At 65.9% G+C, this 54,453-nt stretch carries 57 protein-coding genes (2 of these 57 running past the window's edge); 30 read left to right on the top strand and 27 right to left on the bottom strand.

Going from position 1 to position 54,453, the window contains the following annotated elements; genetic code table 11:
* Positions 1–614: the 3' portion of an SDR family oxidoreductase gene (locus tag N0D28_RS12050; RefSeq protein ID WP_260559756.1), read on the top strand. 280 nt of this gene lie to the left of the window's left edge; the window shows 614 of its 894 coding nt (coding positions 281–894); the start codon falls outside the window, past its left edge; its stop codon occupies positions 612–614.
* 66 nt (positions 615–680) lie between these two features.
* Here the strand turns inward: N0D28_RS12050 and N0D28_RS12045 are convergent, their stop codons facing one another.
* The 4 genes from N0D28_RS12045 to N0D28_RS12030 form a co-directional block, all read right to left on the bottom strand.
* Positions 681–1,967, bottom strand: coding sequence for a hypothetical protein (locus N0D28_RS12045; protein ID WP_260559755.1), 1,287 nt, complete (start codon positions 1,965–1,967; stop codon positions 681–683).
* Positions 1,968–2,034: 67 nt separating this feature from the next.
* Positions 2,035–2,268 (bottom strand): hypothetical protein, encoded by a 234-nt coding sequence (locus N0D28_RS12040; RefSeq protein ID WP_260559754.1) that lies wholly within the window; start codon positions 2,266–2,268, stop codon positions 2,035–2,037.
* Positions 2,269–2,570: 302 nt separating this feature from the next.
* Positions 2,571–3,422 (bottom strand): cytochrome c oxidase assembly protein, encoded by an 852-nt coding sequence (locus N0D28_RS12035; RefSeq protein ID WP_260559753.1) that lies wholly within the window; start codon positions 3,420–3,422, stop codon positions 2,571–2,573.
* Positions 3,419–4,081, bottom strand: coding sequence for an SCO family protein (locus tag N0D28_RS12030; protein WP_260559752.1), 663 nt, complete (start codon positions 4,079–4,081; stop codon positions 3,419–3,421). Before N0D28_RS12030 ends, N0D28_RS12035 begins: the two co-directional genes overlap by 4 nt.
* Before the next feature lie 183 nt (positions 4,082–4,264).
* On the opposite strand from N0D28_RS12030, the gene N0D28_RS12025 reads away from it, so the two are divergent.
* The 4 genes from N0D28_RS12025 to N0D28_RS12010 all read left to right on the top strand — a co-directional run bounded on the left by N0D28_RS12025 (position 4,265) and on the right by N0D28_RS12010 (position 7,570).
* Complete coding sequence (locus tag N0D28_RS12025) at positions 4,265–5,266, top strand: LacI family DNA-binding transcriptional regulator (protein ID WP_260559751.1); 1,002 nt, start codon at positions 4,265–4,267, stop codon at positions 5,264–5,266.
* Positions 5,267–5,279: 13 nt separating this feature from the next.
* Positions 5,280–5,798, top strand: coding sequence for a GNAT family N-acetyltransferase (locus N0D28_RS12020; RefSeq protein ID WP_260559750.1), 519 nt, complete (start codon positions 5,280–5,282; stop codon positions 5,796–5,798).
* Positions 5,799–5,910: 112 nt separating this feature from the next.
* Positions 5,911–6,318 (top strand): IS200/IS605 family transposase, encoded by a 408-nt coding sequence (tnpA, locus tag N0D28_RS12015; protein WP_260559678.1) that lies wholly within the window; start codon positions 5,911–5,913, stop codon positions 6,316–6,318.
* Positions 6,311–7,570, top strand: coding sequence for an RNA-guided endonuclease InsQ/TnpB family protein (locus tag N0D28_RS12010; RefSeq protein WP_260559677.1), 1,260 nt, complete (start codon positions 6,311–6,313; stop codon positions 7,568–7,570). The genes tnpA and N0D28_RS12010 overlap by 8 nt, the downstream gene beginning before the upstream one ends.
* Positions 7,571–7,640: 70 nt before the next feature.
* On the opposite strand, the gene N0D28_RS12005 is transcribed toward N0D28_RS12010, so the two are convergent.
* Positions 7,641–9,410, bottom strand: coding sequence for a VanW family protein (locus N0D28_RS12005; protein WP_260559749.1), 1,770 nt, complete (start codon positions 9,408–9,410; stop codon positions 7,641–7,643).
* 304 nt (positions 9,411–9,714) lie between these two features.
* On the opposite strand from N0D28_RS12005, the gene N0D28_RS12000 reads away from it, so the two are divergent.
* Positions 9,715–10,440 (top strand): ABC transporter ATP-binding protein, encoded by a 726-nt coding sequence (locus N0D28_RS12000; RefSeq protein ID WP_376777672.1) that lies wholly within the window; start codon positions 9,715–9,717, stop codon positions 10,438–10,440.
* 92 nt (positions 10,441–10,532) lie between these two features.
* On the opposite strand, the gene N0D28_RS11995 is transcribed toward N0D28_RS12000, so the two are convergent.
* The 3 genes from N0D28_RS11995 to N0D28_RS15705 all read right to left on the bottom strand — a co-directional run bounded on the left by N0D28_RS11995 (position 10,533) and on the right by N0D28_RS15705 (position 12,955).
* Entirely contained in the window at positions 10,533–11,600 is a 1,068-nt protein-coding gene (locus N0D28_RS11995; RefSeq protein ID WP_260559747.1) for an RlpA-like double-psi beta-barrel domain-containing protein, read from the bottom strand.
* Positions 11,601–11,941: 341 nt separating this feature from the next.
* Complete coding sequence (locus tag N0D28_RS11990; protein WP_260559746.1) at positions 11,942–12,511, bottom strand: RlpA-like double-psi beta-barrel domain-containing protein; 570 nt, start codon at positions 12,509–12,511, stop codon at positions 11,942–11,944.
* A gap of 363 nt (positions 12,512–12,874) precedes the next feature.
* The gene (locus N0D28_RS15705; protein WP_376777671.1) at positions 12,875–12,955 is read right to left on the bottom strand and encodes a CGNR zinc finger domain-containing protein; all 81 of its coding nucleotides are present in this window, start codon (positions 12,953–12,955) and stop codon (positions 12,875–12,877) included.
* Positions 12,956–13,389: 434 nt separating this feature from the next.
* Here N0D28_RS15705 and N0D28_RS11985 point away from each other — a divergent pair, with 434 nt between their 5' ends.
* The gene (locus N0D28_RS11985; RefSeq protein WP_260559745.1) at positions 13,390–14,799 is read left to right on the top strand and encodes a mercuric reductase; all 1,410 of its coding nucleotides are present in this window, start codon (positions 13,390–13,392) and stop codon (positions 14,797–14,799) included.
* A 15-nt stretch (positions 14,800–14,814) separates the two neighbouring features.
* Here the strand turns inward: N0D28_RS11985 and N0D28_RS11980 are convergent, their stop codons facing one another.
* From N0D28_RS11980 to mraZ, 4 genes are all read right to left on the bottom strand, one after another.
* Positions 14,815–16,173 (bottom strand): peptidoglycan D,D-transpeptidase FtsI family protein, encoded by a 1,359-nt coding sequence (locus N0D28_RS11980; protein ID WP_260559744.1) that lies wholly within the window; start codon positions 16,171–16,173, stop codon positions 14,815–14,817.
* 121 nt (positions 16,174–16,294) lie between these two features.
* Positions 16,295–16,699 carry a hypothetical protein gene (locus N0D28_RS11975; protein WP_260559743.1) on the bottom strand — a complete coding sequence of 135 codons (405 nt, stop codon included), beginning with the start codon at positions 16,697–16,699 and terminating at the stop codon, positions 16,295–16,297.
* Positions 16,696–17,598, bottom strand: a complete 903-nt coding sequence (gene rsmH / locus N0D28_RS11970; protein ID WP_260561892.1) for a 16S rRNA (cytosine(1402)-N(4))-methyltransferase RsmH — start codon at positions 17,596–17,598, stop codon at positions 16,696–16,698. The genes N0D28_RS11975 and rsmH overlap by 4 nt, the downstream gene beginning before the upstream one ends.
* A 106-nt stretch (positions 17,599–17,704) precedes the next feature.
* Positions 17,705–18,133, bottom strand: a complete 429-nt coding sequence (gene mraZ, locus N0D28_RS11965; RefSeq protein ID WP_312846406.1) for a division/cell wall cluster transcriptional repressor MraZ — start codon at positions 18,131–18,133, stop codon at positions 17,705–17,707.
* A 318-nt stretch (positions 18,134–18,451) separates the two neighbouring features.
* Here mraZ and N0D28_RS11960 point away from each other — a divergent pair, with 318 nt between their 5' ends.
* Both N0D28_RS11960 and N0D28_RS11955 read left to right on the top strand, forming a co-directional pair.
* A complete protein-coding gene (locus N0D28_RS11960) occupies positions 18,452–18,862 on the top strand; it encodes a DUF423 domain-containing protein (RefSeq protein WP_425556359.1) in 411 nt (136 codons plus the stop codon).
* 54 nt (positions 18,863–18,916) lie between these two features.
* The gene (locus N0D28_RS11955) at positions 18,917–19,717 is read left to right on the top strand and encodes a VC0807 family protein (RefSeq protein ID WP_260559741.1); all 801 of its coding nucleotides are present in this window, start codon (positions 18,917–18,919) and stop codon (positions 19,715–19,717) included.
* A gap of 52 nt (positions 19,718–19,769) precedes the next feature.
* Here N0D28_RS11955 and N0D28_RS11950 read toward each other — a convergent pair whose 3' ends face one another.
* Positions 19,770–20,537 (bottom strand): class I SAM-dependent methyltransferase, encoded by a 768-nt coding sequence (locus N0D28_RS11950; RefSeq protein WP_260559740.1) that lies wholly within the window; start codon positions 20,535–20,537, stop codon positions 19,770–19,772.
* Between the two features lie 68 nt (positions 20,538–20,605).
* Here N0D28_RS11950 and N0D28_RS11945 point away from each other — a divergent pair, with 68 nt between their 5' ends.
* Entirely contained in the window at positions 20,606–21,298 is a 693-nt protein-coding gene (locus N0D28_RS11945) for a hypothetical protein (protein WP_260559739.1), read from the top strand.
* Positions 21,299–21,375: 77 nt separating this feature from the next.
* On the opposite strand, the gene N0D28_RS11940 is transcribed toward N0D28_RS11945, so the two are convergent.
* The 3 genes from N0D28_RS11940 to N0D28_RS11930 all read right to left on the bottom strand — a co-directional run bounded on the left by N0D28_RS11940 (position 21,376) and on the right by N0D28_RS11930 (position 26,968).
* Positions 21,376–22,206 carry a hypothetical protein gene (locus N0D28_RS11940; RefSeq protein WP_260559738.1) on the bottom strand — a complete coding sequence of 277 codons (831 nt, stop codon included), beginning with the start codon at positions 22,204–22,206 and terminating at the stop codon, positions 21,376–21,378.
* A 6-nt stretch (positions 22,207–22,212) separates the two neighbouring features.
* On the bottom strand, positions 22,213–23,979 hold the full coding sequence (gene hflX / locus N0D28_RS11935) for a GTPase HflX (protein ID WP_260561890.1): 1,767 nt from the start codon (positions 23,977–23,979) through the stop codon (positions 22,213–22,215).
* Between the two features lie 268 nt (positions 23,980–24,247).
* Complete coding sequence (locus N0D28_RS11930; RefSeq protein WP_260559737.1) at positions 24,248–26,968, bottom strand: sensor domain-containing protein; 2,721 nt, start codon at positions 26,966–26,968, stop codon at positions 24,248–24,250.
* 228 nt (positions 26,969–27,196) lie between these two features.
* Here N0D28_RS11930 and N0D28_RS11925 point away from each other — a divergent pair, with 228 nt between their 5' ends.
* The 6 genes from N0D28_RS11925 (at position 27,197) to N0D28_RS11900 (ending at position 32,157) form a co-directional block, all read left to right on the top strand.
* Positions 27,197–27,904: a hypothetical protein gene (locus tag N0D28_RS11925; protein ID WP_260559736.1), complete on the top strand. Its 708-nt coding sequence runs from the start codon at positions 27,197–27,199 to the stop codon at positions 27,902–27,904.
* A 78-nt stretch (positions 27,905–27,982) separates the two neighbouring features.
* Positions 27,983–28,486, top strand: a complete 504-nt coding sequence (locus tag N0D28_RS11920; protein ID WP_260559735.1) for an HD-GYP domain-containing protein — start codon at positions 27,983–27,985, stop codon at positions 28,484–28,486.
* Between the two features lie 856 nt (positions 28,487–29,342).
* Positions 29,343–30,293, top strand: coding sequence for a PEGA domain-containing protein (locus tag N0D28_RS11915; protein ID WP_260559734.1), 951 nt, complete (start codon positions 29,343–29,345; stop codon positions 30,291–30,293).
* A gap of 42 nt (positions 30,294–30,335) precedes the next feature.
* Positions 30,336–30,974 (top strand): rhomboid family intramembrane serine protease, encoded by a 639-nt coding sequence (locus tag N0D28_RS11910; protein ID WP_260559733.1) that lies wholly within the window; start codon positions 30,336–30,338, stop codon positions 30,972–30,974.
* A 1-nt stretch (position 30,975) separates the two neighbouring features.
* The gene (locus N0D28_RS11905) at positions 30,976–31,857 is read left to right on the top strand and encodes a VOC family protein (protein WP_260559732.1); all 882 of its coding nucleotides are present in this window, start codon (positions 30,976–30,978) and stop codon (positions 31,855–31,857) included.
* Positions 31,858–31,914: 57 nt separating this feature from the next.
* Positions 31,915–32,157 (top strand): CopZ family metallochaperone, encoded by a 243-nt coding sequence (locus N0D28_RS11900; RefSeq protein ID WP_260559731.1) that lies wholly within the window; start codon positions 31,915–31,917, stop codon positions 32,155–32,157.
* 15 nt (positions 32,158–32,172) lie between these two features.
* Here the strand turns inward: N0D28_RS11900 and N0D28_RS11895 are convergent, their stop codons facing one another.
* The 6 genes from N0D28_RS11895 to pilC form a co-directional block, all read right to left on the bottom strand.
* The gene (locus N0D28_RS11895; RefSeq protein ID WP_260559730.1) at positions 32,173–33,603 is read right to left on the bottom strand and encodes a WGR domain-containing protein; all 1,431 of its coding nucleotides are present in this window, start codon (positions 33,601–33,603) and stop codon (positions 32,173–32,175) included.
* A gap of 140 nt (positions 33,604–33,743) precedes the next feature.
* A complete protein-coding gene (locus tag N0D28_RS11890) occupies positions 33,744–34,898 on the bottom strand; it encodes a PQQ-dependent sugar dehydrogenase (protein ID WP_376777624.1) in 1,155 nt (384 codons plus the stop codon).
* An 89-nt stretch (positions 34,899–34,987) separates the two neighbouring features.
* Entirely contained in the window at positions 34,988–36,046 is a 1,059-nt protein-coding gene (locus tag N0D28_RS11885) for a 3-deoxy-7-phosphoheptulonate synthase (protein WP_260559729.1), read from the bottom strand.
* 83 nt (positions 36,047–36,129) lie between these two features.
* Positions 36,130–36,429 carry a hypothetical protein gene (locus tag N0D28_RS11880; RefSeq protein ID WP_260559728.1) on the bottom strand — a complete coding sequence of 100 codons (300 nt, stop codon included), beginning with the start codon at positions 36,427–36,429 and terminating at the stop codon, positions 36,130–36,132.
* 83 nt (positions 36,430–36,512) lie between these two features.
* On the bottom strand, positions 36,513–37,679 hold the full coding sequence (locus tag N0D28_RS11875; protein ID WP_260559727.1) for a M20 family metallopeptidase: 1,167 nt from the start codon (positions 37,677–37,679) through the stop codon (positions 36,513–36,515).
* Positions 37,680–37,839: 160 nt separating this feature from the next.
* On the bottom strand, positions 37,840–39,069 hold the full coding sequence (gene pilC, locus N0D28_RS11870) for a type IV pilus assembly protein PilC (protein ID WP_260559726.1): 1,230 nt from the start codon (positions 39,067–39,069) through the stop codon (positions 37,840–37,842).
* A gap of 83 nt (positions 39,070–39,152) precedes the next feature.
* On the opposite strand from pilC, the gene N0D28_RS11865 reads away from it, so the two are divergent.
* The 4 genes from N0D28_RS11865 (at position 39,153) to N0D28_RS11850 (ending at position 42,317) form a co-directional block, all read left to right on the top strand.
* Positions 39,153–39,791 (top strand): L-threonylcarbamoyladenylate synthase, encoded by a 639-nt coding sequence (locus N0D28_RS11865; protein ID WP_260559725.1) that lies wholly within the window; start codon positions 39,153–39,155, stop codon positions 39,789–39,791.
* Complete coding sequence (scpB, locus tag N0D28_RS11860) at positions 39,788–40,324, top strand: SMC-Scp complex subunit ScpB (protein WP_260559724.1); 537 nt, start codon at positions 39,788–39,790, stop codon at positions 40,322–40,324. The genes N0D28_RS11865 and scpB overlap by 4 nt, the downstream gene beginning before the upstream one ends.
* A 230-nt stretch (positions 40,325–40,554) precedes the next feature.
* A protein-coding gene (locus N0D28_RS11855; protein ID WP_376777622.1) for an IS630 family transposase occupies positions 40,555–41,564 on the top strand; the annotation gives its coding sequence in 2 pieces (ribosomal slippage) (positions 40,555–41,029 and positions 41,029–41,564; 1,011 coding nt in all).
* Positions 41,565–41,807: 243 nt separating this feature from the next.
* Positions 41,808–42,317, top strand: coding sequence for a superoxide dismutase (locus N0D28_RS11850; RefSeq protein ID WP_260559722.1), 510 nt, complete (start codon positions 41,808–41,810; stop codon positions 42,315–42,317).
* Positions 42,318–42,413: 96 nt separating this feature from the next.
* On the opposite strand, the gene N0D28_RS11845 is transcribed toward N0D28_RS11850, so the two are convergent.
* Positions 42,414–43,403, bottom strand: coding sequence for a polyprenyl synthetase family protein (locus N0D28_RS11845; RefSeq protein ID WP_260559721.1), 990 nt, complete (start codon positions 43,401–43,403; stop codon positions 42,414–42,416).
* Between the two features lie 168 nt (positions 43,404–43,571).
* Between N0D28_RS11845 and N0D28_RS11840 the strand changes: the two genes are divergently transcribed.
* From N0D28_RS11840 to N0D28_RS11830, 3 genes are all read left to right on the top strand, one after another.
* Complete coding sequence (locus N0D28_RS11840; protein WP_260559720.1) at positions 43,572–44,270, top strand: TVP38/TMEM64 family protein; 699 nt, start codon at positions 43,572–43,574, stop codon at positions 44,268–44,270.
* Between the two features lie 268 nt (positions 44,271–44,538).
* Positions 44,539–45,558 (top strand): phosphoribosylformylglycinamidine cyclo-ligase, encoded by a 1,020-nt coding sequence (gene purM / locus N0D28_RS11835; protein ID WP_260561888.1) that lies wholly within the window; start codon positions 44,539–44,541, stop codon positions 45,556–45,558.
* Entirely contained in the window at positions 45,555–46,274 is a 720-nt protein-coding gene (locus N0D28_RS11830; RefSeq protein ID WP_260559719.1) for a histidine phosphatase family protein, read from the top strand. Before purM ends, N0D28_RS11830 begins: the two co-directional genes overlap by 4 nt.
* Before the next feature lie 129 nt (positions 46,275–46,403).
* Here N0D28_RS11830 and N0D28_RS11825 read toward each other — a convergent pair whose 3' ends face one another.
* Together N0D28_RS11825 and N0D28_RS11820 are read right to left on the bottom strand one after the other, a co-directional pair.
* Complete coding sequence (locus tag N0D28_RS11825) at positions 46,404–47,276, bottom strand: ferritin-like domain-containing protein (RefSeq protein WP_260559718.1); 873 nt, start codon at positions 47,274–47,276, stop codon at positions 46,404–46,406.
* Positions 47,277–47,426: 150 nt separating this feature from the next.
* Positions 47,427–47,627 (bottom strand): hypothetical protein, encoded by a 201-nt coding sequence (locus N0D28_RS11820; protein ID WP_260559717.1) that lies wholly within the window; start codon positions 47,625–47,627, stop codon positions 47,427–47,429.
* A gap of 254 nt (positions 47,628–47,881) precedes the next feature.
* Here N0D28_RS11820 and N0D28_RS11815 point away from each other — a divergent pair, with 254 nt between their 5' ends.
* The 5 genes from N0D28_RS11815 (at position 47,882) to N0D28_RS11795 (ending at position 51,106) form a co-directional block, all read left to right on the top strand.
* Positions 47,882–48,874, top strand: a complete 993-nt coding sequence (locus N0D28_RS11815; protein ID WP_260559716.1) for an alpha/beta hydrolase family protein — start codon at positions 47,882–47,884, stop codon at positions 48,872–48,874.
* A 43-nt stretch (positions 48,875–48,917) separates the two neighbouring features.
* The gene (locus tag N0D28_RS11810) at positions 48,918–49,400 is read left to right on the top strand and encodes a ribonuclease (RefSeq protein WP_260559715.1); all 483 of its coding nucleotides are present in this window, start codon (positions 48,918–48,920) and stop codon (positions 49,398–49,400) included.
* The gene (locus N0D28_RS11805; RefSeq protein ID WP_260559714.1) at positions 49,397–49,783 is read left to right on the top strand and encodes a barstar family protein; all 387 of its coding nucleotides are present in this window, start codon (positions 49,397–49,399) and stop codon (positions 49,781–49,783) included. The genes N0D28_RS11810 and N0D28_RS11805 overlap by 4 nt, the downstream gene beginning before the upstream one ends.
* 57 nt (positions 49,784–49,840) lie before the next feature.
* Entirely contained in the window at positions 49,841–50,290 is a 450-nt protein-coding gene (locus N0D28_RS11800) for a DUF4174 domain-containing protein (RefSeq protein ID WP_260559713.1), read from the top strand.
* Positions 50,291–50,365: 75 nt separating this feature from the next.
* Positions 50,366–51,106, top strand: a complete 741-nt coding sequence (locus tag N0D28_RS11795; RefSeq protein WP_260559712.1) for a MerR family transcriptional regulator — start codon at positions 50,366–50,368, stop codon at positions 51,104–51,106.
* A gap of 76 nt (positions 51,107–51,182) precedes the next feature.
* Here the strand turns inward: N0D28_RS11795 and N0D28_RS11790 are convergent, their stop codons facing one another.
* Positions 51,183–51,593, bottom strand: coding sequence for a Fur family transcriptional regulator (locus N0D28_RS11790; RefSeq protein WP_260559711.1), 411 nt, complete (start codon positions 51,591–51,593; stop codon positions 51,183–51,185).
* 97 nt (positions 51,594–51,690) lie between these two features.
* Between N0D28_RS11790 and N0D28_RS11785 the strand changes: the two genes are divergently transcribed.
* Positions 51,691–52,311: an MliC family protein gene (locus N0D28_RS11785; protein WP_260559710.1), complete on the top strand. Its 621-nt coding sequence runs from the start codon at positions 51,691–51,693 to the stop codon at positions 52,309–52,311.
* Positions 52,312–52,372: 61 nt separating this feature from the next.
* On the opposite strand, the gene N0D28_RS11780 is transcribed toward N0D28_RS11785, so the two are convergent.
* Positions 52,373–53,005 carry a YbhB/YbcL family Raf kinase inhibitor-like protein gene (locus tag N0D28_RS11780; protein ID WP_260559709.1) on the bottom strand — a complete coding sequence of 211 codons (633 nt, stop codon included), beginning with the start codon at positions 53,003–53,005 and terminating at the stop codon, positions 52,373–52,375.
* A gap of 155 nt (positions 53,006–53,160) precedes the next feature.
* Here N0D28_RS11780 and scpA point away from each other — a divergent pair, with 155 nt between their 5' ends.
* On the top strand, positions 53,161–54,453 hold the 5' portion of the coding sequence (gene scpA, locus N0D28_RS11775; RefSeq protein ID WP_260559708.1) for a methylmalonyl-CoA mutase. Its footprint extends 933 nt past the window's final position; only the first 1,293 of its 2,226 coding nucleotides appear in the window; the start codon lies at positions 53,161–53,163; the stop codon falls past the right edge of the window.

Here is a 54,453-nt window from a genome sequence, read left to right as displayed (position 1 = left end):
TGGCCCGCGAGTTCGCCGAGCGGGTCGGGAAGCTCGACGTGCTGGTCAACAACGCCGGGGCCATCTACAACAAGCGCCAGGAAAGCCGGGAGGGCATCGAGCTGACCTGGGCGCTCAACCACCTGGCCTACTTCATCGTGACCCGTGGGTTGCTGCCGCTGCTGCGCGAAAGTCGGGGGCGGATCGTCAGTGTGTCGAGCGCCGCCCACGCCTTCGGCAAGATGCGCTGGCAGGACCCCGAGTTCAAGACTGGTTACAGTGCCTGGGCCGCCTACGGACAGAGCAAGCTCGCCAATATCCTGTTTACCCGCGAACTGGCCTACCGCGAGCGCGAGAGCAGCGTCACTGCCAACGCCCTGCACCCCGGCATGGTGGCCTCGGGTTTTAACCAGAACAACAGCGGCCTGGTGTCGCGCCTCTCCAGCCTGGCCGCGCCGCTGAGCCTCACCGACGAGCAGGGCGCGCAGACCAGTATCTACCTGGCGTCCAGCCCGGAGGTCGAGGGGCAGTCGGGCCTGTACTTCGCCAGGGAGCGGGTCATTCAGCCTGCTGCCCAGGCCCTCGACGACGCGGCGGGCAAACGGCTGTGGGCGCTGTCGGAGAGCTACCTGTAAGGAGAAACAGAAAGAGCGGGGCCGGGCGCATCTGTAGCGTTCCCGGCCCCGCTCCTTTGGTCTGTCTTACTGCGAGTTGTCGATTACCACCGTGAAGGTTCTGGTGACGGTCTTCCCGGCGGGCACGTCCACCCGCAGCTCGGCCACGTTCTGGTTGGCCTGCACCTTGCCGTCAATGCTGACCTTGCGCCCGCCGACCTGCTCGCTGACCTCGGCGCGTACCTGGCGGTCCTTGCTACTGGTGAAGGTATAGGTGACCTTGTAGGTGCCGCCGTTCTTGCCAGTGCTCAGCGTCTGCACCGAGCGGGTGTAGCGGATGTCGGGGTCGCGGCCCAGGCTGAACTCGATTGCCTCGCCTTTGGCAGTCTCGTCGATGGTCGTCTGCCCGGCGATGCGTCCGTCCTCGCGCACCGTGAGCTGACCACCCGGCAGGTTCTGGTCGGCCTTGAGGCGGTAGGAACGGTTCAGGGTGCCTTCACTCTTCTGGGTGTTGAAGTAGGTGCTGAGGCTGGCGTAGCGCTCGAAGCTGCTGAGTTTGGGCGTCAGGAACGGCAGCGTGTAGGTGCTGTTGGCAGGCAAAGTGAAGGCCGAGTCGAGGCCGTAGCGGTAGAGGCCGTTGACGGTGCCGAGCGTACCGACCTTGGGGGCCGACATGGGCGCGGGGGCCGCCATCGCGTCTGCCGCGCGGCTCATCTCATACATCACCGGGCGGTTGTTCTGAATGTCCACCTGTCCGGCAAACAGCTCGGTGGCCGTCACGTTGTAAACCTGATCGGACGTGTTGCGGATCTCGGCCAGTGCCGAGAGCGAGGCCGAGCTGCCCGAGGTTTGCAGGGTGTAGCGCGGCGTCCAGCCCAGGGCGTTGGTCAGGTAGCTGAGCATGCCTTTGCCGGGTTTGGTCAGACTGTAGATCAGGCTCTGGCCGGGTTGCTGGGCATTCAGGGGCGGCAGCATCGGGAAGCTGAGCTGGCTGTAGCTGACGTTGCGGTACTGTCCGAGGGCGTCCTTGATCAGCAGATCGGCGGCGCGGATCAGCGTCACGGTCTGGACCTTGTCGCCCTCGCGCAGCGTCACGGGTTTGCCTTCCAGGCTGGTCAGCCAGCTCACGCCGCGCGTCTGCACCGCCTGGGTGTAGCTCAGGCCCTCCAGATCGATGGTGCCGGGAATCAGGTTCTGCCAGGCGCTGTCAGGCAGATCGACCTGGTAGGTGTTGCCGCTGGCGGTGATGGGCGTGCGGACCTCGCCGAAATTCTGGTAGATGCGCAGGTCGGTGGCGTGGGCGCTGGCGGCCAGGGCCAGGGCGGTGACGAGACCCAGGGTTCTGGCGGCGCTCTGCAGGGGAGTAGAAGGCATAACCGTACTCTGCGGCACGTTTGCTGACCTGGCATGAGAGAAGCTGACGCGGCGCTCAGGCAGGCATTCAGGCCAAGGCCCAGGCCAGGTCCGCCTGAAAATCGCAGCTGCCCGCGCCGTCGATGACGTAGCCGCGCGGACTGTGCCGCAGCAGCGCGCCGTGCGGCAGGGTCAACTGAAACATTGCTGGCACTTTGCCGTTTCGGTAGAGCACCGCTTCGCGGGCCGAGAGCGCGCCGCAGCTCACAAGGTGACCCAGTACCCGCGAGAACGAAGCCGGGCTGATGACGTGGTGGTTCATGGTTTATGTCTCCTTCATGGAGAGTATGAACCAGCCCGCCATACAACTCTCTTGCAAGTCTAAGCACGTCTTGAAGCGGCTCAGCTGATCAGGTGCCCGGTCAGCCCCGGCGACAGGGGGTAGACGGCCACAGACGGTAAGGCCTGATCCGGGTCAAGGGCCGGGTGCCGCTCGGCGGTGGGCAAGCCGCCTGCGCCGCGAAGCGCAGTTGGGCCACCCAGCCGATGGGGTTGCGCTGTCCGGCCGCTTGCAGCAGCTGCCCGGCCTGTTCCAGACTGGGCAGCGTTCGCTCAGATCTCAGTTCATGCGGCGGGCGGCGGGGGCTGCTGGGTGCCGCTGTCGGCCAGCTCGATTAGCCAGCCCATCAGCTGCACCAGGGCCAGCGCCATGCCCGGCAGGCCCGCCAGCATCATGATCCAGCCACTGATGCTCTGGTTTTGCAGCGGGGTCAGGTTCCACAGGCACAGCGCACTCACATACGGCGTGTACAGGACGGTGGGGCTGTAGAGCCAGGTGGCCGCCACCGCCATCATCGGCAGCCCGCTGAGCAGCCCGAACCAGCCCCGGTTGCCCAGGCTGCGGCCCTGGATGCTCGGGAGGGGCCGCAAGATGACCGACCAGACCAGCAAGCCGCCCAGCAGGTACAGCGCGGGAAGCAGCGCGCCCGCCGTGTTGGTCACGACGCTGGCGTTGAAGCCCGCCGGGATGTTCCAGAAGATGATAATGGCAAACCACAGTGCCAGCGCCACCCAGGGATCGAGCAGCACACTGAGGAACTGCCCGGCGGGAGAGCTGCGGGAGAGTTTGAAGTGCCCCGGCAACCCCAGCACGACCAGCGGCGGCACCAATTCGGCCAGCAGCATCAGGCGGCCCATGTAGAGCGCCATGCTGTTGAGGGTCAGCGTGATGGCCTGACTCTGGGTCACGATCACGGTGACGATCAGGCCCAGGCCGAACAGCACCGCCCGCCAGATTGGCCACACACCGGGATGCGCCCGGCGGCTGCGTGCGAAGGCCACGAAATACCATGCGCCCACGGCCAGGATCGGCAGCCACACCAGCGGGTCGAAGCGCAGCGCCAGCAATTCGGCCAGGCTGGGGTTGAGCTGACTGGGATCAAGGTTGCCCGGCACGCTACTGACTGGCAGACTCACTGCATCACCTCCTGCACGTCGGCCTGAAGGCGTGCGAGTTGCGGGAGCTGGGTGTAGTCCCAGATCAGGCGAATTTTGCCTTGCCGGTCAATCAGATAAGTGGCGGTGGTGTGGTTGATCTGGTAGTCGTCCGGTCCCCTGATGTCGGCTTTGTTGTAGCCCGCGCCGTAGCTGAGTGCGACCTTCTTCAGTTCGGGTTCGGAAATATGAACGCCGGTGGCCGTGCCGAAGAAGCTGAGATAGGACTTGAGCTGCTCTGGCGTGTCACGCTGCGGATCGACGCTGATGAGTACCACCTGGAAGTCGCGGCGCTCGGCGGCAGGCAGGCGCTCGCGCAGTTTGTTCAAGTAGGTCAGGCTCAGCGGGCAGATATTGGGGCAGTGGGTGAAGCCGAAAAACAGCGCGGTGGTCTTGCCATTGGGCGCGAAGGTGTAGGCGGCGTTGTTCTGGTCGGTGCCGGAAAAGACCGGGGCGCTTTTCGGCGGCGTGTAGGCAGTGCCGAAAAAGGGAAACGGCGTCTTGAGCCTTGCGTAGAACCACACCCCGCCGAGCAGTAGCGCCACGGCGATCAGGGCGAAAGTCAGCGAGACATACCAGGGGCGGCCCAGCGCCGGGTCAGCGGAGGCGGGATGAACATCAGTACGGTCAAGCTCGGTCATTTCAGCGCCTCGGAAACCGGAGTGGGAGTACACAACTGCATTCGGCAACACCTCCGTTGCTCGTGGGGCCTGTCGCTGACCACCTGGGGAGACTTCTATTGTGAACGTCCGCGCCCGGCCCTTTGTCCCCAGGCAATCTTTCCAGTCGGCTTCCCGGTACGGCGGCGCGGTAGACTGCGCGCAATGCACAAACCGACCATTCAGGATGTGGCGCGGCTGGCGGGCGTCGGCGTCGGTACCGTCTCGCGGGTCCTCAACAACCATGCCGCCGTACGTGACAGCACCCGGCAGACGGTGCTGAGCGCCATCCGCGATCTGGAATACGTGCCCAACCCTCACGCCCGGCGCATCGCGGGCGGCAAGTCCTACACCATCAGCATTCTGCTGCCAGTCATCACCACCGAATTCTATGTGCGGCTGCTCGACGGCCTGGAGTCGGCCTTTCAGGAAGCCCGCTACGACGTGGCGATCTTTCCTCTGCTCGACCGCTCGCGCCTGGAGCGCTACCTGGGCAGCCATACCCTGGCCTACCAGGCCGACGGCCTGGTGATGGCCACCTACAACCTGACCCAGATGCTCAGCGAAAACCGCCTGCGCGACCAGCAGCCGATGGTGCTGGTGGACGCCTACGCTGACGGCGTGGACTGCGCCCGGATGGACAACCACCTCGGCGGGCGGATGGCCGGGCAGTTCCTGGCCCAGCAGCCGGGCTACAGCTACGCCGTCTGGGTCGAGACCGAACTCGATCAGATCTTTACCTCGCGGGTCTTCGAGGAGCGCAGCGCGGGCTTTCATGCGGCGATGGCGGAGGCGGGCCGGACGGTCAGCGGCGAGTTCATCAGCTCGTTTGACGCCCATGCCGCGCGCACGGTGGCCGGGCAGGTGCTGGACGCCGCCCAGTTCCCGGCGACCATCTTCGCGTCTGCCGACCTGCTGGCTGGGGCGCTGCTCGATGAGGCCCAGGTGCGCGGCATCGCGGTGGGAAGCGATCTCAAGGTGCTGGGTTTCGACGATCAGCCCTGGGCGGCGGCGCGTGGCCTGAGCACCCTGCACCAGCCCGTCGAGGCGATGGCCTACGAGGCTGCCACTTTGCTGCTCGCGCGCCTCTCCGGGTACCGGGGACCGCCGCGCGTCCGTACTTTCGAGCCGAGGCTGGTGCTGCGCTCCAGTACCGGAGATTCGTGATCAGGGAAGGGCTGTGATCAGGGACGCTGTCGCTGACGATTTCCCGGCGATCCACGCCGTCATCAACGACGCTGCCGAGGCGTACCGGGGTATCATTCCGGCGGACCGCTGGCACGAGCCGTACATGAGCGAATCGGAACTGGCCGGGCAGATGGCGGAGGGCGTCCGGTTCCGCTGCTTTGTCGATAACGGCGGTGGTGTGGGCAATGGGGTCATCGGCGTGATGGGCATACAGGACAGAGGCGAGGTGAAACTGATCAGGCACGCCTACGTCCGTACCGACCACCGGAGCCGGGGCATCGGGGCGTTGCTGCTCGCGGACCTGATTGCCGATGAAGGGCAGCCCATCCTGATCGGCACCTGGCAGGCCGCTGCCTGGGCCATCCGGTTTTATCAGAAACACGGTTTTGTACTGGTCTCGGAAACTGAGAAAACCCGGCTGCTCAGAAAATTCTGGACCATCCCGGAGCGGCAGATCGAAACGTCGGTGGTGCTGGCCGATCAGCGCTACTGCCCTGAGTTGACCGAATAAGCGACGCAAAGCCCCTCCCTTTAGGGATGGGGTGAGTTGGTTGCCCTGCACTGTCTGCAGGGCTTTGTCTTTGCTTGTCGCGTTATCTAGATTCATGCTATATAATTCCCTCGTGAGTGAGTTTAAGGTCAACTACAAATCCAAATCCAATGTGGTGTACCGCTGTCTCTATCACGTTGTTTGGACGCCGAAATACCGACGTGCAGTGTTGGTGGATGGAGTAGATGAACGCCTGAAAATGATTCTTGCGGACGTGGTAACAGAAATGGAATGCGATCTCATGGCGCTGGAGATCATGCCGGATCATGTTCATCTTTTGGTGCAGGTAGATCCTCAGTTTGGTATCCATAAGCTCGTCAAGCTGGCAAAAGGCCGTTCCAGTCGCCTGCTGCGCTCAGAGTTCCCGTGGCTGAAATCGCGGCTTCCGACCCTCTGGACGAACAGTTATTTCGTCGCTACCGTTGGCGGCGCACCGCTGGAAATCGTGAAGCAGTACGTGGAGGACCAGAAGCATGCCTAAGAAGCCCAGGCGGGATGTCCAGCGGTTTGTCCGCAAAGCCGCCTTGCCCAAGAGCAAACTTCTAGACCAGTTGTCCCACGCTTCGGGTCAGTTGTATACGCAGGTCCTCGTCGCCTACTGGCGCATTCTCCGCAAGACCGGAAATGGCAAGAATGGCCGCAAGCCCGTCTTCCTTTCGCAGTACGGCATGGAAGCGCTCTGCCCCAAAGACCCTGATGGGCTGCTCCACTCCCACACCTGCGGCGCTATCGTTGGCAACTTCTATTCGTCGATCAAGAGCGCGAACGAACGCAAGAAGAAGGGGGATCAGAAGGCCAAGTACCCCCGGCGGCGCAAGTGGTACTACAAGATCACCTGGAAATCGTCGGGGATTCGCCTCAAGGACAGCCATCTCATCCTCTCTACCGGAAAAAGCAGCGAGAATGTCATTCTTCCTTGGACGCATGATTTGCCGGACATGGTAGAGATCGGCTGGAAGAAGACCGGAGGGTACGAGGTCCGGGCTGTCTACGAGGCCCAGGCGGGACACGTGCTGGGAAACGGTGTGGCGGCGATCGATCAGGGCGAACTCCGAACCGCCACTGTCTACGACGGCGAGAAGGCCACGATCTACTCCGGGCGTTTGGCGCGGAGTAAGTCGCGCTACCGGGCCAAGGTCATCGCCAAACTCGACGCCAAGATTTCCAAAACCGGAAAGGGGAACGGAAAGCAACCCAGTAGTCGCCGTCGTAAGAAGCTCATCCGTGCCAAGAGGCGCATGACTCGCCAAATCGATCATCAGATCAGAGACATTCAGCACAAGCAGAGTAGCCACCTTGTTTCCACGCTGTACAACCAGGGCGTGCAAACCGTCGTTATTGGCGACATCAGAGACATCCGCAAATCTATGCAATACGGCGCGAAAGCGAACCAGAAGCTGCACGGGTGGTCGTTTGGCAAGTTCCGCCAGATGGTTACCTATAAGAGTCAGCGACTGGGAATGCAGGCCGTGCTGATGGACGAGGCGTACACCTCGCAAACCTGCCCGCAGTGCGCTGCGCGTCATAAGCCGAGAGGCCGGACGTACAAGTGCAAGTGCGGTTACGTGTGCGATAGGGACGCCGTGGGTGCGATTAATATCCGTGCAAAGTATCTGGATTCCTTCGGGAAACCTGTAGTCGGGGTCATGGCTCCCCCCGTGAGGGGTGTTCGGTTCGCGCCGCACTTTTCGCGTCACTTGAAGCTCAACACTTCAAGAACCCCCGGCCTTTAGGCCTGGGGAGAGTCAGCGAATAGAAAAGCGGGCCACCCCGAAGTGAGTGACCCGCCCAGCCCGTTTTCCCTCAGCTCGGGCCGCGCTCGTAAACCGCCTGCCAGGGCTTGTAGACGGTCTCGACCTTGTCGCTGCGCACGCCGGACGCGTCTTTGATGGTGCGGGTGATGTAGAGGTCGTAGCCGTTGGCAGCCCAGTCCACCTGCTTGCTCGCGCCACGTGGCAGATTGGGATTGACGATGAACTTGGGCGCAGGGTGCGGCGTGCTGCTGAGGATGGTGGCCCCCGAAACATTCACGCGGCGGCTTTGCGGCACGCCCCAGACCTGCACCTCCAGAGTGCTCTTGGCATCATTGTTGACGGTGCGGATCAGCACCGTGCCGCCGGTGTCGTTTTTCATCTTGAGATCGACGCCGGGATCGTACACCGCCGCCTCGAAGCCCACCTGCGGCTCGTAGTAGCCGACCCGGTAAGAGTGCTGGTTGCGCTCCACGATGGGCATACCTGACTGATACAGGGCCCGGAAGGTGGTGGTGGACACCTGACACACGCCGCCGCCCAGGCCGTCCACGGTGCGCCCGCCGCTGATGATCAGCCCGCCGACGAAGCCGTTGCCCTCGCTGATGCTGCCCAGGGTGTCGAGGAAGCTGAAGGTGCCGCCTGCCGCAACCACCGCGCCGTCGATCTTGGCGGCAGCGTTGGCGACGTTGGTGCGCCGCTCAGGGCTGGAGTGGTAGTAGGTGCTGACTCCAGTGGTGATCAGGGTCAGTTTGTTGGGGTCGGGCAGCGCCGCCACCGTGATGGTCGGCTGGGCCACCTTGCTTGGCAGACTGAGGGTTTTGACGCTGGGATCGAGGACTGCTTTACTCAGCAGTTGCAGCGCCGCTGTCTGATCGATGATCAATCCCGGCTGTTCCTTGACCCGCACCAGCTTGCTGCCCTGACGCTCGTAGCGGGCGTCCTGGGCCGGGTTGTCGAGGTAGCCGCTGAGGGTCTTCAGGCTGCGCTTCATGGCAGCCCGGTCGATTTCGAGGTCGCCGGGCCGCACCCAGAACAGGTTGGCGACCTGTAAGGCGCTCAGCACACCGCTGCGCTGGCTCGTTCCGAGTTGCACCGTCAGCGGGCGCAGCAGGGCGTTGCCCCTGTCGACCTGGGCCTGTAACCTGGCGGCGCTGTCGGGTGAGGTCCAGGGCACGACAGTCAGGCTCAAATCGCGCTGCGACGGGTCGGCGGCGAACGCCTGGGCTGCCGCGTCCACATCCACCTTCTGGCCCGGCACGTCCGGCGTCAGGGCGTAGCGGGTCTTGTCGAAGAAGATCTTGCCGCTTTTGGGCGCGGTGTTGAGATCGGCGCTCAGGGCGGCCAGTGTCTTGCTGGCGACGGCGGCATCCACACTGACTTTAAGCGGATAGCTCTGGGCGCTGCGCTGTCCGGCCAGGTCCTGCACCTTCTCGATCAGGTTGCGCTGGTCGGCGGCGCTGAAGGCAGCAGCCACACTCCCGCTCACGTCGGCGCTGTAGCCGAGCTTGCCCGCGTCGAGCGTCCAGCTCTGGGTGCTGGCGGCCCTGGGATTGGTGGCGGTGGGCTTCGCTGGGGTCGCTGCCGGAGTGGTGCTGGCCTGCACATCGGCTGCTGCCAGGCTCACCCGGATGGTGGGCGATTTGAGGGCCGTCTGCACCTTGGCTGCTGCCTCATCCTGATTCAGACCGCCCACGTCCACGCCGCCCACCTGTGTCTGGGCAGGCAGGCGACCCTCGTTGACCGCCACGCCGAGGGCCAGTGCGCCGCCCAGGATGGCGATGGCCGCGCCGCCGATAATCCATGCTTTGACGTTACTCATATTGATCTACTCATAGTGTTCTCAACTTCTTCTCCGTTGGGAAGAGCGCCGCGCAGTCCACCGGAAAACAATCCATGGGGAAGGCAAGGCGCTCGAAAAGCTTCAGGGAGTGGGTGGACAACCGGTCTTCCAGTTTATCCGTGCGGAGGCAAGGGACCAGCCCTTGAGCCTCAAACGAGCACCTTACTGATGATACTCCAAAAGCGGAAACTGACCCTTCATGCTCGCAACGTCGGCTGTCTGGGGCTGCGTGGAGGTGGGTCGGCTCGTGGCTTTCCAGACCGCCCCGGACCCGCCTGCTACTATGTGCGCCGTGACCCAGACCACGCCCGAACCCGTCTCTCTATCCGCCCTGAGCGCCGTGAACATCTCTCAGGCGTTCGGCGAGACGACGGTGCTGCATGGGGTGAGTCTGGAGGTGGCGCGCGGCGAGGTGGTGGCCGTGACCGGACCTTCGGGCAGTGGCAAGAGCACGTTGCTGCACCTGCTCGGCGGTCTGGGCCAGCCCAGCGGTGGAGCCATTTACTGGGAAGGTGTGCGAGTCGATCAGCTCAGTGTCGAGGCCAGGGCCAGTCGGCGGGTGCGGGCGCTGGGGCTGGTCTTTCAGCACCATTACCTGCTGCCTGATTTGACGGTGCTGGGCAATCTGCTGGTGCCAGGCCTGATTCTGGGCGAGGACCTGACCGGGCGGGCCGAGGAACTGCTAACCCAGGTGGGCCTCGTCGGACGCGGCCAGGCGTACCCGGACGTGCTCAGCGGCGGCGAACGCCAGCGCCTGGCGGTGGCCCGCGCCCTGATGGCCCGCCCCGCTGCCTTGCTGGCCGACGAACCCACCGGCAGCCTGGACAGGGCCAATGCGGACCGGGTGGCCCGGTTGATGATCGGGCTGGCCCGCGAGTACGGCTCGGGCGTGCTGCTGGTGACGCACGACGAGCGGCTGGCGGCACTGGCGGACCGGCAAATCAATCTGCTCGACGGACGGCTGGCGCAGTCGCCGCCGGTGGCCCAGACGTTGACTGCCGCGCCCTGAGGCTGCTGCCCAGGGCGGGGTTGTGAATCGGAAACGGGCAGGGCTGGCCGAGCGCCCTTCCCGGCCCGGTCAGCCCTGACTCCTGCCTGTTCTCAGCGAGCGCTACTGATGCTGACGCTGCGCGCGCCCCACTGGATGGCCTGGCCTCGGCTGCCCATCCAGATGTCGATGGTGTTGGACAGGCGCACGTTCATGGTGTCCTCGACGATAAAGGTGCGGCCACTCAGCAGGCCAGCACTGTCGCGCAGCGTGACGCGGCTGCCGTAAGGAAAGACACGCAGCAGATCGCGGCTCAGGGCGATGACGCCGGGGCGGACCCGCGTGCCGGTGGCGGTGATGAACGGGCTGCTGTCGGTCTGGCCCACGTCGCTGCTGTAGGCGGTGGCCCGGACCACCCGGCTGACCCCGCTGGAGACAGCGGTGCTGGGCCGCGTTACGGGCGATTGGCTGGCCATGACCTGAGCGGCCTTGAGCTGCGCTGCCTTCGCTTGGGCTGCTTTCAACTGGGCCACTTTGACCTGCGCCGCCTGGAATTGTGCTGTCTTCGCCTGAGCCGCTTTGACTTGAGCTGCCCTGGCTTGCGCGGCCTGACTTTGAGCTGCCTTGACCTGGGCCGCCTGCTGAGCGGCCTGATTCTGAACGGGCTGGGCCACTGACTGTGGCCTGGGCGCAGCGGGTTTGGCGGGAGCCGCCTGAACCAGTGTCTGGGTGGGCGCTGTTTGCACTGCCACCAGCTTCGGCGTGGCAGGCGCTACGGCGGTGGCGTCGCGGACCACCTGCTCGATCAGGGCCGAGCCGGGCAGGTGCGGCAGTGCCGTGAGGTTGAGGTCCACAGCTGCGGGGGTGGTGGCGGCGCGGCTGACTGCCGGGGCGGGCCTGATTGGGGCAGGCGCGGCTTTGGAATCAGTCTTCGGATGCACTGGAGCCGCCTCGCTGCCGGACGTCCCCGACCACAGCGGTGCCTGGGCGTGCAGCAGCAGGGCGGCGCGGGCGAGTTGCTGGGTCAGGCTGCTGCCCAGGTTGAGCGCCGCGCCGCCATTTGCCTGCGCGGGAGCTTGCTTGGGGGCGAAGCTGGGAACAGTGGCCTGAGCGCTCTGCGCGGCCCCGAAACCTGTGAAACCGAGCGTGAATACGCCCACCAGATGCATCGTTTTCAGCACACCGCTCCTTGGCTTTCGTCGCGGGGCCACCCATCAACAGAATCTGGCCCAGCGAGAGCAAACACTGTCAACATGAGAGGAGACATCGTTCGTAGAGAAAAGTCATTCGAGAAAGAAAGCGGCCAGGCGCGTGACCTGACCACGGCACCTCGAAGCCTAAAGAGGGGAGATGTGCGCCCTCTAAGGAAATTAGGTATCTGCTCTCATTAAAATTGACGAATTTTACACAAAGTTCTGAAAAGGGGACACCAGCTCAGCCCGCAAATGTGAGAACAACGGCCAAGACGGTGCACTTACGCTCATGAAGAAAGTGGAGCCGCCCTGAAGGTCGGGTCGTCGGCTCAGCGGAGGGCGGTGATGCGGACGGTGCGCGCACCCCACTGGATGGCCTGGGAGCGGCTGCCCATCCAGATGTCAATGGTGTTGGCCAGGCGCACGTTCATGGTGTCCTCGACGATGAAAACCCGGCCATTGAGCAGCCCGGCGCTGTCGCGCAGCGTGACGCGGGTACCGTAAGGAAAAACGCGCAGCAGATCGCGGCTCAGGGCGATGACGCCGGGCCGGACCCGTGTGCCGGTGGCAGTGATGAAGGGGCTGGCGTCGGTCTGCCCGACCTCGCTGTTGTAGGCGGTGGCCCGCACCGTCCGGCTCGCGCCCGCCACGCGCCCCACCGCCACCTCGCTGCCCAGGCCGGTCTCCGTCACCAGGGCGCTCTGCAGGGCCCGCTGGGTCATAAAGCTGTCCGGCAACTGTGGCAGCAGAGGCAGCGGGGTGAAGGTCTGGGCCAGGCCGCCCAGGCTCAGCAGGGCCGCGCCGCTCAATCCGGCCATCCCACGCCGGAAGCGGCGGGGCCTGTTTGCGCTGGATTTGTGTTGAAGGCGAATGTCAGATCGTTTTTTAATGTTCAGCATAATGGTGGATCACTCCTCGAACGCCTCGCCCGAAGTGACAGGCGGGGTGGGTGGGGTAAGAGCATGGCTCGGTGTCAGCGCCCTGCGGGAAGCGGTGAGGGCGCGGCGCGAAACACGGCGGGGCAGAACAGTCAACAGCTCTGTACGCCCGCCGAGGCGAGATCAGGCTAAAGGCATAAGATTGCTGTCTGATGGGAAACGGTGGCCCCGGCACTCATCAAAGTTTCCGATCCAGTTCGTCCTATGGGGTTGGGTGGCCTCTCAGACGCATAATCAACCTGACTGAGACTCTCACCTGGCTCTTTATCTTCTCATCTTTGACGTGGTGTTGATTTTCTGGAGGGCGCAGATTGTTTGGCGGTGTCAGGTCTGCTTCTGCTGATTGCCGCAGCTGTCCACCGCGCACCAGCGCCGCGAGACGTTGCGGCTCTCGTCGTAGAACAGCAGGTCGCAGTCGGGGTGCTGGGATTCCGTCAGGAGGCGCGGCGGGCCACCTCCACCTTCGGACCAGGCGGCCCCAGCACTTCGGAGTGTGCGCGGCGCGCAAAGTCCTCGCCTTCAGGCACGATTTCGCACCGCTCACGGGTCTGGCCCAGTCGCCGGAGCCAGCCTCCCCGGTGACAAGAGCGTCGTCGACTCCTGTGCTCAGGATCTCCTGTACCCAGGTCCAGACACCATTCGGCGGCGCGGACCTGAAGTGACATGTGATACGGCGTCCGGCACGCAGGAGCGGCTTCAGACCGGCTGAGCCGGCCCATGATCGCCCGACTGTTTCAGGGCGAGCGGGCCGATCAGCCCTGGACTCAACGTAGACTCAGGGCCAGTTCGTGTCAGCCCTCCCGCCCCCGCCGCCCTGCCACCGCTTCACAGGAGACCCCATGACCCCACCGCCCACCACTTCTTTTCCCTCAGCCCTTGTCATCGGCGCGGGGCAGGCCGGGGGACCATTGGCGGGCGCGCTCGCCAAAGCGGGCTGGCAGGTCACGCTGATCGAGCGCGAGTATGTCGGCGGCACCTGCGTCAACGAGGGCTGCACCCCCACCAAGGCCATGATCGCCAGCGGTCAGGCCGCCCATATGGCCCGCTCCTCGCAGGCGCTGGGCGTGAGCGCCGGGCAGGTGAATGTGGACCTCGGCCAGATCGTGGACCGGGTGCAGGGCATCGTCCGCGACTTTCGCCAGGGCAGTGAGGCGGGCATCAAGAAGGCGGGCGTGAACCTGATTTACGGTCAGGCCCGTTTCAGCGGCGTACGCGAGGTGGAGATCACGGCGGACGGCGGCAAACAGACGCTCAGCGCCGACTACGTGTTCATCAACGCCGGAGCGCGGCCCCGCTGGCCCGAATTGCCGGGCCTGGACGATGTGGGCGCGATGACGTCCAAAGATATCCTGCTGCTGCGCGAGTTGCCCACACACCTGCTGATTCTCGGCGGCGGCTACATCAGCCTCGAATTCGCCCAGCTCTACGCCCGTCTGGGCAGCCGTGTCACGGTCATCGAGCAGGCCGGGCGGCTGATCGAGCGCGAGGACCCGGACGTGATGGCGGCCCTGCAAGAAGTGCTGGAGGGTGAGGGCGTATCGTTCGTGCTGGGCGCGGAGGCACTGGGCATCGAAAAGGTCGGCAGCGAGATCAAGCTCAGGGCCAAGCAGCACGGCCAGGAGCAGACTCTTTCCGGCTCGCACCTGCTCGTCGCCACCGGGCGCGTGCCCAACACCGACCACCTGAACGTGGGGGCGACGGGCGCGGCGCTCGACCAGTACGGCTTCATCGTGGTGGACGACCATCTGCTGGCCGCCGAGCAGGTCTACGCGCTGGGCGACATCAAGGGCGGTCCGGCCTTTACCCACATTTCCTACGACGATTACCGCATTGTGCGCGACGCCCTGCTGCACGGCCAGCAGCGCAAAGTCAACGAGCGGCTGGTGCCCTATACCCTCTTTACCGATCCACAACTGGGCCGGGTCGGCCTCGACCGCCAGCAGGCGCAGAAGCTGGGCCGCTCCACCCGCGTCTACACCCTGCCGATGAGCAGTGTGGCCCGCGCCATCGAGACCGACGCCACCGCCGGGCTGATGAGGGCGGTGGTGGACGACGCCAGCGATCAACTGCTCGGCGCAACGGTGCTGGGCATGGAGGGCGGCGAGGTCATGAGCGCCTTGCAACTGGCGATGATGGGCCAGCTCACCGCGACCACGCTGCGCAACGCGGTCCTGGCCCACCCGACGCTGAGCGAATCCATCAACAACCTGTTCGTGAGCGGGCCGGAGGTGCTGACTGGGCGGGCGTAGAGGTGCAGCGGTGACTCAGGGCGCGCTGCTGGTTGCCTGGCTCTGGGGCTGCTCGGCGGGCAGCGCGCCCCACTGGCTGATGATGGCGGCGGCCACGTCGCGGTAGATCGGGGCGGCCAGCATCGAGCCGTGATAGTCGTACCTGGCTCCGTGAACCATCACGGCGATGGTGATGCGCGGCGCTTCGGCAGGCCAGAACCCGGCGAAAACGCTGTCATAGACGGTGTCGCTGTACTTGCCGTTGACGACCACCTGAGCGGTGCCGGTCTTGCCCGCCAGTTCGTAGCCCTTGATTCCGGCGGCGGCGTGAATGCCGTCCTTGATGACGTTGAGAAGCAGGGTGTGAATGGTGCGGGCCGACTCCACCCGGACCACGTTGCGGCTGACCCCCGCCGGTTCGCCGGTCACCAGCCGGGGAGAAACGTAGCGCCCGTCGTTGGCCAGCGCGTTGTAGGCGGCGGCCAGTTGCAGCGGCGTGGCCGACATGCCCTGCCCGAAGGCGTTGGTGATGCGGACCAGATCGGTCCACTTGCTCAGCGGCTGGAGGCTGCCGCTGGCCGTGATCATGGTGGGCAGGTCCACGTCCTGCCCGAAGCCGAAGGCATGGAGGTAGGCGTAGAGTTTCTCGTTGGGAAAATGCTCGACGACGTGCGACATACCGACGTTGCTCGAATAGCGCAAGATGCCCTGGGTGGTGAGCGTCTTGGGATGATCCACCGCGTCGTGGATGGTGCTGCCCCACCTGCCGCCGACGTAGCGCTGCATCGGCGTGTCGTAGGTGGTGTCCGGGGTGGTCAGCCCCTCGTTGAGGGCGGCGGCCACCGTCAGCCCCTTGACCGTCGAACCCGGCTCGAAGCGGTCCAGAAAGGGACGGTTGCGCCGCGCGTCGGCGCTGTAACTTTTCCAGTTGTTGGGATCAAACGGCGGGTAGCTGGCCGCCGCGATGATCTTGCCGGTGCGGACCTCCATGACCACCACCGAGCCGTACTCGCCCTGGTGTTCCTTCACACCTTTGGCCAGCACGTTCTCGGCGGTGGCCTGAATGGCCGGGTCGAGCGTCACCGTCACGTTCTGTCCGGCGGAGAGCTGGGTGTTGTAGGCGGCTTCCATCCCTTCCAGACCGTCGGTGACGCCCATCATGCCGATGATCTGCCCGGCCATCTTGCCCTGCGGATAGACCCGTTTGCCGTCCACCGTGCGGGCCAGTACTGTGCCCGACTCGGTCAGGATGCTGCCCCGGCTTTGCAGCACCGCCCGCTTGATGTTCTGCGGCAGGCCCCATTCGAGCTGGGCGTAGGCCCACACCAGCGACATGAACGCCAGCAGCGCGATGACCTGGATGATGCGTGAGCGGTTGCGGATTTTCAGTTCCATGTCGGTGTCACCAGAGGCATTGAGGACCCCTTTCCTGAAGGCCGCCTACGCGGGGCCAGGAAAGCGGGAAGGAAAGTCGGATTGGGGGAGCAGGAGAAAAAGCCGGGTGAAGAGAGACGGCTCATTGGCTCAGCTTGTGCGGGTCGCTGGCCTGATCCGGCGCGGACCAGCGGGTGCTGACCTGAAACGAGGTGTCTTCCGGGGGCGGCGCGGGCAGGGCTGGGAGCGCCGGAATGTCGGCGCTGGTCTTGGGGGCCTGGGCGTACGGCACCATGCCCTGTGCAGCGGCCCATTCCAGTACGCGCGGGCCGGTGGTCAGGGTCTGGACTTCGAGCTCAAGGTGGTCGCGCTGGTTTTGCAGTTCGAGCACGTTGATCCTCAGCTCGCGCAGGTGCGGGTAGGTCTCGCGGGTGGCGTAGCGCAACCCCAGCAGTGCGGCGGCCAGCAGCACGTACACGCTGGTGTAGCGCAGCGCCCTGGCCCGCCAGACGCTCAAGCTGGCTTGCAGCGGCAGCGGACGGCTCACTGGCTGGCCTCCGGCAGTTTGCGGGCGGCGCGCAACTTGGCGCTGCGGGCGCGTGGGTTGCGCTGCTGCTCCTCGTCACTGGCCTCCACCGGGCGCTTGGTGAGCGCCTCGAAGTCGCCCCGGCTCTTCAGAAAGCGCTTGACGATGCGGTCTTCCAGGCTGTGAAAGCTGATGACGGCCAGTCGGCCTCCTGGCCTGAGCAGCGTTGCCGCCGCGTCCAGCCCGCTGCGCAGCGCGCCGAGTTCGTCGTTGACGTGAATCCTGAGGGCCTGGAAGGTGCGCCGCGCCGGGTGAATGCCGCGCGCGAAGCCGCCGGGGTAGGCCCGCTTGATGATCTCGGCGAGCTGGGTGGTGGTGGCAATCGGCTCATGCTCGCGTGCGGCCACGATGGCGCGGGCGATGCGGCGCGAGTGGCGCTCCTCGCCGTACTCGAAGATGAGGGCGGCGAGTTCCTCGGTGGGCAAATCGTTGACCACGTCGTAGGCGCTCTCGCCCGCCTGGCTCATGCGCATGTCCAGCGGGGCTTCGGTGTGGTAACTGAAACCCCGCTGGGCGTCGTCGAGCTGAAAACTGCTGACGCCGATATCGAGCAGCACGCCGTCAACCTGCTGGATACCGTAGGCGGCCAGCAGCGCCTGCATGTCGCGGTAATTGCCCTGCACGATGGTCAGCCCTTCCAGTTCACCCAGCCGCGAAAGGGCGTAGGGGTCCTGATCGATGCCGTAGACCCGCGCCCCGGCCTTGAGCAGCAGCCGGGTGTGGCCCGCGCCGCCCAGCGTGCCGTCCACAACCACGTCGCCGGGCTGCGGGTCAAGCGCTTCCAGTACCTCGGCAGCCAGCACCGGCAGGTGCGAGAGGGCGCTGGGCGACTGCTCGTCAGTGGGTTGGTCGTCGGTGATCTGGTCCGTGGGGGCGGGTGAAGCGGGATGGGCCGAATTGGAGAGGGTCGAATTGTGGCGGGGGCGAGCAGATTTTGTCGGCACGGCAAGGTTTCCTGACGCGGCCCTAGGCCACGAAGTTGATCAGTAATTCGGGGTGCGGCGGGTTGTCCTGCACCGCTTGAATGGCGGCGTCCCAGCGCTGCGGGTTCCACAACTCCAGGCGTCCGGGCGCACCGGCCACCACCACTTCGCTTTCTAGTCCGGCAAAACTTCGCAGCGGCTGCGGCACCATCAAACGGCTCTGGGCGTCGAGCCGGGCCTTGCTGGCCCCGGAATAGAAAAACCGCACGAAGGCCCGGCTGTGGGCGTCGGTGAGCGGCAGATGTTCGAGCTGCTCCTCGACGCGCTTCCACTTGGGCAGCGGAAACAGGTAGAGGCAGCCTTCCATGCCGCGCGTCAGAATCACGCCGTCCTCGACAAATTCACGAAAAGCCGGTGGCATCACCACACGGCCTTTGTCATCTATCGCGTAGGGGTATTCTCCAAACGGCAAGGGGCGGCTCTCCTTGTGAAAAGCAAAAAGTGAAGGGCAAAAAGAACAGAAGACGTCACGTCGGGCAACTTCTGGGACCGTTTCCCACCCGACTCAGGTTGAACATTCGCCTTCGATGAGCCAGAATCTGCGCCCACACAGCGTTCCGAGCCGGATAACGCGAGTGTAACACCCCTTACCACATTTTACCACCGTTTCCCACTTTTCCCCCAAAATCGGGTCTGCGCTTCCCCGGCTTCCCACCTCTCCGCCCTTTTTCGGCGCTGCCGACCCCGATCTGGGACATCCGACGTTGCTGCCGCCCCGTAAACTACGGGCATGACTGACCTCAGTAGCAATGCCCGGCAGGCGCTGACCACGCCCAGACTCAACGCGGCCATGAGCGGCGCACTGCTGGCTGGGACGGCGGTGGCGTTCGGCGCGTTCGGCGCTCACGCCCTGAAAAGTGCCATCAGCCCGGAAAACCTGGCCGTCTTCGAGACCGGCGTGCGCTACCAGATGTACCACGGCCTGGGGCTGCTGGTGCTGGGCGCGTACCCGCAGCAGCGCCGGGGGCCGATCTGGCTACTCTCGGGCACACTGATCTTCTCGGGCAGCCTCTACGCGCTGGCCCTGAGCGACGTCAAGGTGCTGGGGGCCATCACGCCCATCGGCGGCGTGCTGCAACTCGTCGGCTGGGGACTGGTGGCGCTCGATTTCCGCCGTGAGGTCCGGAAGAGCAGGCCGTGAGGTAAGCCGGGTTCGTCTCACTGCGCCTTATCTGGGCGTGAGACAATTTCACTCATGACTGTTCCCACTCCCTCGACCAGCCCAGCCAAGCCGCCGCGCAAGAAAGCGGGCGTTCCCAAGACCGTCTGGGACCTGCTGTTTACCCTGATCATCCCGATTGCCATTCTCAGCCCCAACATCCTGGGCAGCGGCATCAGTATCAGTGAGCAGGTCTTCGGCGGCGGCGTCACCGGCAACGTGCGGGCCTACCTGCTGGCCGCGCTGATTCCGGTGGTCTACGTGCTGGCCGACCTCGCCATCAACCGCACGGTGAGCGGCATCGCGCTGCTGGGCGGCGTGGTGGCGCTGGTGCGCGGGGCGCTGGCGTTCTGGTATGTGGACGGCGGCCCGCTGTTCGCCTTCAAGGACAGCGTGCCTTCGCTGCTGTTCGGGCTGCTGGCGCTCGGCAGTCTGCTGACCAAAACGCCGATCTTCCGGGTGGTTTTGGACGCTTCCACCCTCACCGAGAGTCCCGAGAACCGGGCCGCCACCCAGAAAGCGCTGCACGACACCCAGGTCAACGGCGCGGTGCGGGCCGCCACCGTCTCCTACGGCCTGGTCGAACTGGTGTCGTCGGTGATCAACTACTTCGTGAACCTGCACCTGGTGGTCGGCAAGTTTGGCTCCGACAGCTTCAACGCCCAGGTGGCCCAGGCCAACGCCGTGATGAGGATTCCCGGTCTGGTGCTGAGCCTCATCGGCGTGGGCGTGGGCATCTGGCTGATTCAGGTGGCGGTCAAGAAGCGCTACGGCAAGGAAGCCGACATCTTCTCGCCGGAAAAGCTGGCGCGGTTGCAGGAGGCGGGAGCGGAATAAAGGTGCCCAATGCACTGCGCCCCCGCCTGAAGCATGGGCGGGGGCGCAGTGTTCAGGTTCTGACGCCCAATGCCCGCAGCCGCACATAATCCGCCACCCACGCTTCTCCATTCCACAAGCGGTGCCGCGCCAGTTCCTCGGCCCTGGCGATCACTGAGGCCCGCTCCACTTCGCTCAGGGGTGAAAGCCAGCTGGAGCCGAAGCCCACCAGCCAGGCCCGGAAGCCGTCTTCACCGCTCAGCACCGAGGGGCGCTCGAACAGGTGCAGGCGCTCCACCGTGAAGCCCGCCGCTTCCAGCAATGTTGCCAGTTGGCCGGAACTGGGAAACGTCCAGGGGTGCTTCAGCGCGGGCAATCCCAGTTCGCTGAGTGCTTGCTCCACCGACTCGCGCACCGCCAATACGTTCGCGCCGCCGCCCATTTCCAGCGCCAGCCGTCCGCCGGGAACCAGGGTGCGGGCCACCCCGGCGAACACGCTGTCCAGCGGGACCATCCAGTGAAGCGCGGCATTGCTGAAGACCGCTTCGAATGCGGCCTGGTAGTGGAGGGTGTGGGCATCCTGCACCTCGAATGCCAGGCCCGGATGCTGTGCTTGCGCCGCCGCGATCATGGCGGCCGAGGCGTCCACGCCCGTCACCTGCGCGCCGCTCTCGGCGATCTGGGCGCTGAGTTCGCCGCTGCCGCAGCCCAGATCGAGAATGCGTTCGCCCGCTGCTGGCCGCAACCAGTCCGAGACCAGGTCGCGGCTCGATTCATAGACGAAGGCGTGGCGCTCGCGGTACTGCCCGGCGTTCCAGTGGTCGGTGGTAGAGTCGGTCATCTGGTTTTACTCTACGTGGTAGGAGTGGGGGAGCGCCGCCTCGCGCCCCGCCGCGCTACACTCCCGGCGTGAAACTGGCCGATCTTCAATTGTTACCAGACGATTCGCGGCCCGCTGCCCTGCGCGACTGGGTCCCGGTGCAGGATGAGGTGCTTGGTGCAGCAGCGCTGGCCCTTGGCACGGGCTTGCCGGATCTGGCGCGGCGCTGGGCACAGTCGGCGGGTCCGGCGGGCGCGGCGTTGGAGGCGGCGGCGGCCCTGCGTCTCGGACAGCTTCAGGAAGCCCTGGAGCTGATTGGCCCCTTGCCTGGCGACGCCCGCCGCGCCGTGCTGCTGGCCCGTGCCCACTGGCTCGGCGGCGACCCCGATTCCTGCTGGGCCGAGGCCGCCCGAAGCCAGGCCCGCCAGGAGGGGGACGCCCCCGCCCTGGTCGCCGCCGTGACAGTGCTGGGCGAGGTGCAACTCAGTGACGCCCGCGCTGCGCTCAGGACATTGGCTGAGGGACTGAAGGTGGCCGAGATGACCGGAGAGGCCGCCGACGCGCACCTGCTGGCGGTGCTGGCCTACGTTCAGCGCTTCGTGGGCAGCGGCGCTATGGGCAGCGAGGTTAAAGCGCACCGCACCGCCCATAAAGCGCTGGAACGCTCAGCTCCCCGCAGTCCGGCGCGGGTCTGGGCGCTGCTGGCCCTGGGCCGTGAAGTGGAGGCCAGAGCCGAGGCCGAGGCGGGCCAACTGGCGGCGGGCTGGTGGCCCCGGCACTGACCAATAAACTAGAGGTTAACCGATCAAACGGCGCGGCCCAGCCGGGTGAAGGGCTGGGCCGCGCTGAGCAAGTCGTCTTATTTATCCAGCGGATCGGGATTTCTCGAAGCTTCCTCGCCCTCTTTCAGGGTGAAGGGGTGGCGGCGCATGTGGTCGCGCTCGGCCTCGTCGCCGACGCCACTGTAGTCTTCCTTGCGCGGCGGCAATTCCTTGCCCAGATCGGTCATCACGGCCTCGTCGTCTGGCCCCACCGGATCAACCTGTTGACTGGCCTGCTGATCCTGGCTCCCGAGCTGAACTGTCGTGGTCTGAACCGTCGTCGTATCGTCACTCATGCGTTCTTCCTCCTTGGCCCGCCAGATACGCGAGGCGGCGCTGACCACGCTCAGGCGCGGCTGGTGCTCCACGAAAGCCGGAGCGTTGCCCATCACCGAACCTGTCGGTGCGTCCGAGGTCGGTACCGGGTGACCCGTATCCTGGCCCAGATCGGGCAAATCACCGAGGTTGGGTTCGGCTGCTGGGCTGCCGAGCGGGTCGCCTTTGGTCAGCTTGACCGGGGGCGACACTGCCAGGACCGTTTCGCTTGCTGGGCGGGTGCGGGCCGCCGCCGCCTGAACCGCCTCGCGGTGCGTCTCGGCCTCGTCCGCCGCCTCGCCGAGTTCGGCGATCAGGTGCTCACGGGCCGCGATTTCCTCGTCGAGCCGCCGCACGTCTTCTCGCAGATCGCCGAGCACCGCCGGGTCAGCCTCGGCGTGGTAGGCCCGGCCCAGGCGGGCGTATAAGCTGTCGAGTTCGCGGGAGAGCTGGTAAACCTCCAGCCGCAAGCGGGCGCTCTGGGCCACTTCCTCGCCCCGACGCTGAACTTTCTCGGCTCCCCGTTTGACAGAACTGAAGATGTTATCGAGCATGCATGTTCAGTCTGTACCAACCCAGCCGCGTTTGGGTGAAGGGCTATTGAGCGCGGCCTTCACGTTCTCGCGCTCCAGGCGGGCGGCGTCCTCGGCGTCGCCCCGCTTGACCTGAAGGTCTTCCAGGGTCTGCGACAGCACATGCCTCAGCTGAGTCAGCCCCTCGCCGCTGTGGGCGCTAACGGCCACGCCGCCCAGGCGCATTCTCTCTCTCTCCAGGGTCTCGGCGTCGGTCTGGTCGGCCTTGTTGAGCGCCACCACCGTGGGCAAGTCCCCAATGTCCAGATCGTCCAGAATGCGCTGCACGGCTGCGTAGCGGGTATCGGCCCCCGGCGCGGCGGCGTCCACCACATGCAGCAGCACGTCGGCGTCGCCGATTTCTTCCAGTGTGGCGCGAAAGGCCCGGCTCAGATCGGTGGGCAAATCGCGGATAAAGCCCACCGTGTCGGTGTAGACCACCGGCCCGATGCCTTCAAGAAAGCCCTGACGGCTGGTGGGCCGCAGCGTGGCGAACAGCTTGTTCTCGGCCAGTACCTTGCGTGGTTCCTCGGCGGCGTGGGTAAAGGCGTTGAGCAGAGTCGACTTGCCCGCATTGGTGTAGCCCACGATGCTGATGACCGGCACGTCGTTGCGGCTGCGCTGCTTGCGGCGTTCCTCGCGCCGCACCGCGACTTCCTTGAGTTGATTTTCCAGAAACGACAGGCGGTCGTTGATGCGCCGCCGATCGAGTTCCAGCTTGGTTTCGCCGGGACCGCGTGTGCCGATGGCCCCGCCCGCCGCCGAGCCGCCCGACGCGCCGATGCGCGAGAGCCGGCTGCCCGCGCCCAGCAGACGCGGCTTCATGTAACGCAGCTGCGCCAGTTCGACTTGCAGCCGCGACTCGACGCCCTGGGCGTGCAGCGCGAAGATGTCCAGAATCAGCTGGGTGCGGTCGAGTACCTTGAGGCCAGTGGCTTCCTCGATCTCGCGGGCCTGCGCCGCGCCGAGTTCCTGGCCGAAGATCAGCAGGTCGGCGTCCTCGTGGTAGGCCTTGCTGGTCAGTTCTTCGAGCTTGCCCGCGCCAATCAAGGTGCCGGGCTTGAGGTGACGCCTGAAGATCAGCTCGCGGTAGACCACCTCGGCCCCGGCGGTGAGGGCCAGTTCGCCCAGCTCGTCGAGGCGCTCCTCGGCGTCGAATTCACCCTGGTCGATTTGCACCAGAATGGCCCGCTCGCGGTCTTTCTTGGCCTCACGGGTGCGCTGGGCGCGGGCGATTTCCTCTTCGAGGGCGCTGACCTGCGCGCCCAGATCGAAGTTTTCCATCTCGCTGGGGCTGGCCGGTGGGTACACGCGCCAGTCCTCCTCCTCGCCCACCGTGCCGGGCGGCGTCAGGTGCGCCAGATGCACGTTGCCGGGCAGGCCGCTGCCTTGAACCTCGATGGCCGCCACCGCGTCGAGGCGGCTGAGAAACAGCGCCGAGAGGTCGCCCTTGCTCAGCCCGCCGCCCTTGGGGTGGGTGTGCAGCAAATGAAAGCCTGAGAGCCGGGTTTCGCCCTTGCGGAGGCTGGGCAGCTCGGCTCCCTTGGCGTCGGCCACTGATACGCTGATCACGCGGCCCCGGCGGTCAATCAGCACGCTGATTTCGCGCCGGATTTCGTGCGAGAGTTCGCTGAGGTTGCGTGCCAGCTCCGGGCTGGTCACGCTGCCAGGCGCGAGGCGGCGGCGGTACAGGTTACTCAGGCTCTTTTGCTGGGCGGTCTTGAGGCCCGATAGATTACCGTGGACTTTCTCTATGGTGATTCACTTCCTTGGGGGGTGAGAAGGAAAGAGGGCAGACCCGGCCCGCAGAGTGGGGCAGGGCAGCGTTGAGACGTGAAAGGAGACTAGCGCAGCCCGGCGGACGCAACCGTGGGCGGGGGCCGGATCAGGTGAGCCGGGTCTGGGCTCAGCGCCGTGTGTTGAGGATCATGCGGCCAGTATCGGCGCTGGGCAGGGCCGCCCGCATCGGCATAATGGCCTGGGGCATGGGTCTGGGCAACGGGCCTGGGTGAATGGATCTGACTCAGTCCAGCACCTGCGAGGCCAGCCAGCGCTCGAAATCGGGCAGGGCCATCGGCGGAGCGTAGAAGTAGCCCTGGGCGGCGTGGCAGCCTGCTGTCCGCAGAAGCTGGGCCTGGGCCTGCGTCTCCACGCCCACCGCGATCACATTGAGCCCCAGCTTGCGCGACAGATCCACGGTGCCTTCCAGCAGCGCCAGCGGGCGCGGGCCGCTGAGCAGGTTGGCGACGAAGGAAGGGTGCAGCTTGACGCCGCTGAGGGCGAAGCGCTCGAGCGCGGTGAGGCTCGACGCGCCGTCGCCGAAATCGTCCACCCAGATCTGTGCGCCCGCAGCCCGCAGCTCGGCCAGAGCGGCATTGATGTGCTCCGGGTCGCCAGGCCGGGTGGGGTCCGGCTGAATGAGGCTGCCTGCGCTGAGTTCGAGGTCGAGGCCGCCCACACTGCGCACCTGGGCACCGAGTTCGGCCAGCAACTCCTCATCGAGCAGTTCGGGCGCGCTGAGGTTGAGGCTCAGTCTGAGTTTGGGGTGGCTGCTTTGCCAGCGCTGCCGCTGGGCGCTCACCTCGGCCACCACCCAGCGCCCCAGACTGGGCAGCAGCCCGGCGCGGGCGACCAGTGGCAGAAACTGAGCGGGCGAGAGCTGGCCGCGCACCGGATGCTGCCACCGCAGCAAGACCTCCGCCGCCTGCACCCGGCCATGCTGCAAGCTCACCACCGGCTGAAACTGCAAGCTGAACTGGGCGGGCAGGGCGGCGCGCAGATCGTGTTCGAGTTCCATCAGATCGGTCTCGAAACTCATCAGCTCGGGCCGGTAGGCCTGGCGTCCGGCGCGTCCGGTGCGGCGGGCGGCCAGCAGCGCGGTGCGGGCGTGCTCAAAAAGCTGATCGACTGGCTCCTCGCCGCAGGCCACCCCCACGCTGGCCGTGATCCGCAGTTCGCGTCCGCTGACCCGCAGCGGCAGGGTCAGCAGGCGCTGCACCTCGCTGGCCAGCAGCAGTCCCGCCGCACTGGCGACGCCCGGCAGCACCAGCGCGAAGTGCTCGCCGTCAAGCCGGGCCACCTGGGCGTCCTTGCGCCAGTGGTGCAGCCGGGCCGCCACCTGAATCAGCAGATGATCGCCCGCCGATCTTCCCAGCGCCGTTTGCAGCACGCCGAACTCATCGAGGCTCAGGCTCAGGACGCCCAGCGACTCACCCTGGCGGTGCAGTAGTTTGGCCCGCAGCCCCGGCCAGTTGGGCAGCCCGGTCAGCGGATCGTGGGCCGCGTCGTGCTTGAGGCGGTCTTCGAGGTGGCGCACGGCGGTCACGTCGTGGAGGTAGAGGGCCAGCGGCTCGCCCTTGTGCGGCGCGCCCTCGCCGGTGACGAGCCGCGCGGCGGTGATGGTCACGTAACGGCGCAGGCCGTCGGGCCGGGTCAACACCGCCGAGAGGTCGCCGCCCTCCAGACTGGCCTGGGTGGTCAGCGTCACGGGTGAGAGCGGGGTCAGGTCGGGGCGCGAGAGTTGCACGCCCAGCGCGCGCAGCAGCTTGCCAAACGCCACACCGCCCGGCACGTTGAGCGCCGCCTTGTCCACGCCGAGCAGCTTGGCGGCGGCCTCGCTGGCCAGCCAGACCGGGCGCTCGCCGCTGTCGTCGGCAGCTCCCAGCAGCAAGGTCGCCTGCGGGCTGTGGGCGATGACGCCCGCCAGCAGGTCCTGCTGCATCCCGCTGAATGGTTGGCGCTCGTGAAAGTGAAACTCCGCGACCAGCAGCGCCTCGCCCTGGTCGCCTTCCGCTGCCGCCTGCGCCTCGCCCCGGTGCAGCGAGATGCTGGCGCGCTCCCCACCCATCACCTGCACGGCACACTCGAAGCGCTGCTGCGGTGCGGCCAGCGCCTCGGCGAGCGCCTGCTTGAGCTGCCGCTGGGCGTCCGGCGCATCGGACCAGATCGGCCAGTTCCACAGCGGGGTGGACTGTGGGTCGGGCGCTTCGGGCAGGCTGCGGCGCAGCGACTCGCTTCTCTCCAGCACCTCGCCCTCGGCGCTCAGGACGGCGGTGGGCAGCCGCGCACCGTGCAGCAGCGCCTGCACCCGTGAGGAGAGCGAAACCTCGCGGCTGACGTCGTACATGGTCCAGAGTGCGCCTGCCGCTGCACCGCCGTAGTAGGGCCGCATCTGTGAGCGCAGCCACACGCCAGGACGGTTCTGGGTGCCGGGCAGCCATTCGCGCTCCTGCCGCACGGCCCGGCCCGAGGCCGCCTGTTGCAGAAATTGGGCGGTTTCGCGGCGCTGCGAGAATACCTGCTCGAACGCCTGGCCGATGACCTGGGCTGCGCTCAGGCCGTGCAGCTCCAGAAACCTCCGGCTGACCTGCTGAAACACCAGATCGCCGCTGAGCCAGGCAGCTCCCTCGGGCAACTGGGTGATCAGCACGTTGGCCTCGCGCTGCGCGCCGTCGTCCTGGGCAGCGGCCAGCAGCATGGTCAGCAGTTGCACGCTGCCCTCGGCCACCGTCTGGGCCGACCACAGCAGGCCCAGCAGCGCGCCGTCGCGGGTCAGCCAGATCAGCTCGCCGCTGTCGAACCAGGCGTCCGGCGGCGTCAGGTCGCGCACGCTGATCGCCGGGGCGTCGGCGCTGAGCAGCAGCACCTGCTGGCCCAGACTGGCCAGCAGGGACGCGCCGGGAGCGTGGCTTTTCAGCAACTCTCGTAAGGTGTCAGGCAGGGCTGGATTTACGGTTAGGGTCATGGATGCGGCGTCCTCTCTGCTTCCCATTGTCCTCACCGCGTCTTACAGGGGCCATGCAAAGTGCCGCCGGACCGCAAAAAATCAGACTGAACATGGAAAAACAGCGGCCAGGTGCGGTAAAAGTGGTCAGCCACCAGTGACCTGGAGCCGCTGATGTCGGCCCAGCGCGGCTTTGTGGACTGACAGGACTCTGACCGGTTCGGACGGCCCAGCCTGTAGCCTGAAGGTATGACCGATTCTCGTGCCAGTGCCCGCTTCGCCGTGTATTTTGTGCCGCCCACTGGGAGCGCTCACTATCAGCTCGGTAGCGGGCTACTCGGCTACGATCTGCGCGCCCGGCAAGCCTCGCCGCTGCCCGACTTCCTGCGGCCTGAGTGGCAGACCAGTGCCTCGCCCTACGGCTTTCACCTGACGGTGGTGGAGGGCTTTTACACCGATCCCGAGCGGCTCGGTGACATCGAAAGGGAAATGCGGTCCTGCCTGGCCTGCCTCGCGCCGGGGGCCGACGTGGGCCTCAGCGGCGGCCATATCGAGGCGTGGGACGACGGCGAGACCTGGGTGCAGCGCTTCACGCCGAGTCCGGCGCTGCTGGTGCTGCACACGTTGCTGCTCTCACGGCTCTCGGAATTCGCCACTGCCTCACCGTTTGCCGGGGAAGTGGCCGAGGGCAAATACAACCGGCCCTTCGAGCAGGCCAGGATGCGGCTGCTGCAGACTCCACGTGGCCTGGACACCTTCCAGCCGCACTTCACGCTGGTTCAGCCCTACGGCGGCTTCCAGGCGGAGGAGCTGCAAGTTCGCCTGGAAGCCCTGATGTGTCCCCACCCGGCGCTCAGGATTGCGGCGCTGGCGCTGTGCCTCAAGCCGCCGGGCGAGACCCACTGGCAGATTTTGCGAGAGGTTCCACTCGAAACTGACTTGGCTGAAACTGATTGAGAGCGTCATGCTGTCTAGATGAGAGTCGCCTCATCGTCAGAAAGAGCCGGGTCAGGCGGGGGCGCTTAACTTCTCTCTATGCTCTCCCGTCAATGGATTGTTTGGAACGGTTCGCGCTTCGCTTCGCGCCGCGAGGTCGGCTTCGTGCGCGCCGGTCACCCGGAGCGGGTGCGCGAGATCGCTTTGGCACTGGGCCGCGAACTGCGGCTGGGCCGCGCCGAATTGCGTGCGCTGGGTGAGGCGGCGCGGCTGCACGATCTCGGGCGTGCGCTGTTGCCGCCCTACGCGGACGAGAAGTTGCACCCCAGGGTCGGGGCTGACCTGCTGCTGGGCCAGGATCTGCCGCTCGGCACACGGGAAGCAGTCTTGCATCACCACGAGCGCTGGGACGGACGCGGCTACCCGCACGGGCTACGCGGCAGCGCCATTCCGCGCCTGGCCCGTATACTGGCCGTCGCCAACGCCGCCGATCACCTGGGCCGCTTGCCGGCGGAAATACTGGCCGAGCGTCTGGCCTGGGAGCGTGGGCTGGCACTTGACGCCGAGATCGTGAACGCGTATCTGCGGATGGTGGGGTTGTGAGGGGGAGGTGTGCTGCCGAGCAGCCCGTGCCTGAGAGTTGAGCGGGGGCGGATTACTCCCTTTCGACGGGTCGCTGGTGGCCTGCGTCCAGAAAGGCGCGTTGCCACTTCATGATGATGTCCCGGTGAGTGCCAAGACGCTCGGCCACATCCCGAAGGCTGTCTCTGCTGAGCATGGAGCGAGTTCATGCTCAGGACTTACCTTTCACCTGGTTACTACGCCACATTTTCGTGCGTCACCTACTCCAGGAATCGCGGCGTTATGTAGCAGTAGACAGGGTCATACATTCACGCTGTGCCGACCATCACGCTCGTTTGACCTGGAGGACTATCGCCACTCGCTGCGTGAATTCGCTTGACGTCTCCGTTGCAGGTGGTCCAACTTACTTGTGTCTCGTACATGAGGTGAATACGGATGGCGACCTTTCTTGAATGTGTCTGAAGAGGTATTGCTCTCAAGGCTTGAAGCCAGAAATGCGAACCTGCCAGAGGGAGTATTTCAGATACCGACATCGAAACTGCTCGAGTGAATGCAGATTTTTCAGGCTCCTAACGAAGATGAACTGATCTAAAAAACGTCACTACGCAGCGTGTGATTTATGGTTGTGCTGAGGAGTGACTCTTGAACGGTAGCTTTTTGAATTTCTCTTTTGCTCTTTGTCGATCATCATTCCGTTGCCATCCTTGCGTATCTCCATCGCGCTACCCATGTCTCCCAGCTGACCCACATCAAGGTGGTTCTCAAGCGGCCAATTCGCCGCCATTTCTGAGCGGGCAGTGAGTTCTACCGCCCCACCCGCCCGGACTTTGACTCGCTGGTAACGGTTGCTCACCGCCCGCCTCTCTACACTGAAGGTATGAAGCGCCGCCCGCTGATGACCGCCTGCCTGCTGACCCTCCCCGCGCTGCTCAGTGCCTGTCTGCCTGCGCCGCTGCGAAGCCAGTCGGGCTCGTCCCTGACGCTGACGGCGCAGCTCGACGACACCCTTAAGGTGGCCGAGGGCGAGTACCGCCGCCCCGGCCCGGCGCAGTTGCGGGTGCAGGCGAGTGGCGCTTCTCCGGAAACCTACCTTTATGCGCTGGTGCTGCCGGACCAGGCGCACCCATCCGCAGCGGCCCGACTGCTCATGCCTACGCCTCAGCCGCTCCCCGGCGGCCAGACCGCGACCTTCGACCTGCCGCCCGCCTCCGGCTTTACCCAGGTGTTCGTGGTAGGCAGCCCGCGCACGCTGATGTTCCCGGCGCTGGGGAGCAACGTGGGCCAGCTCTCCGAAGCGCTCAAAGCGGCCACCGCTGGCCTGCCTGCCGCAAGCTGGAACGTGACCACCCAGGTCTACCGGGCGGGTGACTACGGGCAGCTCCGGGTGCTGAGCGAACCGTCCGGAGCGAATGTCTATCTGGGCGGCAACTACAGAGGCCGCACCCCGCTGACCCTCAGCGCCGTGCCAGCGGGCAACCTGGCGCTGCGCCTGGAACTTCAGAACTACGCGCCGCTGACCCGGACCGTGACGGTGCGCCCGGATCAGCTCGCGGAAGTGAAGGTGGGCCTGCGTCCGCAGCCCGCCGTAGGCCACCTGAACGTGCAGAGCACGCTGCCTGCCCAGGTGCAGGCACTGGGCAGTCTTAAAGAAGTGCGCGGCCCCGCGCCACTGAGTGCCGATCTGCCCGCCGGGGACTATGCCCTGACCCTGACGCCGCTCGGGTCACCGCTCAAGGCTGCCTGGCTGGGCCTGAGCGTGGCCCGCAATCAGACGGTCAACGTCTGGTGCGCGCCGGAGGGTGAGCGACTGAGTTGCCAGATCCAGTGAGACCAGTCCAGTGAGCAGGTTTTTGTGAGGTCCCGGCCTTCAATGACGGGCCAGCTCGCCGCGCCGCCGGAGCCGCTGGGCCTGGCCCGCCGCCGGGCGCGCGGCGCAGGGTTGATCACGGCGGCGCTGCTGGCCGTGATGTGGGGACAGGAACTCACCGACCAGTTGGTCTTCGGGGGCCGTCTGGACGCCTATGGCATCGTGCCGCGCCACCTCGACACGCTCAGTCATATCTTCACTGCGCCCTTCTTGCACGGCAGTTTCACACACCTGATTGGCAACTCGCTGCCGCTGGCCATTCTGGCTTTCCTCAATGCCCTGCGCGGCGCGGCCCGCTTCGTGCTGGCCACCCTGATCATCATGGTGATAGGCGGAGCATTGGTGTGGCTGCTGGGGCGAGGCGGCAACCACCTGGGGGCCAGCGAACTGGTATTTGGCTACTTCGGGCTGCTGCTGGCCAGCGCCTGGCACGAGCGCCGCACTGGGCCGGTCATCGCGGCGCTGGTGGCTCTGCTGCTCTACGGCGGGGCTCTCTGGGGCGTGCTCCCCCGTGACCCCCGGATTTCCTGGGAAAGTCACCTGTTCGGTTTTATCGCGGGTATGCTGGCCGCCCGCTGGTTGAGTGCCGCCAACCCGAAACGACCCCGTCGCCCTGCCACTGTTGAGCGTTTCAGGAGATGAGATGACCATTGCCCCCTTGTCCGCCCTGCTGACCCTGCTGCCTGACGCCGCCGAGCTGAGCGTGGCCGATCTGCCGCGCAGCCTGGCGTTTTACCAGACCGTGTTGGGGTTCAGTGTACTTTCGCGGACGGTGACGCGGGCCGAGCTGGGCGTCGCGGGCGCGAAGCAGCCTCTGCTAATTCTGCACGCGCTCGAGCGGCCTGCTGCGCCCGCGACTCGCGCCACCGGCCTCTACCATTTGGCGCTGCTGCTGCCCTCACGGGCTGATCTGGGGAGATTGCTGCGGCACGTCGCCGGGCTGAATGTGCCGATCGGTGCGTCCGACCATCTGGTGAGCGAGGCCATCTATCTCACTGATCCCGACGGTCACGGCATTGAGGTTTACCGTGACCGGCCCCGCAGCGAGTGGCCGTATGAAGCGGGGCCGCGAGGTCGGCAGGTGAAGATGGCCACCGACCCGCTCGACGTTCAGGGCGTCCTGGGCAGCGCCGGGAACACGGTCTGGAGCGGCCTTCCAGCGGCTACCCGGCTGGGCCACCTGCACCTGAAAGTCAGCGACCAGCAGGCGGCCAGCCAGTTTTACCAGGCGCTCGGCTTCGAACTGATGACCGAGTTTCCCGGCGCGTCGTTTCTGGCGGTGGGCGGCTACCATCACCACCTGGGTTTCAACGTCTGGGAGAGTCGGGGGGCCAGCCCGCCAGCGGCCAACACGCCCGCGCTCCGGCTGGCCCGCTTCACTCTGGAGGCCGCCGAGTTTCCGGCGCTGCTGGCACGGCTGGAAGCGGCCCAGATGTCGGTGCAGGCCAGTGCCGACCAGACCACCAACGACTGGGCTGAGCTGAGCGATCCCAGCGGCAACCGGCTGCGCTTCTCGCGGCGCTGAAGGCCGCTTCACCGGTCTCTGCACCAGTCCTGCGCCTTGCCCGGCTAGAGTCGGGACATGACCCAGTCTTCTCAGATGCCCGGCGGCCCCGAACTCGACCACACCGATCTCACCGTCGGCGGCATGACCTGCGACCACTGCGTGCGGGCCGTGACTCAGGCCCTCAAGGGTGTGCTGGGCGTGAAGGAAGCCTCGGTGGACCTCAGCAGCGGCCTGGCGCGTGTGCGCGGTGAGGCCGACCCCCAGGCACTCCTCGACGCCGTGAAAGAGGAGGGCTACACGGCGGCGCTGCGGGAGTAAAACAGGCCTCAGCCCTTACTCTTCGAGTCGCCGTATTTCCCCGACCACACGGTAAAACCCGCCCGCATCTTCGAGCTGGTCAACGACGTAGCTCGCGCCCATCTGCCTGAGGGTGCGGGGAAACTGAACATTCCAGTCCTGAAAAGCCTGGGTGTTGCGTGCCGGATCGGGTTTGACCCTGAGCTTGCCGCCCTCCTGGACGACCTTGAGCACCACCTGCCCGGCCACCTGAGACGTGGTGGTTAGGGTACCCACCGGAGTCTGCGTCTGCACCGTCGCGGCCATTTTGACGTCGCGGGCCGTCACCTGCACGCCCTGCCTGGCATTCTCGGTGGCCTGGGGGCTGACATCCAGGGCGGCCAGGGAGCCGTTCGAGGTCACGATATAGAGCCGCTCGCCGCTGTACTGCATGCTGAGGGCCGCGCCGTATTTCGTGCCTAGTTTCCAGAGGCGCTCTCCGGCCTTGTTGAAGCAGTAGACGGCTGAGCTGCTGTCGCCTGCGAAGACGAATTCGCCGTCCGGACTTGTCGCACACGAGAACACGGCCGCGTCGCAGCGGTAATTCTGAACTGCCTGACCGGACTTGGTAAACCGCTGAATCTGGTTGCTGGAGGTGCCTGCGTAAAGGTCGCTGCCTTCCTGCCAGCCAAACAACACGCTGCCGCTGGTCTTGTGGTGCCACAGCGGAAAGCCGCTCTCGCGGTCGAGTTGCCCGACGCCGCCCGAGTGTCCGTAGTACACGCCTGCCTGATCGACTCGGACCATCCAGGCCATGTGGGCGTGCTGGCCGACCTGCGCCCACTGCTGCTCGCTCTCGGCGTCGAAGGCGTGAATGCTGCCCTGGCTGTCGGCGACGCCCAGCATCCCGCCCTGCAAATCCATCCACAGAATCGAATGCTGGCTTTCGACTTCGTAGGCTACAAACGGAAGCTTGCCGCTCAGATCGTAGACATTGCCGTCGTCGCAACCGGCGAAGGTGCGGTGCTGATCGCTCACCAGGCACTTGACGCCGTCAGGCAACTTGAACGAGCGCTGCACCTCGCCGTCGGGCGACAGGGCGTAGATCTCGCCCGCGTCGTTGCCCACCCAGACGTTGTTCTGGTCCGCGAAAATGCCGAAGGCGGCGCTGGACGTTTTGAACTTCCAGAGGACCGGAGCCGCAGACTTGGTCGTGGGGGCCGTTTCGGTGATCTCGCGGCGAATGACGGTGCGCTTTTGCCGGACGCCCTGTACCGCTTCCTGGTAGCCCTTGCGCTGCTTTTCCCTGATCTTTTTGGCCGCTTCCGCCCCGGCCTGCTCGGGCGTGGCGAAGCCCTTGCTGCTGCTCTGACCGGGCGTGCCGATCCGTCCGAAGCGCAGGGTCAGTACCGAATCTTCCACGATTACTTCGTAGAATTTATGCTCACTTCCGACCTCGTCCGAGAATTCCAGATACGTTTTCGACATGTTTTGAGGATAGAGGCTCACCCAGTAAACCGCCTCATGCCGGACTTCAGGCCAGGTCAGCCACCCAAAGGCAATGCCGCCGGGAGCAATGGATTGCTGCTCCGTGCGGCATGATCAATCTCTACTGGAACATGCCAGCTTTACGGCTGGTAGCTGATGCGGTACACCTTGGCGTTGTCGTCGTCGGTCAGCAGCATCGAGCCGTCGGGCAGGCTCAGCAGGTCCACTGGGCGGCCCTTGGACGCCTGTCCGTTCAGGAAGCCGGTCAGGAAATCCTGCACCTTGCCGGATTTGGGATCAACCGTCACGACCCGGTAGCCGCTCTTGCTGGTGCGGTTCCACGAGCCGTGCAGCGCCACGAACATCTGGCCCCGGTACTGGGCGGGGAAGGCCTTGCCGGTGTAGAAGGCCAGGCCCAGCGGCGCGCTGTGGGCGGTGGTCAGGGCAAAGGCGGGGGTGGCGGCCTTGCAGGTGTCGGCGTTCTTCTTGCCGAACTCCTTGTCCCAGACCTGGGCCTCGCCTGGCTGCATGGTGTAGCAGTACGGCCAGCCGAAGTTGCGCCCCGGGGCCAGTTTGTAAAAGCCCTCCGGGGGCACGTTGTCGCCGAGGTTGTCGCGCCCGTTGTTGGTGGCATACAAGGTGTTGCCGTACCATTCCAGGCCCACCGGGTTGCGCAGGCCCGTCGAGTAGGGTTTGCCGTTCTTGCCGTCAGCGTCGTAGACCCACACGGCGGCGCGCTTGTCGTTGGTTTCCTCGCAGACGTTGCAGCTGCTGCCGGTGGCCACATACATCTTGTCGTCGGGGCCGAAGACCACCGTGCGGGTCGAGTGGCCCGCGCCGCTGGGCAGGTCGAGCAACTTCTCGGGCTGGCCGCTGGCTTTCTGGTCGCCGGATTTGTAAGCGAATCTGACCACGCCGTCGGTGTTGGCGACGTACAGGTAACCGCCGTGAAAGGCCAGGCCGTGCGGCTGGTTGAGCCCCTGGGCGAACACCTGCTGGCTGTCGGCCTTGTTTTTGCCGCGCAGCACGTAGACTTTCCCGGCTCCGGTATCGCTCAGAAACACGTCGCCGTTGGGGGCCACCACCATGAAACGCGGGCGCGAGAAGCCCTGGGCGTAGGTGCTGACCGAAAAGCCCTGCGGCACGTTGAAGCCGCCCGAGGTGGTGGATTTGCCGAGCGGCGCGGGCGCATGAACGGCGTCCTGGCTGCTGGCGGTGTCTTTACTCTGCTGGGCACAGGCCGGAGCGCTCAGCAGCAGCGCGGCGGTCATGAACTGGGTCAGGGGTTTGAGCATACGCCCATCACATCACGCTGCTGTGAGACGCGCTCGCCAGGTGGCTAAATACCAGCCAAAGTAAGCTGGAAGACGGTGTTGGGCGGCCCTCAGCGCTGCTCTGCCGCCGCTCTGAGCAGCTGCTCGGTCTCGTCCCAACCGATACAGGCGTCGGTCACCGAGACGCCGTACTGCAAGTCGGTCAGGTCGGCGGGGATGCTCTGCTTGCCGGGGTTGAGGTGGCTCTCGATCATCGCGCCGCGCAGCACCCGGCTGCCCACCCGGCGCTGAGAGAGCACGTCGTCCCAGACCAGATGCTGACGGGTATGATCGGAGCCGCTGTTGGCGTGCGAACAGTCGACGACCACGGCGGGCGTCAGGTGCGCCTGCGTCATCAGCCGCGCCGCCTCGGCCACGTTGGGGGCGCTGTAGTTGGGACCGTCCTGGCCGCCGCGCAGCACCACGTGGCCGTCGGGGTTGCCGCGCGTGTGCACGATGCAGGCGTGCGCGTCGTCGGTGATGGTGAAAAAGGCGTGCGCGCCCTTGGCCGCCACCGCCGCGTCCACGGCGACCTTGAGACTGCCGCTGGTGCCGTTCTTGAAGCCCACCGGGGCTGAGACCGCGCTGGCCATCACCCGGTGGGTCTGCGACTCGGCGGTGCGCGCTCCGATGCACACCCAGCTCAGCAAATCGAAAAGGTACTGCGGCACGAACGGGTCGAGCAGTTCGGTGGCGACGGGCAGCCCCAGGTCGTTGATCGCCAGCATCAGCTCGCGGGTGCGCCGGAGTCCGCCGCTGAAGTCGTAGGCCCCGTTGAGGTGCGGGTCGGTGAGGTAGCCGCGCCAGCCGACGGTGGTGCGCGGTTTGTCCACGTACACCCGCATCACCAGTTCGAGTTGGTCGCCCACGTCTTCCCGCAGCGCCGCCAGCTTGCGGGCGTAGGTCAGCGCCTGATCAAAGTCGTGGATGCTGCACGGCCCGGCAATCACCAGCAGCCGGTCATCCTCGCCGTGCAGGATGCTGCGCACCGCTCGGCGGGCCTTCGAAACGGTCTGCTCAGCCGTGGCTGTCAGCGGGTAAGCGTCCTTGAGCTGCCGGGGCGTGATGACGGTCTCGAAGGCGCTGACGTGCAGGTTCTCGGTGGCGCTGTGGTGGGATTTGGGCAACATGCTTCTCCTGGGGATGATGCGGCACAAGAAATCCCCGCCGGGTGGAGGCGCGGGGCGCGGGGAGGAGCGTGAGCGTCCGGCCCTCAGTCTTTGGGCCACTCGCTGACGGGAATAAACTCCACGCCCTCGGCCTCGGTGGCGGTGATGCGGTAATTGGCGTCGAAGAACACGGCGATCTCGCCCCGGTCAAAGTGATCGGTGCTGACCACCGGCTTTCTGAGCACGTAGCCCTTGCCTTCCTCGGCCACGCCGATGTGGGCCGACTTGGTAAAGCGCAGCGCCACCTCGTCGCCGTGCCTGAGCGTGCGGACACGGACATTGTAAACGCCGCCCCCGGCGTCAAAGACGTTGGGGTTGGCGGGTGCTTTCTTTTTCCAGAACATGACTCCTCCAGCGTTGAGGTTCCCAGTCTACCGCGCCGCGCTCGGAGGCGTCCGGCAGCGAGGTCACGCAGCGCCTGCTCCCATCAGATCTCGCGCAGCAGCGCCGTCAGCAGCCGCACGTGGTCGGGCCAGCGGTCCAGGCGGATGTGCTCGTGGGCCGCGTGCGCGCCGTCGCCGGGGGCACCCAGGCCGTCCAGGGTGGGTACCAAAGCCGCCGTGAAGTTGCCGTCGCTGCCGCCGCCCACCACTTCCTCGCTGAGGTCGAAACCCAGGTCGGCGGCCAGCTTCCTGGCCTGCCCGAAGAGGGCCAGCGTTTCGGGGCCGCGCTCGAACGGCGGGCGGTTGAGGCCCCCCGTCACGTTGAGGCTGACCCGCCTGTCGTGCGGTCTGAGCGACTGCATGGCCGTATCGATCCGCTCGCCTTCGGCCAGGCTGGCCACCCGCACATCGACCTCGAAGCGGGCCTGGGCCGGAATCACGTTGACTGCGCCGCCGCCGGAAATGAAGCCGACGCTGACGGTGGTGCCTGCCGCCGCATCGGCCAGGGCCTGCACCGCCAGAAGCTGATGCGCCGCCTCAGTGATGGCACTGGCTCCCTCGTGGGGTTTGTTGCCCGCGTGGGCTGCCACCCCGCTCAGCCCGACCACGAAGTGTCCCACCCCCTTGCGCCCGGACTTGAGGGCGTGGCTGTCGGCCACCGGCGGCTCGACCACCAGCACGGCACGGGCACGCCGGGCGGCGGCCTCGATCACCGGGCGACTCTGGGTACTGCCGATCTCCTCGTCGGGGGTGAGCAGCACCTCGATGCCGCCCGCCGGGTACTGGCCATCGAGCGCCCGCAGCGCGGCGAACAGGCCCGCGATGCCGCCCTTCATGTCGTAGCTGCCGGGGCCGTAGACGCGGTCATTCTCAACCCTCAGCGGCATCTCGGCCAGCGTGCCGTGCGGCCAGACGGTATCGGCATGGGCCAGCACCAGAATGGGACGCTCACTCGCTGAGGGCCCGGTGGACGGTTCAGCCGCCGCGCCGAACAGCAACTGCCGGGTGCCGCCGGGCAGGCTGTGGGTGCTGGCGTGCATGGCCCTGGCCCACCCCTCCACCACATCCTGCACGGCGCAGACGGCCAGGGCGTCGGAACTGGGCGATTCGAGTTCGACCAGTTGCTTGAGGTCACGCAGCAGCGAGAGGAGCGGCTCGGACTGGGGGTCGGGAAGAGAGCCGGACGGCGAGGCAGGTCGGGAATGGGTCATGGCCATATGCTAGTCCAGCTGCCAGAGTTGGGGCTGAAAGACCAGGCGGCCCTGAGAAAAGCTGGAACGGGCAAGTCGGTACCCAACAAAGCAAAAGGCGCACTCCGACGGGTGCGCCTGCGGTGCTGTGGGTGACGGATGCCCAGCTCCTCGGCAAAACTCACTTGCTGAGCTGGTTGATGATGCTGAACATCGGCAGGAACATACCCGCCACGATCAGACCGACGATGGTGCCCAGGAAAACGATCATAACCGGTTCGATGGCGGCGGTCAGACCCTCGACGGCCTCCTCGACTTCGCGGTCGTAGAAGTCGGCGACCTTGCCGAGCATGGTGTCGAGCGCGCCGGTTTCCTCGCCGATGGCGATCATGCTGACCACCATCGGTGGAAACACCGGACTGGCCGCCAGACTGCCGCTCATCTGCTCGCCGACCATCACCACGTTCTTGGCGTTCTCGATGGTGTCTTCCACGATGGCGTTGTTGGCCGTGCCCTTGGTGATTTCCAGACTCTCGATGATGTTCACGCCGCTGCTGATCAGCAGGCCGAAGGTGCGCGCAAAGCTGGCGATGGCCGTCCTCTTCATGAGGGTGCCGAAGACAGGTGTCTTCAACTTGAAGTCGTCGATGACGCGCCGGCCTTTGTTGGTCTTGTAGTACTGCCGGTAGGCGACGACGATCACGGCCACGATCAGAACAATCACGATGGTTTTCGTTTTGAGAAAGTCGGAAGCGGCCATCAGCCCACGGGTGAGCGGTGGCAGGTCGCCGCCGAGCTGGGTCAGAATGCCGCCGAACTGGGGCACGATGGTGGTGAGCAGGAAGTAGGTGATCAGCAGGGCAAAGACCAGCACGATCACCGGGTAGGTCATGGCACTCTTGATCTTGCCGCGCAGGGCCAAATCCTTTTCCTGAAAGTCGCTGATGCGCTCCAGCACGCTGTCGAGGGTGCCGCTGGTTTCACCCGCGCGCACCAGGTTGACATAGAGACGGTTAAAGACCTTGGGAAATTTGGCGATCGCCTCGGACATCGGCGTTCCGGCTTCCACATCGTTGCGGACCTTTCGGACCACATTTTGCAGCCCCGTGTGCTCGATCTGGCGCTGCATGATGGTCAGGGCCTGCACCAGCGGCACCCCGGCGTTGATCAGGGTGGCGAGCTGCTTGGAGAAGATGGCCACCGGCTTGAGGCCAGGTGGGCGGTCACTCAGGAAGGGAATCTTGAGATCGCTGAGATCGGTCTGCATGCCCTTTCTGGGGGCCTTGATATCGACGATCATCAGGCCCTTGGCGCGCAGCGAGTCGCGCACCTGGGCAATCGAGTCGGCTTCGGTTTGGGATTTGAGCACCTTGCCGCTGCGATCACGCACGCGGTATTCAAAGACCGGCATGGGATCAGTATAATTGGCGGAGTCTTGCGCTGAACTTACACGTCATTGGTAGGGCACGGCGCAACTGCCCAGGGAGAAGCGCATTGAAGCACGGTCAAACACAGCCTCAGCCGCAGTGGGAGGCGGCACTCGCGGCCCTGACGCGCGGCAGGATCATCGGTTTTCCCACCGAGACCGTCTGGGGGCTGGGCACCGACGCCCACTCGCCCTCGGCGGTCGCGGCGCTCTCGGTCATCAAGGGCCGCCCGTCGGGCAAGGCCTTGCAAGTCTCGTGTGCTGACGTGACGCAGGCCCGCGCCCTCGCCGCGCCGCAGGAGCTCCATTTCGAGGCGCTGGCGGCCCTGCTGCCTGGCCCGCTGACCCTGGTGGTGCGCGCCGCGCCGACCTGCCCGGCGTGGCTGGTGTTCGGCGGCAAGGTGGGCCTGCGGGTGCCGGACCATACCCTCACCCAGGCCCTGCTCAGGCGCTGGGGCAGGCCGCTGGCAACCACCAGTCTCAATCCGGCGGGCCAGCCGAGTGCCCGCACGCTGGCCGAGGCGCGGCGCTACGGGCTGGCTGAAGTGCTGCTGGAGGTGCCGTCCGAAGACCCATCCAACCCGCTCGCCGCGCCCGAGGCCAGTCACCTTCCCAGCACCGTCGTGGACTGCGAGAGCGGGGAGATTCTGCGCCAGGGAGCGCTGCCCGCGTCCATCATCCGGGCGGTGCTGGCCGGGCTGCCGTGAAGGCAACTGTGAAGTCGCTGATCGGCGCGGCGCTGCTGGCGGCGGGACGGCCTCTGCGGGCGGCGGAACTGGGCAAGCTGCTGGACATGAGTGAGGCGCAGGCACGCGCCCAGATCGAAGCCTACGCCGCCGATCTGGCCCGCGCCGAACTGGGCTTTCTGGTCGAGGAGGTGGCGGGCGGCTTCCGGCTGGTCGTACCGCCTGCTCTGGCGCAGCAGCTTGCTCCGCTGCTCTCACCGCCGCCGCTGCCGGGCCTGTCGGGTGCGGCACTGGAAGTGCTGGCCGTCATCGCCTACCGCCAGCCGGTGACCCGCGCCGAGATCGAGGCGATGCGCGGCGGCAGTGCCAGTACGGTCATCACCTTGCAGGAGCGCGAACTGATCAAGGTGGTGGGCCGTGCCGACGCCGTGGGCCAGCCGCTGCTCTACGCCACCACCGAGCGCTTCTTGCTCGAATTCGGCCTGCGCGATGTGCGCGATCTGCCGCCCCTGCAGGCCGAGGGGGCGGAATTCAGCCAGTTGCTGCGCGGCTAATACGGACTCCGATTAGATCGTGTTCAGCGTCTGTGTGCTGAACGCGATTTAATCCGACCAGCGGGAGTAGGAGGAGATACTGATTCTGCGTTGTGGAAGGACATCCCACGCTATTTGTGGGGTGTACTGGAGTTAAGCGGAATCAGTACCAGTACGTCCTCGCTCGCTCCGCCCGGTAAAGCCAAAGCATTATTGATCTCGGCTGAAGTGAACGACGGTAGAATGACTGGGTGACTGACCGTTGGCTCCCATCGCACCTCACCAGACCTCAACTCGAAGAACGTCGACTGCACTTTCTCCAGCTTCTCGAGACTCAAACGCACAACACCCAGGAACTCGCTGAGTTCCTGGGTGTTTCGGTGAGTACCATCCGCGACTGGAAGTATCGCCTCCGTCACCGTGGCCCAGATGCGCTCCAGGCCACCGTCACGACGGGCCGACCGCCTGCGCTCTCCGGGGAGCAGCGTGACGTCCTCAAAGACCTGCTCATCAAGGGTGCGCAGGTCCACGGCTTCCCCGATGACAGCTGGACGACCCTCCGGGTCAGAGAGGTCATCGGTCGGCACTTCAACCGCTGGCATCACCGCGATCACGTGCGGAGAATCCTGCATCAGCTGGGCTTTTCCCGCCAGAAGCCCGACAAGCGCGCACTGGAACAGAACCCGGAAGCGGTGGCCACCTGGATTCAGACCACCCTGCCCGAGATCAAAAAAAAGTAGCTGCTGGAGCGACGCTGGTCTTCCTAGATGAAGTCGGCTTCAGCCTGAAAGGGACGGTCAGGTGCACCTGGGCGCTGCGCGGCCAGACGCCCGTGGTGTTCGGGAAAGCCAGCTGGGACAAGGTCTCGACGATTGGTGCGCTCAGCAGTACCGGCCAGTTCCTACAGCACACGCAACATGGCGCATTCAAAGGCCCGGATGTGATTCGCTTCCTGCAGCACGTGTTGACACACGTCCCAGGGGAGGTCGTGGTGGTGCTGGACAACGCTGGCATCCACAAGACGAAGGCCGTGACGGCCTTCGTCGCGGGTGAATCCCGGCTGACACTGCAGTACCTCCCACCCTATGCTCCGGAGTTGAACCCCATTGAGCTGGTGTGGGCGTACGTCAAGCGGAATGTGCTGGGGAATTTCTGCGCGCGGACGTTGAAGGAGCTCAAGGCGCGCCTCAAAGTCGGGTGGCAGCGCGTCCGGTATGTCCGCCTCCCTGATCGCCTCCTGCATAGCTACCTTCCATCGTGAACTTCAGCCGAGATCAATACAAGGAGACGCTGAGCTGCAGTGATTGGCGGTCACGCTGCCTTAAGGTCGGCTTTACTCAAAGATCAGCCAGCCCTGAAATTGAATGGATAGTTACTTATGAGAAGGGGCCTGCGCGGCTCATGATGGGTTGTTCTTCTCACCTGCCCTGATCGACACTCTTGTCGGCAAGGACCAGCAGCGAAAACCAGAACCGGGTTTCGCGTCACAACAAAAGAGGTCACTATGAAAAACGTCATGATGTTCGGTATGGGTGTATTACTTCTCAGCTCCTGCTCGATGATGGGCGGCGGCATGAAAAACGGCACGATGGCCAACGGCACCATGTCCAATGGCGCGATGGCAGTCAAGCAGGGCACGGCCTCCTATAGCCTCAGCCGTCAGCCTGCCGCCACCGATATCAATCCGATGGGCAATGTGGCCGTCACCATCAACGGCAACACGGTGATGACCAGCGCCAAGCTCACTGGTCTGGCCGCCGATACCTATTACGTGGCCCACTACCACAACCAGGGCAGCGCCCAGTCGAATGATCCGTGCTCCAGCAATGGCCCGGCCCTACTCGACAGCATGATGGTCGGCAAGTCCGATGCGGGCGGCAACCTGAGCCTGATGGGCAGCGTCGCCAAGACCGTCGTGCAGGCGGCCACCTACTACAACGTCCACACTGCCAAGGACGCCAGCGGCGCACCTGCCGACGCGGGCGTGGCGTGCAGCGCCGTCAAGATTCAGTAAGGCAAACTTCTCGGCTGAATCTGGTCACTGAACACAGCGGGGAACTCCGGATGCGGTCTGGAGTTCCCCGCTGTGTTTTCTGGATGGGCTGGGTGTTCAGGCTTCCCGCGTCACGTAGCTGCGGGCCAGGCCCAGCATGTTGGCCACTGCCGCCGGGTCTGCCGCGCCGCTCAGGGCCTCTCGCAGCAGGGCCAGGCCCCTCTCGCCCTGCTGGGCCGCATAGTCCTGGGCGTGGTCCAGACTGCCGCTTTGCCGGAGCCAGTTCAGCACTTCGGCCATCCTGGCCGGGTCCTTGTCAGCCCTGGAGAGGGCCATCTGCTCCAGAAACACCGCACGTTGCTTGGCGGGGGCGGCATTCAGCCAGTGCAGCACGATCAGGGTGCGTTTGCCTTCCAGCAAATCGCCGCCGATCTCCTTTCCGTAATTTCCGGCGTCTTCGAGCAGATTCAGCACGTCGTCCCTGATCTGGAAGGCTGAGCCCAGGGCTTCCCCGGCGGGTGTGAAGGCGTCGCTGGGAAGACACCCCGCCGCCAGCGCGCCCAGCCGCAGCGGAATGATCACCGTGTAGTAAGCGGTCTTGAGCTGCACCATCTCCAGGTAATCGGCCTCGCTGAGATCCCACTCGCGCCGCGCCACCCAGTCGAGATCGAGGTGCTGGCCCTCGGCGGTGCGGTGAATCATGGTCAGCACTTCCCGGTAGGCCCCCGGCACCCCGGCTTGCTCCACCGCCGCCCACATGTAGGCGTGTAGGGCGTCTCCGGCATTCAGCGCCAGTGGCAGGCCGTGCAGGCGGTGCAGGGCGGGTTTGCCCCGGCGCTCCTCGCTGTCGTCCTCGATGTCGTCGTGAATCAGCACCCAGTTCTGGAACAGTTCGATCACCGCGCCGAGCCACAGAGCGCTTTGCCACTGCGGGGTGCCCTGGCGTGCGCCGTGGGCCTGGGCACTCAGCAGGAGCAGTTCGCTGCGAAGGCCCTTGCCGCCGCGCTGCGGATAGTCGCGCAGCATGGCGTAGAAGGCCCGCAGCTCCGGACGCGGATGGGTGTCGGGCAGCAGGCCGAGAATGAGGTCGAGCAGTTCGGAACGCATCAAAGCCCAGTTTAGCCTGGGACGCCCGACTGGGGCCGGGACGGTATCCTGATGCCGAGCGTGCCTGTGGAGGCCATGTTGCCGGAAATTCAGTCCCCAGCTCCAATCCCAGCTTCAGCCGCACCTGCCGTTCGCCTGAAGCGCCCTGGCCGTGTTCCGAAGCGCTGGGTGGTTCTGGCGGCTGCACTGCTGATCGCTGGGCTGCTCCTCATCCCCGAGGTGCGCGGCTGGCTGTGGATGGTGGGCGGTGTCCTGTTTGGCCCCGACCCCGCGCCGCGTCATGCCCTGGTCGGGCGGCTGGGGGCCTGGGGACCGCTGGCCCTGATCGCCGGGATGCTGGTGCAGGCCGTCTTTCCCATCTTGCCCGCCGCCGCCGATGTGGTGCTGGCGGCGCTGCTCTACGGCTTCTGGGGCGGCTTCGCCATCGTCTACACCGGCACGCTGCTGGGGGCGGCGCTGGGCTACCGGGTGGGGCAGCGCTTCGGCGGCTGGGCGGTGCGGCGGCTGGCGGGTGAGAGCATGACCCGTCGCCTGGAAACCTTCGCCGGGCAGCGCGGGGTGCAGGCGGTGCTGCTGGTGCGGCTGATGCCCGCCCTCAAGGCCGAGGTCATGAACCTGGTGGCAGGCGCAGTGGGCATAGCTTTCTGGCCGTTCATGGCCGCCTCCGCAGCGGGGGCGCTTCCGGCCACCGCGCTGGTGGTGTGGCTCTCGGCCAGTCCGGCGCGGCTGCTATGGGGGGTGCTGTCGCTGTCGCTGGCGGTGGGGGTGCTGGCGCTGGGGCGCTGGTGGTGGCGGCGCAGGCGGCAGCAGTCTTCACCCGGTTTCTCATCGCTGCCTTCTTCCTCTCCGGGCGACCCCCCCGTTTGAGCAGGCGGCCCAGTCGGGTAGACTGCCTTCACGCTGGCGACGGCGGCCCCTTTTCCCGGCGGCTCTTCAACAAAGAAGAGCATGCAGACGGGGCCGTAAAACGTCGCTGGACTGTCAGGAGACGTTGCCCATGATCCAGGATGCTTTCCCCCCCGACACTTCTTCGAGTGAACCTGCCGAACGTGAGGCCGCCTCACCCCCGGCCCCGCTTTCCGCCTACGCCCGTGCGGGTGTGGACATCAACGCGGGTCACCGCGCTGTGGCGCTGATGAGGGGCGCGGTAGCCCGCACCCACGGCCCGCAGGTGCTGGGCGGCCTGGGCGGTTTCGGTGGGCTGTTCCGGGCTGACTTCGGGGCCATGACCGACCCGGTGCTGGTGGCCTCCACCGATGGGGTCGGTACCAAGACCAAGGTGGCCAGCCGCGCCGGACAGTACGGCGGCCTGGGCGCGGACATCGTCAACCACTGCGTCAACGACATTCTGGTGCAGGGCGCGCGCCCGCTGTTCTTTCTCGATTACGTGGCAATGGGCAAGCTGATTCCCGAACAGGTGGCCGCCTTCGTGACGGGCGCGGCAGGAGCCTGCGAGGCGCTGGGCGTGGCGTTGCTGGGCGGCGAGACCGCCGAGATGCCGGGCGTGTACCTGGACGGTGAACTCGACATCGTAGGCACCATCGTGGGTGTTGTAGACCGGGACGGGCTGATCACCGGCGAGCGGCTGGAGGCGGGCGACGTGGTGATCGCCCTGCCCAGCAGCGGCCTGCACACCAATGGCTACAGCCTGGCCCGCGCCGCGCTGGAGGGCCTCGACTGGCAAGCTCCCGATGTGGAACTGGGCGGCAGCCTGCAAGACGCCCTGCTGGTGCCGCACCGCAGCTATCTGGCGGCGTATCAGGTGCTGAGCGCTGCTGGCCTCGACGTGCGGGCCATGAGCCACATCACCGGAGGCGGACTCATTGACAACCCGCCGCGCGTGCTGCCCGAGGGACTGGGCCTGCGTTTCGACCTGGGCACCTACCCGCTGCCGCCACTGTTCGAGCGGATCGTCCGGCGCTCCGGCACCCTTGGGCGCGAGGCCTACCGGGCGCTGAACATGGGCGTGGGCTTTCTCTTTATGCTGCCGCCCGCTCAGGCGGCGCAGGCGCTGGACGTGCTGCGCGGTGCGGGCGAGTCGCCCTGGGTCATCGGTCAAGTGGTGGCGGGTGCTGGGCCATCACAAGAAGAGGCGGTTCAGGACAGAGTCGAACTGCTCAACCTGCCCGCCGCGCTGGGTGGAGCGCCTCTGTGACGACTGTGCCCAAACCGCCCACCGGGCTGAGTCTGCCCGAGCGGCACGCCTCGGCGGAGTTGTGGGTCGTGCGCCACGGCGAGAGCACCTGGAACGCCGATGGGCGCTACCAGGGCCAGACCGACGTGCCGCTGAGCGTGGTGGGGGTGTTGCAGGCCTCCAGTCTGGCCGAGCGCCTGACCAGCCAGCGCTTCGCCGCTGTGTATTCCAGCGATCTGGTGCGGGCGCAGCGCACCGCCGAGATCGTCACCGAGCGCCTCAGCGGCGAGCCGCAGGTGCAGACCGTACCAGGACTGCGTGAGATCGACGTGGGCCAGCTCAGCGGCCTGGGCCTGGCGGACATCCGCAGCGCCTACCCCGAGTATCTGGCGGCGCTGCGGGCCGATCCCTGGGCGACCCGGCGGCCCGGTGGTGAGAGCATGGCCGATCTGTACGCCCGCGCGGCTGCGGCGCTGAGCGATCTGGCCGCCCGGCACCAGGGCGAGCGGATCATGGTGTTCACCCACGGCGGGGTGGTGCGGGTGGCGGTGGGGCTGGCGCTGGGCGGGGTGCCGCCAAATGCCTGGGCCAGATTGTCGGTGGCCAATACCAGCATCACCCGGCTGCTGCTCTCGGACCAGGGCGGTACGCTGCTGGGCTTCAATGACGCCGCCCATCTCGAAGACCTGGAGGCGGCGGGTGAGGCCGACGACCTGGGGCTGGGGGCCACGCCGTAACACGGCCAGTCCTGACAGATCTTGACAGACCACGAAAAAGCGTCCGGCAAAACTGACCGGACGCTCTTTCAACCAAACGCGAATGTATGTGGGTGCCGGGCCAGAAGCTGACCCAGCGACCCTGGAGCCTTACTTGATCGCGCCGTTGAGGCCCTGCGGGAAGAAGCCGCCTTTGTGGGCGTCAGGAGCCAGGTAGACGATGTTGAGGACTTCGCGGGTGGTGCGGGCAAACGCGCCGCCGTTGGCGTCGTCGGGCAGCAGCACGGCCTTGCCGTTCTCGGTCAGGCCCTTGTCCTTGCCGCCGCCGACCTTGGCACGCAGGGCGCTGATGGCGTTGACGATCTGCTCGACGGTCAGGCCCGCAGCGGCCACGACGTCTTTTTGCTGGTACAGGAAGGTGCGGACGCTGCCCGCATGGTAGGCTTCCGCCGCCAGGATGCCCGCCGCTGCCTGCAAGTAGGCCGGGTTGGTCAGCAGGGTGGCCGCGCCGTTGTAGGCGGTGACCCCCACGTCCTCGAAGATAAACGCGCCGTGCAGGAAGAACAGCTCGTTGGTGTAGGGGTTAAAGCCCTTGATGGCTCCGCCCGAAGCGGCCTGGCCCGCCGCGTCGAAGGCCGAGGAGAGGTCGAGCAGGGGACGCGCGACTGCGCCCTTGCCCAGTGCGGCGTGCAGGAACTTGACGTGCGCGATCTCGTCGTCGGCAATCGAGTTGACATACGCCTGGATGTTGCTGTCCTTGAACTGCATGCCGCCCGCCGGAAGGTTGGCAGGCAGAGCAATCGGGGCCGAGCCGCCGATGGCGCGCACTTCGCTGAGTCGGCCCACAGCCGCCGCGTAGAAGGAGGCTTCGAGATATTCCAGGTTCAGTGCGAAGTTCAGCACGTCGCCGTCGATGTCCTTGGCAGGTATGGCCAGAGCGCTGCCGCCCAGACCCAGGGCCGCTGCGCCCAATCCGAGTTTACCCAAAGTGCCCAGCGCTTCCCGACGATTCATTTCGCTCATGTCCTTCCTCCTGTAAAAGTGCCCACCGCCGCTCACGTTCCAGAACGAACGCGTGTCGGGGTGGCTTCTCTGAGAGGTTGTATGCGGACATGAACGGACTTGGATGTTCACCAGAGCTTTAGGAAGACGGGTTGCCGCTGTGAGACCCGCTCAGCGTTTCTGGGGCCAGATGTTCTTGGCGCTGCCTTTCACACTGTCGGGCAGGTCGGCAACCTGCTTGGCCTTTTCCTCCATGCCGGTTTGCTGTACCCCTTTGATGTCGTGAAGATCGTTGGTGTCCTTGTCGCCGCCGTGCGGGTGGTGCTGGTCCGGAGTCGGTTTGCTGCGGTCACTGCTGGTCTTGTCGTCCATGTCGCTGGCCTCCTTGAGAGTTTCTTCGAATGTTGAGGGGGTTCATTAAGTCTAGGCGTCGGCGTGACCAGGTTCGCCCTGGGTCAAGAACGCCTCAAGCCTGTCTCAGGGTCGTGGCCGGGGGCAGCGTTGTTGCAAGCAGTCTCATTGAGAGAAGAGTTGGGGAGAAGACGGGTCAACGCCCAGACCTGCTGCCCGGTGGGAACATTTGCCCCGCCGCTTTCCGGGCTGGCGCGTCCCTCTACCCTGGGCGGATGAAACCGGCCCTGCCGCTGCTCGTCCTGCTGACCCTTCAGGCGGCCCTCTCCCAGGCCAGGCCGCAGTCGGACGCCGCCTTCGCCGCTGCTGTGGCCAGGGTGGACGCCGCCGACATGAGCATTGCCGTCGCCCGTAAGAGGGCATATCCGGGCAGCGATTTGAAGGTGCTGCAAACGCTCAGGGCGGGCGGCAACTCTTCCCGCCAGGTCGTCTCGTATCAGTCAGACGGCCTGAGCATCCACGGGCTGCTGACGGTGCCCAGCGGCATGCCGCCGAAGGGAGGCTGGCCCGCCGTCGTGTTCAATCACGGCTACATTCTGCCGAACGTGTACCGCACCACCGAGCGCTACGTGGCCTACCAGGACGCCTTCGCGCGCGCGGGCTTCGTGACCCTCAAGAGCGATTACCGGGGGCACGGCAGTTCGCAGGGGGTGGCGCTGGGCGGATACTACGCGCCGGGTTACACCGACGACGTGATGAATGCGCTGGGCAGCCTCAAGCGCGACAACCGGGTCAATGCCGGGCGCATCGGGATGTGGGGGCACAGCATGGGCGGCTTCCTGACCCTGCGGGCGATGGTCATTGACCCCAGCATCAAGGCCGGGGTGATCTGGGGCGGGGTGGTCGCCAACTACGACGACCTGATGAACCGCTGGCCCCGCAAAGCACCCGCCAGCATTCCCCGCCGGGTGCTGAACTTGCGCCGCGACGCGGTGGCCAGGTACGGCACGCCCGCCGAGAACCCCAAATTCTGGAATTCACTGAGCGCCAACAGCTCTCTCAAAGACCTCAGCAGCCCGCTGCAACTGCACATCGGCTCGGTAGATGAGGAAGTGCCGCCTGCCTTCCACGCCACCCTGGTGGGGCAACTCAAGGCGGTGGGCAAAACGGTCCAGAGTTACGTCTATCCCGGCGACAACCACAACCTCAGCGGCAACCTCCGCACGGTGCTGGACCGCAGCGTGGCGTTTTTCAAGAAGAACCTGTGAGGTCCGGAGCGTCTTCGGAGGTCGAAACGCTATTCTGAGCGGCATGACCCTCCGCTGGCTGTGCTCGGCCCTGCTCTGTGCCCTGGTGGCCTGTTCGCCTTCCGGCAAGTCGGGTGGAGCAGCCCAGACGACGCAAACAACTCAGACACCGTCAATAACTCAGACACCGTCAATCACCCAGACGACGCAAACGAAACAGTCCTCACGGGCGGCCCAGCCCAGCACCCGCACAGGTGGCCTGCCGATGTTGCCCCGCGCCGATCTGCCGCCGGAGGGCCAGCGTACCCTCAGCCTGATCGTGCGCGGTGGCCCCTTTCCTGCCAGCCGCGACGGGGTGGTGTTCGGCAACCGCGAGCGCCTGCTGCCGCCCAGGCCGGGTGGCACTTACCGCGAGTACACTGTGCCCACGCCCGGCGCGTCGGACCGGGGCGCTCGGCGGATCGTCTGCGGCCCGCCGCTTCGCAGCACCGCCGAGTGTTACTACACTGCCGACCACTACGCCAGCTTCAAAAGGATTTCCCCGTGAGCATTTTTGATGATCTCCCGCAGGGCATCCAGCCTGCGCCCGCCGAGCCGCGTCTGGTGGCGGCGGGCGCGCAGGTGCGGCTGCGCGAGGTGACGCTCAGCGGCGTGCAGGATAAAGATGATTTGATGCTGGCTTTTGCCAACGATCTGGCCCTCAGCGCCAGCTTCGGGCGCAACTGGGACGCCCTCTACGACGTGCTGAGCGACCCCGCCATCGCCCCGCCGCGCCTGGCGCTGGTGCTGTGCGACTATCCTGATTTCGAGCGCCGCCACGCCCGCCTGGCCGAGGACCTCCGGAAAGTGCTGCTTGACGCCCAGAAAGCCCTGGCGGGCGCAGGCAAGGCGCTGTGGCTGCTCTCGGAGTTGCCGGAGAGCGAGGCCTGACAACGAACGGTAGCGGCGCTGACGGGCGCGGGCGCAGCCATGCGGCAGTCTGGGCAGATGACCCACCTCAAAACCGTGCTGCTGGCGGCGGCGCTGTCCGGCGCAGCGGCGTCGTCCCCCGCCTTCGTGCTCAGGGACGCGGCGGGCAGAGAGTGGGCGCTGCAAAGTCACCTGGGCCGCGAGCGCCTGCTGATCGTCTCGCGCCCCTCAGCGGCGTATCTGGCCGAAGTGCGGCTTCAGGACGCGGCGCTTCAGGTCCGCGACCTGCGGGTGGTGGCGCTGCTGCCGCCCAGCGACGCGGGGCTGAACGGCCCCGTTACCCTGATGCTGACCCTGCTGGCCGACCCCGGCGGCAAGGTGGCGGCCCAGTACGGCCCCGCCGCATTGATCGGCAAGGACAAGGGCGTCAAGGCCCGCTACCCTGCGCCACCCGCCCTCAGCGCGGTGTTGGGCACGGTGGACGCCATGCCGATGCGCCAGCAGGAGCGGCGTGAGCGCGGCAGATAAACGCGGTGGGGCCATCTGGGCTTGACCCTGACGCAGCGTCACGGTTTAGCGTGTGGTTCGGGAGGACAAGGCCGTATGAAACTCAAGATCGGTGAACTCGCCAGGGCCACCGGGCTGACCATCCGGACGCTGCGCCACTACGACGCCGTGGGTCTGCTCTCGCCGGGCCAGCGCACCGAGAGCGATTACCGCCTGTATTCTCAGACCGATCTGGCCCGGTTGCTCCAGATTCAGAGCCTCAAGGCACTGGGCCTGAGCCTGAACGACATCCGGGTGGTGCTCGACGACCCGGCGCAGTCGCCGGAGCAGATTATCGAGCGCCACATCCGGTTCGTGGAGCAGCAACTGAGTGAACACACCCGCCTGCTGGCCCGGCTGCGGCAACTTAAAAGTGTGCAGCACGCCAGCGGCGCGGAACTTTTAGAGGTGATCAGAATGACCGAAGAGATCAAGCAGAAGGTGGACAGGATGATGGACGTGGCCCGCAGCGTGGGCGACAGCAGCGAAGACCCCTTCGACGCCGAGCAGACGACCTATCTCAAGGAGCGGGCCGAGACCGTCGGACAGGGGCGCATCGAGGAAGTTCAAAATGCCTGGCCCGAACTGATGGCGGCGGTTCTGGTAGAAATGGAGCGCGGCACCGACCCTGGTGATTCCAGGGTGAAGGCGCTGGCTGAGCGCTGGCAGGGCCTGGTGGCGGAATTTACCGGAGGCCGCCAGGACATCAAGGCCAACCTGAACACCGCCTATCAACGCCGGATGCCGCCGGAGATGCAGGCGATGTGGGACTACATCTCGCAGGCGATGAAGTCGTAAAAGGTCTGGGGAACCGGGGAAGACATGCTTCCCCGGTTCCCCAGACCTTTTGCCTGGCCTCTTGAAAGCTCCGAGCTCAGCCCTGAGCCGCCGCACAGGCCGGGCACTGGCCGTAGAGCGTGACCTCGTGGGCCTCCACGACGAAGCCGCCAGGGTAGACGGTGCCGGGCGGTAGCGCCACCGGGCAGGTGCTCAGGGTAAACACCCGCCCGCAACTGCGGCAGGCAAAATGGTGGTGGTGGCCGCGCCCACTGGCCTCGTACAGGTTCTCGCCGTCGAGCGTGACGATGTGGGCCGCGCCCTGCTCCTGCAAGAGCTTGAGGGTGCGGTAGACGGTGGCGACCCCCAGGCTGGGCAACTCCGTCAGCGCCCGGCTGTGCAGTTCCGGCACGCTCAGTGGCCCCTCGGCAGCGATCAGCAGGCGGCTGATCACCCCGCGCTGACGGGTGCCCTTGGGGCGGGGCGCAGGGGAGGCGGCGGCGCTCATAGGCTTCAGGGTAGCAAATGGGCCGGGCCGGATTGCGAGCCAGGGCGGAGGCGGCGGGTTGGAAGATTGGTCTGGAACCCAGGCTAGACTTCTCGCCATGCAGCGGTTCTGGAGGTCGGTGTTCTGGGCACTTGTGTTCGGGCTGGGTCTCGGGGTAGTCCGGGCGGGCGGAGCCGGTGCGCTGCCGCCAGTGCCGGGGCCGCGCACCGTGCCAGTCATCGTCATGAACTTCTCTGCGGGCGACCCGGACGGCGTGTTCGTCTGCCAGGACGGCTCGACTGTGTTTATTGAGCAGGTGGGGTTTACTGAGCAGGTGGGCGACACACTGCGGCTCACCCGGCGTGGGGAAGTGTATTCAAATGGGCAGGTTCTCTGGAAGGCGGGCGCAAATCAGAGCTACAGGCTGACACTGGGCCAGTCCGTGCCGCTGATCTGCCGCAGTACCACTTCACGAGATGCGGCGCTGGTTCCTGGGGGCATTCAGAATTACCGCTGCTCGAACGCCGTCAGCCTGGCCGTCGTGCCGTTTCCGGAAGCGGTGGCCGTGACCTCGTTCCAGGCTGGGCAGCGCCCCGACATCGCTGGACTGTTGCCCCGAATCCGTTCGGCCAGCGGGGTCCAGTACCAGAACAGCGAGTGGACCTGGCTGACCGGGGGCCAGATGGGAACACTGATCTTTCACGGCAACACAGTGGCCCAGGGGTGCCGCCTGGAATAGACGGGCCTGGGCCGGAGCGGGTTGCCTGTGTTCAGCTTGCCGGGGCTTAGCTTATCGGGGTTCAGCGCCCGTAAGTCGCGGAAATACTCGTCTTGGCGAGCGTCGCGCCGTTGAGGTTGAAGCCGACGTAGGCGGCCGATGCGCCAGCGGGCAGATCGAGCGTCTTGTTGAGGGCGTAGAGGGTGAAGATGTAGTGGTGGGGCGGGCCGGGAGGCGGGCAGGGGCCGGTGTAGCCGGGTGTGCCGCCGTCGTTGTTGCCCTGCAGGGTTCCGGCGGGCAGATTGAAGGTGCCCGACCCCGCGCCCTTATCGAAGCTGGTCGCGCTGGCGGGGATGTTGTAGACCACCCAGTGCCAGAAGCCGCTGCCGGTGGGCGCGTCGGGGTCGTAGGTGGTCAGCACGTAGCTGAGCGTTCCGGCGGGCGCGCCGCTCCAGCTCAGCGCTGGGGAGACGTTCATGCCGCTGCACCCGCCGCTGCCGACCTGCTCTTGTGGCACGGTGCCGCCGTTGCGAAACTGGGCGCTGCTGAGCGTCAGCGTGCCCGCGCCGACGTCGGGAGCGGGCTGGGCCACGCTCAAGCGACCCTGGGCTTCGCGCATCATGCCCGTGCCCATGCCGCTGCTGGTCTGGGTGGGCGCGCAACTCGCCAGCGCCAAGCCGCCGAGCAGCAGCGTTCCCTGCATCAATCTGTTCATAGTGGACCTCCGTTCACACCCACTCTGGACCCTGGGAAGCTTCGATGTGGAGCCATTCTCTTCACGCAATGTTTAGAGGTCCAGTTTCGAGTGTTCAACGCTCGCCGTAGAGGCTGGGGCCGGGCCGCTATCATGCCTCCAAAGAAGGAGAATCCATGACCGACGCGCCCAAGCCTGCCGCTGCCCGTCCCAACGACTGGAACTTCAGTGACTGGAAACTGAGCGACTGGGAAGCGCTCGCCCGCAAAGACCTGCGCGGCGCTGATCCCGGGACGCTCAGCCACCTGACCCCCGAGGGGCTGACCCTCAAGGCCCTCTACACCGCCGCCGACACCGCCGACCTCGATTCCGGTCTGCCGGGCCTGCCGCCCTACACGCGTGGTCCGCGCGCCACCATGTACGCCGCCCGGCCCTGGACCATCCGGCAGTACGCGGGCTTCTCGACGGCCGAGGAGAGCAACGCTTTTTACCGCCGCAATCTGGCCGCCGGGCAAAAGGGCCTCAGTGTGGCCTTCGATCTGGCGACCCACCGGGGCTACGACTCCGACCACCCGCGCGTGACCGGCGACGTGGGCAAGGCGGGCGTGGCGATTGACTCCGTCGAGGACATGAAGATTCTCTTCGACGGCATTCCGCTCTCCGAGATGTCGGTCTCGATGACCATGAACGGCGCGGTGTTGCCGATTCTGGCGGCCTTCATCGTGGCTGGAGAGGAGCAGGGCGCGGCGCTGGCCGAACTGTCCGGCACCATCCAGAACGACATTCTCAAAGAATTCATGGTGCGCAACACCTACATCTACCCGCCCGCGCCGAGTATGCGGATCGTGGCCGACATCATCGAGTTCACGGCCCGGCAGATGCCGCGCTTCAACTCCATTTCCATCTCGGGCTACCACCTTCAGGAAGCTGGAGCCAACGCCGCGCTGGAGCTGGCCTACACCCTGGCCGACGGGCTGGAGTATGTGCGGGCGGCGCTCGGCAAGGGCCTGGGCATCGACGAGTTCGCGCCCCGGCTGTCGTTCTTCTTCGCCATCGGCATGGACTTTTATACCGAGATCGCCAAGCTGCGGGCCGCCCGGCTGCTGTGGGCCGAGCTGCTGGCTCCCTTCGAGCCGCAAAACCCGCTCAGCAGCGCCCTGCGAACCCACTGTCAGACTTCCGGCTGGTCGCTGACCGAGCAGGACCCCTACAACAACGTCGTCCGCACCGCTGTCGAGGCGCTGGCGGCGGTATTCGGCGGCACCCAGAGCCTGCACACCAACTCGTTTGACGAGGCCATCGGGCTGCCCACCGACTTCTCGGCGCGCATCGCCCGCAACACCCAGCTGATTATTCAGGAGGAAAGCGGCATTCCGAAGGTGGTCGATCCCTGGGGCGGCAGCTACCTGATGGAGCGCTTGACGGCCGATCTGGCGAGCGAGGTCCGCAAGCTGATCGCCGAGGTCGAG

Origin of the sequence: Deinococcus rubellus (assembly GCF_025244745.1) — a bacterium.
Classification (GTDB): domain Bacteria; phylum Deinococcota; class Deinococci; order Deinococcales; family Deinococcaceae; genus Deinococcus; species Deinococcus rubellus.
The sequence above is the reverse complement of the archived record's forward strand: the minus strand, read 5'-3'. Positions and strand labels throughout refer to the sequence as shown.

Excerpts from the sequence above, each read along its gene's own strand:
- N0D28_RS11915 (WP_260559734.1), top strand. The coding sequence starts at position 29,343 with ATGAAGCGCCGCCCGCTGATGACCGCCTGCCTGCTGACCCTCCCCGCG.
- N0D28_RS11985 (WP_260559745.1), top strand. The coding sequence starts at position 13,390 with ATGACCCCACCGCCCACCACTTCTTTTCCCTCAGCCCTTGTCATCGGC.
- N0D28_RS11910 (WP_260559733.1), top strand. The coding sequence starts at position 30,336 with ATGACGGGCCAGCTCGCCGCGCCGCCGGAGCCGCTGGGCCTGGCCCGC.
- N0D28_RS12005 (WP_260559749.1), bottom strand. The coding sequence starts at position 9,410 with ATGAGTAACGTCAAAGCATGGATTATCGGCGGCGCGGCCATCGCCATC.
- N0D28_RS11845 (WP_260559721.1), bottom strand. The coding sequence starts at position 43,403 with ATGCGTTCCGAACTGCTCGACCTCATTCTCGGCCTGCTGCCCGACACC.
- N0D28_RS11960 (WP_425556359.1), top strand. The coding sequence starts at position 18,452 with ATGACTGACCTCAGTAGCAATGCCCGGCAGGCGCTGACCACGCCCAGA.
- N0D28_RS11905 (WP_260559732.1), top strand. The coding sequence starts at position 30,976 with ATGACCATTGCCCCCTTGTCCGCCCTGCTGACCCTGCTGCCTGACGCC.
- N0D28_RS11920 (WP_260559735.1), top strand. The coding sequence starts at position 27,983 with ATGCTCTCCCGTCAATGGATTGTTTGGAACGGTTCGCGCTTCGCTTCG.
- N0D28_RS12010 (WP_260559677.1), top strand. The coding sequence starts at position 6,311 with ATGCCTAAGAAGCCCAGGCGGGATGTCCAGCGGTTTGTCCGCAAAGCC.
- N0D28_RS11890 (WP_376777624.1), bottom strand. The coding sequence starts at position 34,898 with ATGCTCAAACCCCTGACCCAGTTCATGACCGCCGCGCTGCTGCTGAGC.
- N0D28_RS11930 (WP_260559737.1), bottom strand. The coding sequence starts at position 26,968 with ATGACCCTAACCGTAAATCCAGCCCTGCCTGACACCTTACGAGAGTTG.
- N0D28_RS11815 (WP_260559716.1), top strand. The coding sequence starts at position 47,882 with ATGAAACCGGCCCTGCCGCTGCTCGTCCTGCTGACCCTTCAGGCGGCC.
- pilC (WP_260559726.1), bottom strand. The coding sequence starts at position 39,069 with ATGCCGGTCTTTGAATACCGCGTGCGTGATCGCAGCGGCAAGGTGCTC.
- N0D28_RS11980 (WP_260559744.1), bottom strand. The coding sequence starts at position 16,173 with ATGGAACTGAAAATCCGCAACCGCTCACGCATCATCCAGGTCATCGCG.
- purM (WP_260561888.1), top strand. The coding sequence starts at position 44,539 with ATGAGGGGCGCGGTAGCCCGCACCCACGGCCCGCAGGTGCTGGGCGGC.
- N0D28_RS12025 (WP_260559751.1), top strand. The coding sequence starts at position 4,265 with ATGCACAAACCGACCATTCAGGATGTGGCGCGGCTGGCGGGCGTCGGC.
- N0D28_RS11795 (WP_260559712.1), top strand. The coding sequence starts at position 50,366 with ATGAAACTCAAGATCGGTGAACTCGCCAGGGCCACCGGGCTGACCATC.
- N0D28_RS11950 (WP_260559740.1), bottom strand. The coding sequence starts at position 20,537 with ATGACCGACTCTACCACCGACCACTGGAACGCCGGGCAGTACCGCGAG.
- N0D28_RS11940 (WP_260559738.1), bottom strand. The coding sequence starts at position 22,206 with ATGCTCGATAACATCTTCAGTTCTGTCAAACGGGGAGCCGAGAAAGTT.
- N0D28_RS11820 (WP_260559717.1), bottom strand. The coding sequence starts at position 47,627 with ATGGACGACAAGACCAGCAGTGACCGCAGCAAACCGACTCCGGACCAG.
- N0D28_RS11885 (WP_260559729.1), bottom strand. The coding sequence starts at position 36,046 with ATGTTGCCCAAATCCCACCACAGCGCCACCGAGAACCTGCACGTCAGC.
- N0D28_RS12045 (WP_260559755.1), bottom strand. The coding sequence starts at position 1,967 with ATGCCTTCTACTCCCCTGCAGAGCGCCGCCAGAACCCTGGGTCTCGTC.
- N0D28_RS12040 (WP_260559754.1), bottom strand. The coding sequence starts at position 2,268 with ATGAACCACCACGTCATCAGCCCGGCTTCGTTCTCGCGGGTACTGGGT.
- N0D28_RS11800 (WP_260559713.1), top strand. The coding sequence starts at position 49,841 with ATGACCCACCTCAAAACCGTGCTGCTGGCGGCGGCGCTGTCCGGCGCA.
- N0D28_RS11955 (WP_260559741.1), top strand. The coding sequence starts at position 18,917 with ATGACTGTTCCCACTCCCTCGACCAGCCCAGCCAAGCCGCCGCGCAAG.
- N0D28_RS12030 (WP_260559752.1), bottom strand. The coding sequence starts at position 4,081 with ATGACCGAGCTTGACCGTACTGATGTTCATCCCGCCTCCGCTGACCCG.
- N0D28_RS11990 (WP_260559746.1), bottom strand. The coding sequence starts at position 12,511 with ATGCTGAACATTAAAAAACGATCTGACATTCGCCTTCAACACAAATCC.
- N0D28_RS11875 (WP_260559727.1), bottom strand. The coding sequence starts at position 37,679 with ATGACCCATTCCCGACCTGCCTCGCCGTCCGGCTCTCTTCCCGACCCC.
- N0D28_RS11780 (WP_260559709.1), bottom strand. The coding sequence starts at position 53,005 with ATGAACAGATTGATGCAGGGAACGCTGCTGCTCGGCGGCTTGGCGCTG.
- N0D28_RS11925 (WP_260559736.1), top strand. The coding sequence starts at position 27,197 with ATGACCGATTCTCGTGCCAGTGCCCGCTTCGCCGTGTATTTTGTGCCG.
- N0D28_RS11790 (WP_260559711.1), bottom strand. The coding sequence starts at position 51,593 with ATGAGCGCCGCCGCCTCCCCTGCGCCCCGCCCCAAGGGCACCCGTCAG.
- N0D28_RS12000 (WP_376777672.1), top strand. The coding sequence starts at position 9,715 with ATGTGCGCCGTGACCCAGACCACGCCCGAACCCGTCTCTCTATCCGCC.
- N0D28_RS11900 (WP_260559731.1), top strand. The coding sequence starts at position 31,915 with ATGACCCAGTCTTCTCAGATGCCCGGCGGCCCCGAACTCGACCACACC.
- N0D28_RS11880 (WP_260559728.1), bottom strand. The coding sequence starts at position 36,429 with ATGTTCTGGAAAAAGAAAGCACCCGCCAACCCCAACGTCTTTGACGCC.
- N0D28_RS11850 (WP_260559722.1), top strand. The coding sequence starts at position 41,808 with ATGAAAAACGTCATGATGTTCGGTATGGGTGTATTACTTCTCAGCTCC.
- N0D28_RS11825 (WP_260559718.1), bottom strand. The coding sequence starts at position 47,276 with ATGAGCGAAATGAATCGTCGGGAAGCGCTGGGCACTTTGGGTAAACTC.
- N0D28_RS11785 (WP_260559710.1), top strand. The coding sequence starts at position 51,691 with ATGCAGCGGTTCTGGAGGTCGGTGTTCTGGGCACTTGTGTTCGGGCTG.
- N0D28_RS11895 (WP_260559730.1), bottom strand. The coding sequence starts at position 33,603 with ATGTCGAAAACGTATCTGGAATTCTCGGACGAGGTCGGAAGTGAGCAT.
- N0D28_RS11810 (WP_260559715.1), top strand. The coding sequence starts at position 48,918 with ATGACCCTCCGCTGGCTGTGCTCGGCCCTGCTCTGTGCCCTGGTGGCC.